Raw genomic sequence first — 56,092 nt, 5'->3', positions numbered from 1 at the left:
GTCGGGCAGGCGGATGACGAACTGCGCGTCGTGGTGCCGGCCGTGGTTGGTGTTGGTGGCGGAGGTGTCGGGGAAGTAGCCGTCGAGCTGGATGCCGGGCACGCCGCTCGGGACCGTGAGGTCCTTCGGGGTGAGGCCGGCCCAGTCGGCCGGGTCGGTGTGACCGGTTGCCACGGTGCCCGCTGTGGTCAGCTCCGCCAGGCAGCTCGCCCGCTGGTGGGCGGCGCCGGGCACGGTGAGGCGGGTCTGATGGGTGCAGTGCTGGTCCTGTGCGGGGTCCGGGGTGGTGGCCGACGCTGTCGGCGCGACGGACAGCGAGGTCAGGAACAGGGCGGCGGCGAGGGTGGCGCGCAGACGTGGTCGTGCGCTCGTGGTGCGGGGCGGGGCCATGGAGTACCTCCGTTTGCGGACAGGCGACGGGCGGAGGCTAGGCGTCCGGGGCGGGGGACGGGTATGGGAAGGGCCGCCATGAACCCGCCCCGCGGGGAGGTGTTCGCCGCCATACCGCAGCTGGGACCACCACGCGCTGGGGCACTTCCCGGGGCCGGTCGCTCCCCGCGTGGCTGCGTACGACCGCCATATGGAGGCCGCTCAGTGTGTGACCGAGAACCATGGTGAGAGGCGGTCCGCGGTTCCTAGGCTCAGCGCCGAATCGGTCGAGCAGCATCAAGGTCGAGCAGCATCACTGACGAAGAGAGGTCGCATGGGTCTGGACAAGACGGTCGCGGACGTCGCCCGAGCGGTGAGAGGCATCCCCGACGGGGCGTCACTCGCCGTCGGCGGATTCGGTCTCTGCGGCATACCGAGCGCGTTGATCGACGCGCTGCTGCGCGAGGGCGCTTCCGGTCTGCGGATCGTCTCCAACAACTGCGGTGTGGACGACTGGGGGCTCGGCCTGCTGCTGCGGGCGGGCCGGATCGCCCGGATGACCAGCTCGTACGTGGGAGAGAACAAGGAGTTCGCCCGGCAGTACCTCAGCGGGGAGCTGGAGGTGGAGCTGGTGCCCCAGGGCACCCTCGCCGAGCGGCTGCGCGCCGGGGGCGCGGGCATCCCCGCCTTCTACACACCGGCCGGCGCCGGGACGCAGATCACCGAGGGCGGGCTGCCCTGGCGCCACGGTCCGGACGGCGGCGTCGTCGTCGCCTCCCCGCCGAAGGAGAGCCGCGTCTTCGGCGGCACCGAGTACCTGCTCGAGCAGAGCATCACCACCGACTACGCACTGGTGCGAGCCACCCTCGGCGACCGCCACGGCAACCTGGTCTTCCACTCCTCCGCCCGCAACTTCAACCCGCTGGCCGCGATGGCCGGCAAGGTCACGATCGCCGAGGTCGAGCACCTGGTGGAACCCGGCGAGCTCGACCCGGACGAGATCCACCTGCCCGGCGTCTTCGTCCAGAGCGTGGTGCGCGTGCACCCCGACGACCCCGCAGCCCAGCGGCGCATCGAACGCCGCACCGTCCGTACCCAGCAGGAAGTCGGTGCCTGACATGGCGCTCACCCGTGAGCAGATGGCCTCCCGGGCCGCCCGGGAACTGATCGACGGCACGTACGTCAACCTCGGCATCGGCCTGCCCACCCTCATCCCCAACTACCTGCCGCCAGGGGTCGAAGTGGTCCTCCAGTCGGAGAACGGCATCCTCGGCGTCGGCCCCTACCCGACCGAGGACGAGCTCGACGGCGACCTGATCAACGCGGGCAAGGAGACGGTGACGACGCTGCCGGGCGCCTCGTTCTTCGACTCCGCGCTGTCCTTCGGCATGATCCGCGGCGGGCACATCGACGCCGCCGTCCTCGGCGCCATGCAGGTCTCCGCCACCGGCGACCTCGCCAACTGGATGATCCCGGGCAAGATGGTCAAGGGCATGGGCGGCGCCATGGACCTGGTGCACGGGGCCCGGCGGGTCATCGTCCTCATGGAGCACACGGCCAAGGACGGCAGCCCCAAGCTCGTGGCGGAGTGCACGCTGCCGCTCACCGGCCGCGGTGTGGTCCAGCGCGTCATCACCGACCTCGCCGTCCTCGACGTCACGCCCGACGGCTTCGAACTGGTGGAACTCGCGCCCGGCGTGACGTCCCACGACGTCGAGACGGCGACGGCCGCCAAGCTGATCGTGCCGACGCGGCTCATGGCACCGGCCGCCGCCTGAGCGCATCACCCCGGCCCGGCCCATCCCCCAGGAGGCGCCGGCATGGTCACCGCACGTCAATGATCCGCCGAGCGCCCACCCGAGCGGTTGATCCTGGTGCGTTCACGGCTCGGCGCTCCCCCGGCATGCCACCACTTGACGCCTGTACGCCCTGTCACATGCCGCGCCACCTGCCGACACACACTGCGATTGCTCACTTCTCGTGGTGAAGGGGGACCTCCGTACCATTCGCGCACGTCACGCACGTCAGCTGATTCCGCTCCTGCTCCTCTGCCTCGCCACCCTGGCAGCCACCGTGCCCCCGCCGTCCCGGGGGCCCGGCGGTGCGCAGTGCCGTGACACGACGCTGGTCGGGGTGGCGCATCAGGACGACGACCTGCTGTTCATCAATCCGGCGATCGCCGAGGATTTCGACCGGGGGAACTGCCTCCGCATCGTGTACGTGACCGCGGGCGACGCCCAGTTGGAATGGGCGGGAGGGTATGTGCTCCGCCGCGAAATGGGCGTACAGCAGGCGTACAGCGCTCTCGCCGGCCGGCCGATGAGCCCCAGGGCGCCCAGCCCCTGGGAGGTCTCACCCGTGCGGGCGGGCGGGCGGACCCTGCACAGCGTCCGCCTGGACAACGGACCGCTGCGGCCGGACATCCGGCTGGTCTTCCTGCGGCTGCCCGACGGCGGCTGGCGCGGAGAGGCGTCGCGGCGCCGGAGCCTGCTCGCGCTCTTCCGGGCGAGAATCGGCTCGCTCGGCGCGGTGGACGGGTCCGCCCGCTACACGGAACCGGCTCTGATCAGCACCTTGGCCGCCCTCATCGAGCGTTTCCGGCCCTGCGCCGTACGCACGCTGGACTTCGCCAACACCGCGCTGAAGTCGTCCGGCGAGGAGTGGGCCGACCACAGCGATCACGCGGTCACCGGCCGGTATCTCCGCCTGGCGACCCTGCGGGCGCGCCCGCAGGGGGAATCTCCTCGGCTGACGGGATACGAGGGGTACGGAAGCGCGCTGCGCCCGCCCAATCTCGGCGCCGTACAGACCGCCCGGAAGACCGCCGTTTTCGAGCACTACCACGTCCATGACGAGAGGCGGGTGCGCGACTGCCCCGGGCACTACTGCTCACCCACCAGAAAGGCGGTGGGGCGCTACGCGCGATGGCTCGAACGCCGTTACGCGCGCCGGGCACCCGATCCCCGGCCCGGCACCGTCGTCTCCTGGATCGGCTCCACGGCCGCCGACTTCACCGCGTCCGAGCTGTGTCTGACCGCGGACCGCGACGCCGTCCGCACCGCGCCCTGCACCGGCACGGTCCACCAGGTGTGGCGGCTCGCGGACGGAGACCTGCGGACCGGGGGCGGTCGTCTCTGTGCGCGTGTCCGGGGTGGGGCGGTCGTGCTCGCCCCCTGCGCGGGCGGGTCGGCGGCCCGGTGGGTGGTCACGCGGTGGGGGCAGTTGCGGGCGGGCGGGAGCTGTCTGACCCAGGACGATCTGCTGCGGCCGCGTCCCCGGCTGCGGCCGGCGGCCTGCACGGCGGCGGATCCGGGGCAGCGGTGGTTCGTCCACGGTTCTCGGTGAGGCCGGTGCAACCGAGCGGGCTCTGCGCCGCCGGAACTCGGAACCCGGCACCCCTTGCGTACCCTTGCCGCATGCGGATGCGTCCCACTCTGAGCTGGAGTCCTCCCGAGGATCTGCCGCCGGCCACCACCGATCTGGGGCCGGTCGCCGGTGCGCTGGAGGCCGGTGGCGTGCTGGTGCTCAGTGGGGCGGGGATCTCCACGGAGTCGGGGATTCCCGACTACCGGGGCGAGGGCGGCAGCCTGAGCAGGCACACTCCGATGACCTACCAGGAGTTCACGGCCGATGCCCGCGCCCGACGCCGGTACTGGGCGCGCAGTCACCTCGGCTGGCGGCTCTTCGGGCGCGCCCGGCCCAACGCGGGGCACCGGGCCGTCGCCGCGTTCGGGCGGCACGGCCTCCTGTCCGGTGTGATCACCCAGAACGTCGACGGGCTGCACCAGGGCGCCGGCAGCGAGGGCGTCGTGGAGCTCCACGGAAGCCTGGACCGCGTCGTCTGTCTCTCCTGCGGCGCCTTCAGTCCGCGGCGTGAGCTCGCCGTGCGGCTGGAGGAGGCCAATCCCGGGTTCGAGCCGGTGGCCGCCGGCCTCAATCCGGACGGTGACGCCGACCTCAGCGACGCACAGGTCGGGAACTTCCGCGTCGTACCGTGCGGAGTCTGCGGTGGCGTCCTCAAGCCGGACGTCGTGTTCTTCGGCGAGACGGTTCCGCCGGAGCGGGTCGAGCACTGCCGCGAGCTGGTGCGCGGTGCGACCTCGCTGCTGGTCCTCGGCTCCTCTCTGACGGTGATGTCGGGGCTCCGGTTCGTCCGTCAGGCGGCCCAGCTCGGCACGCCTGTACTCATCGTCAACCAGGACCCGACCCGTGGCGACCAGCACGCCGTCACCCGGGTCGCCCTGCCCCTCGGCGCGGCTCTCACCACCGTCGCCGACCGCCTGGGCGTCTCCGTCCCGGCCCGGTAACCGCGCGTCACGCCCGGGCGTACACTCGGCCGCATGGGTCACATGGGTTCCACGAGGTGCACGAGGGCACCTCGAACTCGCGAGCACGGCTAGCGACTCTCGCGCCGACTCGCTGCGGCCGTCACAGCCATCGCTGCCGCCGCAGCCGCCCCTACCGCCGCGCCCGGCTTTCTCCGGGCGGTCTCCCTCCCCGCTCCACGTCACCACCACAGCTTCCCGGCCCCCGCCGGCGCTGCAGCCTGGCCGCGACCGCACGACCGGGTCCGCGCCACTTCGAATGGATCATCGTGAAGCTGAACGAGTTGTTGGCCGGACACGACCATCATGTACTCCGGGGCGAGCCGGGCACCGTCGCGGTCACCGCCGGGGTGACCTTCGATGTCGACCGGGTCGGGCCCGGTGCCGTGTTCGTCGCCGTGCCCGGGCACCAGGAGGGCGGGCCGAGCGCTGTGGGCGCCGCGTTCGCCCGGGGAGCCGTGGCCGTCATCGTGCAAGGGATGGATCCGACGCTGTCGGTGGTGCCCCGGTCCGCGGTCGGGTGTGTCGTGCGGGTGGCGGACGCGCGGCGTGCGGCCGCGGTCGTCGCCTCGCGGTACTTCGGCGAACCGGGGCGGCAGATGGACGTGGTGGCGATCACCGGCACCAACGGCAAGACGTCCGTCTCGTACATGGTCGAGTCCGCCCTGCGGCTCTCCTCCGGGGCGAAGGTGGGGGTGATCGGGACGGCCGGCAGCCGGATGGGCGACGAGCGGATACCCATGCCGCGGTCCGTGCTCACCACCCCGGAATCGCCGGACCTGCAGTACCTGCTCGGCCACATGCGAGACCGGGCGACCAGCAGCGTGGTGCTGGAAGCCACCTCGATGGCGCTGCTGACGCACCGGGTGGACCGCACCTTCATCGATGTCGGCGTCTTCACCAACCTGACGCAGGATCACCTGGACGACCACGGCACGATGGACGACTACCGGGACGCCAAACTCCGGCTCTTCCAGGGCCTGTGCCGGCATGCGGTGGTCAACGCCGACGACCCCGTGGGCGCCGGGATCGGCGCGATGATGCCGGGTGCGGTGACCACGTACGCGCTCGACGGTCCTGCGGACTACCGGGCGACCGACCTGGTCGTGAGCGCGTCGGGCACACGGTTCACCCTGTGGCACGGAGGGCGTGCCCGTCCCGCGTCGATCCCCTTCCCCGGCCGGTACTCCGTGGCCAACGCCCTCGCGACGCTCGCCTCGTGCCATGTGCTCGGGCACGATCTGGACGCTCTCGTCGCCGCGCTGGCGCAACTGCCGCCCGTGCCCGGCAGGTTCGAACGCTTCGAGACGCCGGAGGGGACCTCGGTGATCGTGGACTACGCCCACTCCCCCGACTCCCTGGACAAGGTCCTGACCACCATCCGCGGTTACGCGCGCGGCCGCGTGATCACCGTCTTCGGCTGCGGCGGCGACCGGGACACGACGAAGCGTGCGGACATGGGGAGGATCGCCGGGGCCCACTCCGACCTCTGCGTCGTGACCTCCGACAATCCGCGCTACGAGGACCCCGAGGCGATCCTGGACCAGATCGTCCCCGCTCTCACGGCGACCGGGACCCCCTTCGAGCGGCTCGCCGACCGTCGCGAGGCCATCGCCTTCGCCCTGTCGTCGGCGGGTCCCCTGGACACGGTCCTCATCGCCGGCAAGGGAAGCGAACCGCATCAGACCGTCCGCGGGGAGCTGCTTCCGTTCAGCGACATGGCGACCGCGCGGGAACTCGCCGTCACGCCTCGCGCAGTGCCTTCGCGAGCGGCGAGTCGCCGCTGACCTCGACACGGCCGTCCCGGACGCCCTGTCCGAGGGTGAGTCCGCCGCGGGTCAGGGCCACGCACGCGGCGGCGTCCAGGGTGAGGGCGGCGTCGGCGCCGTCCGGTGCGGGGCCGTCGCCGTAGGTCGGTTCGTCGCGGGTCAGCCGGACGTGGAAGCAGCCCTCGGCGAGCCGCACCTCCACCATGCCCTCGGCGCCCGCGTCGGTGCCGACCGCCGCGAGGTGCTTCAGCAGCGGCAGGGCAAACCAGTGCGCGCGCACCGCGTCCGTGGGCCTGCGCTCCTCCAGGGCGGGGGCGCCCCACGCGGCGAGCGCCTCCAGGACCGGCAGCAACTCGCGCCCCCTGCCGGTCAGTTCGTAGACGTACGCCGCCGAGGGCGCGGGCAGCCTGCGGCGCGTCGCGAGGCCCCGCTGTTCCATGTCCTTCAGGCGCGAGGCCAGTACGTCCGTGCTGACGCCCGGCAGGTCGGCGTGGAGGTCGGTGTAGCGGCGGGGACCGACCAGCAGTTCCCTGACGATCAGCAGGGTCCAGCGGTCGCCCACGGCGTCCAGGGCCCGGGCTGCCGCGCAGTACTGGTCGTAGCTTCGGCGAGGTGGCATGCGACATAGTCTATGCAAGTTGTTGGACTTTCCAAGCGGGGGCTTGGTAAAACCAAGTAACACACGTCACGGGAGGCGCACCGCATGGAGTTCCGGCAGTCGAGCAAGCTCAGCGAGGTCTGTTACGAGATCCGGGGACCCGTCATCGAGCACGCCAACGCGCTGGAGGAGGCGGGCCACAGCGTGCTGCGCCTCAACACCGGCAACCCCGCGCTCTTCGGCTTCGAGGCGCCCGAGGAGATCGTCCAGGACATGATCCGGATGCTCCCCAAGGCGCATGGCTACACGGACTCGCGGGGCATCCTCTCCGCCCGGCGCGCGGTCGCCCAGCGCTATCAGGCGCTCGGCCTGGACGAGGTCTCCGTAGACGACGTTTTTCTCGGCAACGGCGTGTCCGAGCTGGTCACCATGGCCGTACAGGCCCTCCTCGAGGACGGCGACGAAGTCCTCATCCCGGCCCCGGACTTCCCCCTCTGGACCGCCGTGACGACCCTCTCCGGAGGCAAGGCCGTCCACTACGTGTGCGACGAGTCCGCCGACTGGTACCCCGATCTCGACGACATGGCCTCGAAGATCACGGACCGGACCAAGGCCGTCGTGATCATCAACCCCAACAACCCCACGGGCGCGGTCTATCCGAAGGAGATCCTGGAGGGCATCCTCGACCTGGCGCGCCGGCACGGCCTGATGGTCTTCGCCGACGAGATCTACGACCAGATCCTGTACGACGACGCGGTGCACCACAGCGTGGCGGCCCTCGCGCCCGACCTCGTGGTCCTCACCTTCTGCGGCCTCTCCAAGACGTACCGGGTGGCGGGCTTCCGCTCCGGCTGGCTGGTGGTCACGGGGCCGCAGCAGCACGCGAAGAACTACCTGGAGGGCCTGACGATGCTCGCCTCCATGCGGCTGTGTCCGAACGCCCCCGCCCAGTACGCCATCCAGGCCGCGCTCGGCGGCCGCCAGTCCATCCGCGAACTCACCGTGCCCGGCGGGCGGTTGCACGAGCAGCGCGACAAGGCGTGGGAGAAGCTGAACGAGATCCCGGGCGTCTCCTGCGTGAAGCCGAAGGGCGCCCTGTACGCGTTTCCGCGCCTGGACCCGAAGGTCCACCCGATCCACGACGACGAGAAGTTCGTCCTCGACCTCCTCCTCCAGGAAAAGATCCAGGTCGTCCAGGGCACAGGCTTCAACTGGCCCCGCCCCGACCACTTCCGCATCCTCACCCTCCCCTACGCTGACGACCTGGACGCAGCAATCAGCCGCATCGGCCGCTTCTTGAGCGGTTACCGCCAGTGACTCGCCCCGGGAGCCCCGTGTCGCCCTGCACCGCCTGCGGACAGCCCGTCCTCACGCAGTTCGCCTCGCCCGAGCTCGTCGCGCCCATCGTGTACGAGGACTTCGACCGCGCCGCCGACCCGGCCTGGCGCACCTCGGGCGCGGCGACCGTCGAGGACTACGCGCGCTGGTGCGGCCATCTGTGCGGCCTGACGTGCTTCCGCATGGCGCTCGGCGCCGCCGCCCCGCCCCTCTTCGCGCTGCGCGACGGCTCGCTGAAGTACGGCGCGTACACCGAGGTGGACGGGGTCATCAAGGGCATGGTCTACGCCCCGTTCGCCGACTACGCCCGCGAGGAGTTCGGCCTCGACGCCGAGGTCCACCGGCACCTCTCCGTCGAGGAGATCGGCGCGCTCCTCGACGACGGGCGGCAGGTCATCGCCTCCGTGCACTACGAGATCCGTCGTCCGCACCGCCCTTCCCCCGGCCGGGGTGGCCACCTCGTCCTGCTCACCCGGCGTACGGGCGACGGGCTGCTGCACTTCCACAATCCGTCGGGGATCGACGCGCGGACCCGTGCCGTCGACATGTCCGCCGACGAGTTCGAGCCGTTCTTCGCCGGGCGCGGGGTTTCGCTCCGCTGACAGACGGTCACCGCGGCTGCCAGGATGGCGGCATGATGCGTGGAGGCAGCGTCGCCGTCGTGGGCGGCAGCATCGGTGGGTGTGCCGCAGCGCTGGCCGCGCACCGCGGTGGTGCGGGCGAGATCACCGTGTACGAGCGGGCCGCCGGCGATTTGGCGGACCGCGGCGTGGGGCTCGCCGTGCACGACTCCCGTTATGCGGAGCTGGAGTCCGCGGGGTACCTGGACGCGCGCATGCCGTGGGTGCAGCTCGTGCGGCGGCGCTGGTACGTGCGGGACGACTCGGCCGCGTCCCCGCTGGGCCGCGAGATCGCCGTGATGCCGTTCCCCTTCCGGACGTACAACTGGGGTCCGCTCTGGCGGGAGTTGCGGGGGCGTATTCCCCCGAGCGTGGACTTTCGCCAGGGCGCAGCCGTGAGCGCGGTGCGTCCCGGTGACGGGGGCGTCGAGGTGGTCACCGACGCGGGCGGCACCGAACGGCACGACCTCGTCATCGGCGCCGACGGTTACCGCTCCGCAGTCCGCGCCGCCCGCTTCGGCGACGTACGTCCCGCGTATGCGGGGTATCTCGCCTGGCGCGGCGCCTTCCCCGAGGCGCGGCTGAGCGATCCGGAGCTGTGGGCCGACGACGACTGCGTGTACGCCGTCTTCCCCGGCGGCCACGTGATCATCTACCGCATTCCCGACAGCGCGGGCGGCCACCGCGTCAACTGGGTCCTGTACACCGCCCCGCCCGCGGGCCTCGACCTCGGGCTCGGCCTCGACCTGCGGCTCACCGGTCCCACGAGTCTGCCGCCCGGCGGCCTCACGGAGGCGCTCGCCGCCCACCTCGGACACGTGGCGGACGAGCTCCTGCCGCCCTACTGGGGCGCACTCCTGCGGGAGACGGCGCCCGACGAGCTCTTCCTCCAGCCCATGTACGACTTCACCGCGCCGCGCTGCACGGCGGACCGCGTGCTGCTGGTGGGCGACGCGGCGGCGGTGGCCAGGCCGCACACCGGCGCGGGCGCGGTCAAGGCGCTCCAGGATGCGACGGTCCTGGAGGCCGCCCTCACGTCGGCGGACACCTGGGCGGACGCCCTGGCCGCGTACGACGCCGACCGGACCGTCTCCGGCCGTTCGATGGTCGACCTCGGGCGGCGGCTCGGCGGGGCGCTCGTCCAGGCGACACCGGACTGGCGGGCCATGGACCAGGCCGCGATGGAGGTCTGGTGGAAGCAGGCGGACGGGACCGGGGCGTTCGGGGGCCGGGAGCTCAGGCGCCGCTGACCCACGGGAGGTCCCAGCCCGGTTCCGACCCAGTTCAGGCCCGGTTCAGGCGCCGTTTTGGGGATGCGCCACGAAGATCAATAGTATCCGGCGATGATCACAAGACAACGGCCGGCGGCCTGGGTCATCGCCCTGCTCGCCGCCCTGACCGCCGGACTCGTCACGGCAGGCCCCGCCGCCGCCGATGACGACGACGAACCGGCACAGCCCGCCCCCAAGGTCGAACTGGTCCTCGACGTCAGCGGCTCCATGCGGGCCCGCGACATCGACGGCAAGTCCCGGATGGCCGCCGCGAAGCAGGCCTTCAACGAGGTCCTGGACGCGACCCCGGACGAGGTCGCGCTCGGCATCCGCACCCTCGGCGCCAACTACCGCGGCGACGACCGCAAGACGGGCTGCAAGGACACCGAGCTGCTCTACCCCGTCGAGCAGCTCGACAAGGCGGGCCGCACCGACGCGAAGACCGCCGTGGCGACGCTCGCGCCGACCGGCTGGACCCCGATAGGCCCGACGCTGCTCAAGGCCGCCGACGACCTGACGAAGAACGACGACGCCGAGCGCAGCCGCCGCATCGTGCTCATCTCCGACGGCGAGGACACCTGCCAGCCGCTCGACCCGTGCGTGGTCGCCCGCGAGATCTCCGCCAAGGGCATCCACCTCACCATCGACACGCTCGGCCTGGTGCCGGACGCCAAGACCCGCGACCAGCTGAGCTGCATCGCGGAGGCCACCGGCGGGACGTACACGTCGATCCGGCACACCGACGAGCTCTCCGGCCGCGTCAAGCAGTTGGTGGACCGGGCGGCCGATCCGGTCGTCACGCCCGTGGCGGTGAAGGGTGCCGAGCAGTGCACCGAGGCGCCCGAGCTGAAGTCGGGCCTCTACACCGACCGTGAGAAGTTCGGCGAGCACCGCTGGTACCGCGTGGAGGTCCCGGCGGGCAAGGAACTGCGCGCCTCCGTGAGCGTGGCCGCCGACCGGGCCGTCAACAAGGACTACGGCGTGCTGCTGCGCGCGGAGACGCCGCGGGGCCGCGAGATCGTGCGGGGCCAGGAGTCCGGCGACGGGCGCACCGACGTCATCTCGACGGGCCTGCGCCACCCGAGGCCCGAGGCGGACGACGAGGACGACGAGGGCTCCGCGGAGACCGTCTGTCTGCGCGTCAGCAACTCGTTCTCCGCGCCCGCGTCCGTGAAGACGACCCCCGGGCTCCCCGTCGAGCTCGCCGTGGACCTGGTGGACTCCCCCGACGAGGCGTCGGACGTCGCCTCCTTCGGGCTCGGCCACGGCTGGTGGCTGCTCGGTGTGCTCGTCCTCGTCGGCTTCCTGGCCGGTCTGATCTGGGGCTGGCTCTCGCGCTGGCGCTTCGCGGTCTGGAGGACCAACTGATGCGTACGACACGTGCAGCCCAGCGCTTCGCCGCCGTGACCGGTGCCGCCCTGCTCGCCCTCGCCGGTGCCGCGGGCGTGGCCGTCGCGGACGACGAGAAGCCCGCCGAGGTGACGGAGGCGGGCACGTCCTTCCGTACCGCGACCGCGATCCGCCCCGACCAGCAGGCCACGGCGGAGGCATCCACGGGTGACTACCTGTACTGGGCGTTCCCCGTGGACACCGGGCAGCGCGCCACCGTGCACGCGACAGTGAAGCTCCCCGAGGCCGCGGCCCGGCACGCCGCGTCCACCTGGCAGGTCGACGTGTACGACGGGCTGCGGCGCCGCCAGGCCTGCCGGCTCGGCACGCCCACGAAGACGGCCGCCCAGGACGCCTCGTCCGTGTCGCTGTCCTGCACGCTGCGCACCGTCAGGTCCTGGTCGGAGGAGTGGGCGAACGACCCGCTGCCCGGCACCTACTACCTGCGGCTCACGGTCACCGACCTCAAGGCGGACGACCTGGGGCTGCCGGTGCGGGCCGAGGCGAAGGTCACCACGACCGACGCGGGCGGCGCGTACGCGGTGGACGGGGCGCTCGCGGAGCCGCTGGTCCCGGGCGCGGGTGCGGACGGCTCGGACGGCTCGGACGGGCGGCAGACCGCCGCCATGGAGCCGGAGGACGGCTGGTCGGGCGGCTGGTGGTCCTCCCGCTGGGTGTGGACGGCGACCGGCGGCGTCCTCGCGGCGCTGGCGGGCGTCGGCGGTTACGCGCTGACACGCGGCTCGGGACGGCCCGCCCGGGTGCCACAAGGCATGTAGGCGCCGCAGGGCACGTCGTGCCGCAGGGCATGCGGCCGCCGCAAGGCATGGCGTGCCGCAGGGCATGGCGGCCGCAAGGCAAGTAGCCGCCGCACGGCAAGGCGTGCCACAAGGCAAGCAGCCGCCGCACGGCAAGGCGTACCGCAGGACGCCGCAAGGCATGCAATGCCGCAAGGCATGCCCTGCGCCCCCGCTTGCCGGGGCCCGCCGGGCGGGGGGGCCGGGCGGCGTGGCAGGCTCGGTGGTGGCGGTGCCGGACGGCCCGCCACCACCGGGAGAACAGGAACGGCGCGACCATGGGTGATCTGCTCCTCGTCCGGCACGGCGAGACGGAGTGGTCCCTCTCGGGACAGCACACCAGCTGGACGGACATCCCCCTGACGGACAACGGCAGGGAGCAGGCCCGCTCGCTGGCCCCCCTCATCAGCAGCTTCCGGATCGGTGCGGCGTTCACCAGCCCGCGGCAGCGCTCGCGGGAGACGGCGGAGCTGGCCGGTTTCGGCTCCGCCCGGGTGGACCCGGACCTGAGCGAGTGGGAGTACGGCGCGTACGAAGGCGTCACGACCGTCGAGATCCACCGCACCCGGCCGGACTGGTACCTCTTCACGGACGGTGTCGCGCCCGGCCCGCCGGAGCATCCCGGCGAGAGCCCGGAGCAGGTGGGCGAGCGGGCCGACCGCATGCTGGCCAAGGTGGACGCGGCGCTCGCCGACAACGAAGGCAGCGTCGTCCTCTTCGCCCACAGCCACTTCCTGCGCGTCCTCGCGGCCCGCCGCCTGGGCCTGCCCGCGTCCGGCGGCTCGATGTTCCTGCTCGCCACCGGCACCGTGAGCCGGCTGAGCACGGAGCACCGGCGGCACGTGGTGGCGAGCTGGAACCTCCGCCCCCAGCTGCTGAAGTGACCTTTCCCGCCGCATGACCGCTCTGGCGTGATCCGCCGTCGCGGCATTCGACAGACGCGATGATGATCATCAAGACTGCGGTCATGCGATACGGCGTGAATCTCCTCAACTTCGGCTCCGGCACCACCCCCGACTCGCTCGTGCGGCAGGCGACCGACGCCCGTGAACTCGGCTTCGAGTTCGCGATGATCTCCGACCACATCGCGGTGACCCCCGATGTCCACGAGGTCTATCCGGCGCCGTTCTACGACCAGTTCGTGCTCGCCGCACATCTCGCGGGGCGTGTGCCGGGGCTGCGGCTCGGCACGACGATCACCGTGATCCCCTACCGGCACCCGCTCCAGACGGCGCGCCTCGCCGCGAACATCGACCGGCTGAACGCCGCCGGATTCATCCTCGGCGCCGGTGTCGGCTGGTCCGCCGCCGAGTACGAGACGCTCGGCGTGCCGTTCCGCGAGCGCGGCGCGATCACCGACGAGTACCTCACCGCGATCCGCGCCGCGTGGCGCGAGGACCCGACGTCCTTCCACGGCGAGTACGTGGCGTACGACGGTGTCCGCACCGCGCCCGCCCCCGCGACCAGCCCGTGCCTCCCCGTCTGGGTCGGTGGCAACTCCCCCGCGGCGCAGCGCCGCGCGGCCCGCCTGGGCGAGGGCTGGCATCCGTTCATGCCGACGCTGCCGCTGCTGGCCGAGGCGCTGCCCCGCATCGCCGCCGAGGCGGAGGCCGCGGGCCGTCCCGCGCCGGACCTGGTGCCGCGCCTGCAGATCCGGCTCGGACAGCGGCAGGACACTCCGGAGCGGCCGCTCGGGCACGGCAGCGCCGACCAGATCCGGGGCGACCTGGAGACGCTGGCGGAGCTGGGCGCGACGGACGTACTGCTGGACACGTATCCCGGGAGCCCGGCGGAGCGGGCGGACGCGGACGACGACCGCCGCGTCCTGGAACTCCTGATGTCGGTGGCTCCGAGCCCCTGATGTCGGTGGCGCGGGGCACCATCGGCACGTGATGTCAGTGGCACAGGGCACCATCGGTATCAGGTGACGGAACCGGCCGGGAAAGGGGTGCGTGGGGTGAAGCCTTTGACAGCCGCTCAGCGACGGATCGTCGAGGCGGCGGACCCGGAGACCGGGCGTCTCTCCGGCAGCGAGGCCCAGCTGACGGCCCTGGTGCGGGCCCGCCTCGCCTTCCGCCACCCCCGGCCGCCGCACGCGTGCTTCCTGACCCCGGCAGGTCATCGCGTACGGGAGGAGGGCACCCCGGACGCCGCCGCTCCGGAGCCGTCGTCGGCCCCCGAGGCCTCGGACGGGTTCGCCGCGCGCACCGGCGCGGAGACGGCACCGCATGCCGTGGAGGGCCCCGCCCGCGCGCGGGAGGTGCGCAGCGCCTGGGAGGGCCTGGTCGAGCTGCGCCGCATGACGAACACCGACGGGGCCAGGGACCGCCCCTGCGCGTGGGAGCGCACGCACCTCGTGCGGGCGGCGGCGCTGGCCCTGGAGGCGGCGGGCTGCCGCCCCGCGGCCCCCGGCCGCGAGGGTTACCGGGTCGAGGAGACACCGCAGCCCGAGGCCGTCGCCGTGCGGGAGCCGACGCCGGAGGGGCTGCGGGCGTGCGGGGCGGCCCTGGAGCGGGCGGGCTGGCAGGTCAGCGAGCACGCGGAGCCGCGCGCGGGTGACCGCTCCCGCTATGTCCTCGCCTCGCCCCGGAGAAAGTGAGGCACCGGCAGCCGGGCCGGAATTCCTTACAAGGCCGGTGAGTTGAGCGCATCGAGACCGAAGACCACCGAAGGGACCGTCGTGTCAGAGCCGTTTTCCGTGAGTGTCGGCGTCCGTGGGTACGAGACGGACACTCAGGGCCACCTCAACCAGGCCGTCTACCTGCAGTACGCCGAGCACGCCCGCTGGTCGCTGCTGCGCGAGGCCGGCATCGCGCAGACCGACCTCCTGGACAAGGGCGTGGGCCCGGTGGTCCTGGAGAGCACCGTCCGCTACCGGAGCGAGCTGCGCGCCGGGGACGAGACGACGGTGACCTGTACGTTCGTGTGGGGCGAGCGGAAGACCTTCGGCGTCGAGCAGACGATCACGAAGGCGGATGGCACGGTCGCCGCGACGGTCACCTCCGTCAGCGGGCTGCTCGACCTGAAGGAGCGGCGGCTGGTGGCGGATCCGCGTGAGTACTTCAGGGCGCTGGCGGACGATCCGGCGGCGCTCGGCCTCTGATCGCACGCGGCGGCCACGGCTGGGCCCTCACGACGCCTTTCACCGTGTGCATGACATCGTTACCCGACCGACCCACGACGTTCACACAGTCGTCCGCACATCCGTGCCACTCTCCCGATGGTTGATCGGTCAACTCGCGTAGACCGCGCGTTCCTTGGACGGACGTGGGGCGCGCGAGGCCTTCGGGAAAGGACACCCCCCACATGCCCGTCCCGCGTGTACACCGCTGGAAGCCCCTGGCGCTGACGGCCGCGGCGGTACTGGCCGGCATCACCATGCCGACCACGGCCACCGCCACGGCCAACCCCTCCCCCGCATCCGCCTCCGTCGGCGCGTACGACGACACGTACTACAAGGACGCGCTCGGCAAGACGGGCCCCGAGCTCAAGTCCGCGCTGCACACGATCGTCAGCGACCAGACGAAGCTCTCGTACGACAAGGTCTGGGACGCCCTCAAGACCACGGACCAGGACCCGGCGAACAGCTCGAACGTGATCCTGCTCTACACCGGCACCTCCCGGAGCAAGAGCAGCAGCGGCGGCGACCAGGGCGACTGGAACCGCGAGCACGTGTGGGCCAAGTCCCACGGCGACTTCGGCACGGCGACCGGCCCGGGGACCGACATCCACCACCTGCGTCCCGAGGACGTCACGGTCAACAGCATCCGTGGCAACAAGGACTTCGACAACGGCGGCGGCGCGGTGGCCGGAGCGCCCGGCAACCTCACCGACGGCGACTCCTTCGAGCCCCGCGACGCGGTCAAGGGCGATGTGGCCCGCATGATCCTCTACATGGCGGTCCGCTACGACGGCGAGAACGGCTTCCCCGACCTGGAGCCCAACGACCGGGTGGACAACGGCAGCGCGCCCGCCATCGGCCGCCTTTCGGTCCTCAAGCAGTGGAGCGCCGAGGACCCGCCGGACGCGTTCGAGAAGAACCGTAACCAGGTCATATTCGACAAGTTCCAGCACAACCGGAACCCGTTCATCGACCACCCGGAGTGGGTGGAAGAGGTCTGGTGACGCCGGAACGCTCAGTGGGCGGCGAGCGCGCCGAGCTCGGTGAGGTCGTCGGCGTCGAGCCGTAGCCCCGCCGCCGCCACGTTCTCCTCCAGGTGGGCCGGTGACGACGTCCCCGGGATCGCCAGCATCGTCGGGGAGACGGCGAGCAGCCACGCCAGGGTGACCTGGGCGGGGGTGGCCCCGTGCCGGTCCGCGACGCGCCGGAGTGCCGAGAGGTCGGGTGCTCCGGCGCCGCCGAACGGGAAGTAGGGGACGTACGCGATGTCCCGTGCCGTACACAGGTCCACCAGCTCGGCGTGCTCGCGCGTCAGCGGGCTGTACCTGTTCTGGACGGCGACGACGGGCGCGATCTCCTGGGCCTCGGTGAACTGTTCGGGGGTGGCGTTGCTGACGCCGAGGTGGCGGATGAGGCCTTCCTCGCGCAGGGCCGCCAGGGTGGCGAAGCGGTCCTCGCCGGGGCCGTCGGTCCGCAGGAAGCGGAGATAGACCAGGTCGAGGTGGTCCCGGCCCAGCTCACGGAGGTTGCGGTGCACGGCCGCGCGCAGCTCGGCCGGGTCGGCGGGGTTCATCCAGCTGCCGTCCGGGAAGCGGCCGGGCCCGACCTTGGTGGCGATGACCAGGTCGTCGGGGTAAGGGTGGAGGGCCTTGCGGATGAGGTCGTTGGCCGCGATGTCCTCGTAGAAGTAGAAGGCCGCCGTGTCGATGTGGTTCACGCCGAGCTCGACCGCGCGGCGCAGCACGGCGATGCTCCGGTCGGGGTCGTGCGGGGGGCCGTCCCACTGGGCGGCGGGCAGCCGCATCGCGCCGAAGCCCATGCGGTGGACCGGGAGTTCGCCGCCGATGAGGTACTGCCCGGCTGCGGCGGCAGGGGCTTCCGTGGAGTGGTCGGTCGTCGTCATGCGCCAGATCCTCTGCCGCCCGCCCGCAGTGCGCGAACGCGTGGCCACTTGCTGCCACCGTTGACCCCTTGCGGGCCGCGCTCCAGACTGTCGCCACGATGGCAAGCAGACCGACCACACAGAACACACCCAGCGCATCCCACACTGACCAGATCGTGTCCCTGCGGGGCGAGCGGGAGTTGGTGCGCCGGGCCGGGGAGCTGTTCACCGGGGCCCGCGAGGAGTTCCTGTGCGCGGCGGCGGACCTGGTGACCTTCTCGCCGGGGGTGAACGCCGCGTTCGCCGGGGGCAGGCGGCCGCCGCTCGTGCCGGGTGGCCTGACGATGCGGAAGCTGTACACGCCGCGCGCGCTCGCGGACGCCGCGTCGGAGGCGCGGCTCGTCCGGATCGCCGACTCCGGTGCGGAGGTGCGCATCTCGACGGCGCCGCTCGCCCATGAGGCGATCGTCATCGACCGGCGGGTGGCGATCCTCGCCGGGGCGCCGGTGCAGGGGGTGCGGACGTTCACGGTGATCCGTACGCCGGTCGCGGTCGAGGGGGTCAGGGCGCTGGTGTACGCGGCCTGGGAGACGGCCGCCGATCTGGACGAGTTCCGCCGGACGCGGCCTCCCGTGCTGGGTGAGGAGGCACGCCGCGTTCTGCGGGCGCTGGGTGCGGGGCACACCGATGAGGTGACGGCGCGCGAGCTGGGCATGTCGTTGCGTACGTACCGCAGGCGCGTGGCCGAGGTGATGGCGGCGCTCGGTGCGACGTCCCGTTTTCAAGCGGGTCTGCGGGCGCGGGAGTTGGATTGCGGCATTTGGGGCGGGGTGGGCGACCGGCCGTGCTCGGGGCGGTCTAGATTGTCGCTTGATCGTTGAACGCTTGATCGTCGGACCGTACGGTACGGCGACGGGTGAAGGTACGTTGACGTGGCCAGGAGGCTCCCGTGTCAGATCACGACCCCCAGCTCGGCTCAGCAGCCGACATACGCGCGCGCATCGACACCAGCACGCCGCATTCGGCGCGTTTCTGGAACTACTTCGTGGGTGGCAAGGACAACTACGAGAAGGACCGGGAGCTCGGGGACCACATCAAGGAGATCTTCCCTGGCCTGGTCGACGTGGCGCGCACGAGCCGCCTCTTCCTGGGCCGGGCGGTGCGCCATCTGGCCGCGGAGCGGGGCGTGCGGCAGTTCCTGGACATCGGTACGGGGCTGCCGACGGCGGACAACACGCACGAGGTCGCGCAGCGGGCCGCCCCCGACGCGCGCATCGTCTACGTCGACAACGACCCGCTGGTCCTCGCCCACGCGCGGGCGCTGCTGACCAGCACGCCCGAGGGCGAGACGGCGTACATCGACGCGAACCTGTACGAGCCTGAGGCGATCCTGGCGGAGGCCGCGAAGACCCTCGACCTGTCGCAGCCGGTCGCCCTGATAATCCTCAACACGCTGGGCCACGTCGCCGACTTCGCCCAGGCACGCGACCTGGTGTCCCGCCTCATGTCCGGCCTGCCGTCCGGCAGTTACCTGGTCATAAGCGACTCCACGGCCACGAGCGAGGGCATGATCGCGGCATCGAACGAGTACAACAAGAGCGGCGCGATCCCCTACTACGTACGCGACGTCGAGGAAATCGCCGGCTTCTTCACCGACCTCGACCTGCTGGACCCGGGAGTAGCCCAGGTCACACAGTGGCGCCCGGACACGGAGGACCCGACGGCGGTAGACGCATACGGAGCAGTGGCCCGCAAGCCGTAACGAAACCCCGGGCCGTTGCGCTCCCCCCTCCGACAGGGGCCGAGCGCGACGCCCCTGGCGTTACCGCCGCTACTCCGACAGCGCCAGCTCAAGAGCCACGGTGCCGAAATCCGCCCCGACGTATCCGAGTTCGGCCGGACTATTACCACCAGAGCCCCACACGTACACCGGTGCCTCACCGTCCGGGTCCACACGCCTCGTATCGAGGACGAAGTACCCGCCCATTCCGTCGGGGCGGAACGCCACCAGGTGCGCAGGCAGGCCTGCGGAGCCCCGGAGGTCCAGGGTCTCCGTCACAGCTCCCAGCAGCTGACCCTCACGGCGGACGATCCCGTAGAACTCGTCGCCGGCCATGTCGCAGTCTCCGAGCTCACGCAAGAAGAGCTTGTACGACTCGGGGAAGGCCACGCCCAGACGCCGTTCCGCCTCCGCGATGTCGACTTCCGAGCAGCCCCCGGCGAACACCGACTCCTCCGGATGGTCCCGCACAAGCCGCACGAACTGCTCCGCTTCCGCGATCCCCATCAAGAACTTCCCTCCCCGGACCAGCCGATGACCCATTGCCCCTCGCGGAAAAAGTCCTCCAGCGATGCGTGGTCCTCGACCCAATAGTCGCCGCAGCCGTGCACGAAGTCGAACTCAATCACCGGAGGTCGTGAAGACACTGGCGCCCCCTCAGGGTCCCGGGTCACACGGAGCCCTCCGTGTGCCGCAGCCAGCGTTCCAGGGCCTCCCGCGTCTCCTCCGGTGTCTCGGGTGAGACGGCCATGCGGGCGCCGAGCTCCCGCATCGACGGGAGGCGGTGTGGGTCCTTCAGGAGGACGCAGTCCGTCCACTCCTCTCCCTCCACCCCTCGCACGACCACGGTCCCGTCGAGGGAGAGCATCGCGAAGTCGATGTGGCCCGCCCCGCGCCCCGTCACCCGCGCCTCGGCGCCGGCGCCCGCGATGTCGGAGCGACCGGTCAGGGCCACCCGCGCCCACCTCAAGGGGCCAGAAGGCACCGCTTCCCTGTCGCCGACTGCGATCAGGAACTCTGGGGCGTCCATCGGGAAAAGCCCTTGGTCCGCACTGAGCAGGTACCACCCGTGGTCCACCTTTTCCGGTAGGTCGGGTTCGTCGGATGCCACGCTCACGGCCCATTCCTCGCCGCCGGTCTCCACGGAGTCCGCAAGGAATGCGAGGCACGGAGGCATCAGCGGGGCGGACACGTCCGCCAACCCCAGATAACGCAGACCAGCTTGGGCCAGCGAATCCGTCACGGGGCCGCAAAGCCCAGCGCGCAACCGTAGCTGAACTCCGCCTCCAAGAGGTCTGTGAAGATGCCTAGGGGGTCCTGCCAGCGGCCCGTTGCCCAGTCTGCGTTGATGTTTACCGCCAGCATGTGTGTGCCGTCGCGGGTGCCGTAGACGTAGGTCCAGGAGCCGAAGAGGGCGCCGCCCATGCCCCAGACCGCTGTGCCGGAGGGGAGGAGGAGGCGGGAGACGCCGCAGCCGTAGGTGGAGCGGGGTAACCAGTTTTGGGTCTGGGTCATGGTGAGGAGTTCGCGTTGTTGGTCCGGGCGGAGGAGTTGGCCGCCCAGTAGGGCCCCGAAGAAGCGGGTGAGGTCGCCCACCGTGGAGATCATGCCGCCCGCCGCCCAGTACGGGGTCGTGTCCAGTTCCGTGGCGTCGTGGACCGGGGCCTCCGGGTCGGGGGAGAAGAGTTTCGTGTAGTGGCGGGCGTGGGGGGTGGGGAGCGTCTGGTCGGACCCAAGTGGCAGGGATGTGGCCGTCAGGCGGAGTGGGCGTGCTATGCGGTCGGCTATCTCCGCGGTGAGCGTGCGGCCGGTCGCCCGCTCTACGATCATTCCGGCGAGGATGTAGTTGGTGTTGGAGTAGGACCAGCCTGTCCCCGCCGCCGGGAAGTCCGCCGGGTGTGACGTGGCGATCGCGACCAGCTCCGTCGGCGTGTAGCCCTCCTGGCTGCTCAGGGCCTGCTGGTCCTGCGTGTAGTTGAAGACTCCGCTGGTGTGGTCCAGGAGTTGGCGCACGGTGATCGTCGTGCCGTCGTGGCCGTTGCCCGTGACCACGCCCGGCAGCCAGTGGTCCACCGTGTCCGTCAGGGACAGGCGGCCCTCCGCCGCCAGTTGCAGGACCACCGTGGCGGTGAAGGTCTTCGTGATGCTGCCGATCCGGAACCGGTCCTCGGGCCCGCGCACCCGGCCCGTCCCCGTGTCGGCGACCCCCGCCGTGCCCGTCCAGTGGCCGCCACCGTCGCGCACCTGGGCGAGGATGCCCGGCACGCCCCCTTCCCGCACGGCTTCGTCGAGCACACACTGGGCGGCGCCGTGGTCCCGGCGCCGGTGCGTGACGCGCGCCGTTGGAGCGGCGTCTTTCATGTGTTGTTCCCTCCTGGTTCCCTCGGGTTACCCCTGGTATCTCTTTCGCGGTACCTGAAAGCTACGTTGCGCATATGCCCAAGTGAGCAGTTCAGGCAAGGGAACTCCCGGAAAAGCGCCGGTTTTTCGCGTCTTGTAGCGTCATCAGTGACAGCTAACGCAACGCACGCGCACGGGCGTGCACATCCGGTGGGGGCCACATGGGCGGCGGCAGACTGACCGCTGAGGAGCGGAAGGACATCGAGGCGGGGCTCACCGAGGGTTTGACGTACGCCGCGATCGCCCGGCTCCTCGGGCGGCCGACCTCGACCGTCAGCAGGGAGGTCGCCCGCAACAACGGGCCCGGCGGCTACCGCGCCGAGCACGCCGACCGCGCCGAGGCCTGGCGCCGCCGCAACCGCCCGCCCCGCCCCACGCCGCACCCCGGCGTCAATCCCCACCCCCACGCCGACACCGACGCCGAGGTCCAGGTCAGCGTCCCGGACGGCCTCGCGGCCGACGCCGTCCTCGCCTACATGGACAGGTTCGCCGCCATGCTGATCGGCACCGGACTCCCCCGCACCGCCGCCAAAGTGCTCGCCTGCCTGGTCACCACGCCCTCCGGCACCCAGACCGCCGCGGAGCTCGCGCAGCGCCTCGGGATCAGCCCGGCCTCCGTGTCCAAGGCCGTGGGCTACCTCGCCGGGCTCGACATCCTGACGCGCGAGCACGAGCACGCGCCCGGCCGGCGCCGCGAGCGGTACGTCATCGATGACGGCGTCTGGCTCCGTGCCTGGCTGACCAGCGCGGAGCAGAACGCGGTGTGGGCCGAGACCGCGCAGGAGGGCGCCGAGCTGTTCGGACCCGGGACCCCGACGGGCGCGCGGCTCGAAGCCATGCACAGGTTCTTCGCGCAGGCCCACCAGGACATGACCGGGCCGTCGGCCACCGCGTTCCTCGACGACGCGCTCACCGTGCTCGCCGCCCTGCTCCACGCGGCCCGGCCCCTCACCACCGACGAGCTCGCCGCCGCCCTCGGCTGGCCGCGGGAGCGTACGGCGACGGCCGTGCACGCCGTGGACAGCGCCGAGCAACAGCGGGGCACCTCATGCCCGTTGATACTCCGGCGCGCCCCCTCCGGCGCGTACCGGGTCGTGTCCCACCCGGACCGGCTCACCCCCGCCCAGCGCGCGGCACTGCGCCGGTAGCACGCCTCACCCGATCCCCCGCTCCTCGTCGTACGCCGCCCTCGACTCCGCGATCGTGACGCGGTGGCGTTCCGCCCAGCCGGTCAGCGACAGCAGCGTGTCGTGCAACTCGCGGGCCACCGGCGTGAGTTCGTACTCCACCTTCGGCGGGACCGTCGGATGCACCGTCCGCTTCAGCAGTCCGTCGCGCTCCAGATTGCGCAGGGTCAGCGTCAGCATGCGGCGGCTGATGCCCTCGATGACACGCTCCAGTTCGGTGAAGCGGATCGGGCCGCGCGCCGCCGCGATGATGATCGGGACGCTCCACTTGCCGACGACCCTGTCAATAACCTCGCGGACCGGGCACGCTTCCGCGTTCACCACCTGCGAGGTAACACCGGTGTTCCCCTGGGACATCAAAGTGCCTCCTTACTCCCCACCCTCGTGGCCGTCCACGATGAGCCCCGTTACAAGTCGTGCACCTTTGCAGCTCAGAGGCGCCCAGTACGGAGGTTGTCACCATGTCCCAAGCCGTGTCCGAGGTCAACGTCCCCGCATCGTCGGCGCCCCCGTCGGCGCCCCCGCCGGCGTCCCGGTGGGCGTCGCTCGCCGTCCTCTCCTCCGGGCTCCTGATGACCATCATCGACGGCAACATCGTGACCGTCGCGATGCCCGCCATCCAGAGCGACCTCGGCTTCTCCGCCGCCGGCCTCGCCTGGGTGGTCAACGCCTATCTCATCGCCTTCGGCGGGCTCCTGCTCCTCGTCGGGCGGCTCGGCGATCTCGTCGGGCGCAAGCGGATGTTCGTGTCCGGGCTCGCGCTCTTCACCGCCGCCTCGGTCCTGTGCGGCGTCGCCACCGACCAGGGCGTGCTGGTCGCGGCCCGCGCCCTCCAGGGCGTCGGCGGCGCGATGACCTCCGCCGTCGTCCTCGGCATGCTCGTCGCCCTCTTCCCCGAGCCGCGCGAACAGGCCAAGGCCATCGCGGTGTTCAGCGCGGTCGGCGCGGCGGGCGGGGCGCTCGGCACGTTCCTCGGCGGGGCCCTCACCGAGACCCTGAACTGGCACTGGATCTTCCTGATCAACCTGCCGGTCGGCGTCGCCGCCCTCGTCGCGGCGGTCCGCGTGCTCGCCCCGGACGAGAAGAGCGACCGCGGCACGGGGCTCGGCGGCGGCGCCGACTACCCCGGCGCCGCCCTCATCACCGGCGCCCTCATGCTCACCGTCTACACCATCGTCACCACCGCCGAGCACAGCACCGCCGCGACGCTCTCGCTCGCCGCAGGGTCCCTCCTCCTGTACGTCGTCTTCGCCGCCCGCCAGGCTCGCGCCGCACGCCCCCTGCTGCGCCTGGGCCTCTTCCGCTCGCGCCTTGTGACCGGCGCCAACGCCGTGCAGATGCTGATGATCGCCGGCATGTACGGCTTCCAGTACATCGGCGCCCTCTATCTCCAAAACGTCCTCGGCTACGGCGAGTTGCAGACCGGCGTCGCCTTCCTGCCCGCGCCCGTCGCCATCGGCGTCCTGATGCTCGGCCTCTCCGCGAAGGTCATCGGCCGCTTCGGCGCCCACCGCACGCTCCTCGCGGGCCTCGCCCTGATCACGGCGGGCCTCGCGCTCCTCGGCCGACTGCCCTCGGACGGTTCGTACGCCCTCGACGTGCTGCCCGGCATGCTGCTGCTCGGCGCCGGTTTCGCCGCCGCGCTGCCCGCGGTGACGGGCCTCGCGATGGGCGGCGTGGCCGAGGAGGATGCGGGCCTGGCCTCCGGGCTCTTCAACACCACGCAGGTGATGGGCGGTTCGCTCGGTCTCGCGGTCCTGACGACGCTGGCGGCCGGCCGCACCGAGTCCCTCACGGACGGCGGTACGTCCGCCCTCGCCGCCGCGGCCGACGGCTACCGGCTCGCCTTCTGGGTCGCCTCGGGCATCGCGGCGGCGGGCCTCGTCCTGGCCGCGGCCGTGCTGCGGCCCGCCCCCGGGAAGTCCGGCAGGGCCAGCTGAGCCCACACCGTCTTGCCGACCGCCCGGCCCGTCACACCCCACTCCGCGGCCAGCGCCGCCACGATCACGAGCCCCCGGCCCGACTCCTCGTCGCCCGCCGGGGGTTCCGTCGTCTCCGGCGGCACACGTTCGTCCCGCGTGTCGGACACCTCGATACGCAACGTGTCCGTGTGCAGCGTCAGGACCACCTCGAAGTCCCGGCCCTCCACGCGCCCGTGGGTCACGGCGTTCGCCGCGAGCTCGGCGACGATCGCCTCGGCGGCGTCCGAGAGTTCGGAGTCGTACGCGATGCCCCAGCCGTCCAGGTGGTACCTGGCCAGCCTCCTGGCCAGGCGGGCACCCCGGGGCGTGGCACTGAGACGCTGCACGAAGGTGTGGAGGACGGCCGTGACGGCGGTCTGGGTTCGGCTCGGCATACGCCCACGGTGGCCCCGCCGCGAGGCCCGTCACCAGCCACGAAACTCGTACGCTACGTAACTGTACGAGTACGAACAGTGGACAGTACGGGTAACCCACCGTGACCATGGGTGCGTTCAGCGGGGACCGGTAAACGAGCGTCAGGGGATGCCCGTGATGTCGTCAAGTACGCAGGGCAGTAACGAGCCCGAACCGACCGATGGGCTCAGGGCCTTCGGCGCGGTCCTGAAAAGCTTCCGAAAACGCGCCGGGTACACACAGGAGTCCCTGGCCCGGGAGATCGGCTACTCGGTCCACTTCCTGGCCTCCATCGAGCAGGGCAGACGCTTTCCGCCGGCCCGGTTCATCGACCAGTGCGAGGCCACGCTCGACGCGTTCGGCACACTGCGGCTGGCCGCGAATCAGCTGTCACGGCAGCGGGGGCTGGCGTCGTGGTTCCGGAAGTGGGCCCAGCTCGAACAGGAGGCGGTGGCCCTCTCGACGTACGAGTGCCGGTTGATCCCGGGCTTGCTGCAGACGGAGGCGTACGCGCGGACGCTGTTCCTCAACCAGTTGCCCCCGCAGGGCGACGAGGAGATCGAGGCCCTGATGACGGCGCGGGTCGAGCGCCAACTCCTCCTCACGGAGCGGCCGAACACCGCGTACAGCTTCATCCTTGAGGAACATCTGTTCCTGCGCGGCATGGGTGGGCATGACGTCACCATGGAACTCATCGACCACGTTCTCGGGCTCGCGGAGCGCCGGAACATCGAGCTTCAGATCATGCCGGTAGTGCGGGAGAGTCATGCGGGGATGGATGGCCCTCTTCAGCTCCTGGAAACGCCGGACAACAAATGGTTCGCCTACGCAGAGGGCCAGCGGAGCGGGCAGCTCATCTCCACTCCGAAAGAGATCAGCGTGCTCCAGATGCGGTATGCCAGGATGCGCGCACAGGCTCTCTCGTTCGAGGACTCGGTGAGCCTGCTGGAGCGGATGCGAGGAGCGTAATGAGCACCCCCGAACTGGCCTGGTTCAAGAGCAGCTACAGCGGCGGCTCAGGCGACGACTGCCTTGAAGCCGCACTCGCGTGGCGCAAGTCCAGCTACAGCAGTGGGGGCGACGGCGACTGCATAGAGTTCGCCCCCTGCCCCACCACCATCCACATCCGCGACTCCAAGCGCCCCGAGGGCCCGCGCCTCGCCCTGGAGCCCCGCGCCTGGGCGGAGTTCGTGTCGTACGCCGTCGCCGACACCCGCCCTGGGACTCGCCAGAATTTGGACTTTGGAGCCAAACTTTGATGATTCAGGCCATAAAAGACATTTGATCAGCCTTCAGCAAGCGCAGCGCGTCGTACTTCCCTAGGTTGGGAACTGTCAGGCGGAGTATCTCTCCGCCTGAACAATCGAAGGAAGTAACACCATGCGCACCATGCGCACGACCACTGCCAGGACATTCCTCATCGCCACGATCGCTGTGGCCGGTCTCGCCTTCACTCCCGCTCTCGCCTCCGCCCAGCCCGGTACGGGCAGCGCCCCTACGCAGAGCATGGCCGGGTCCCCCGGCAGCAACGGTGCGAACGGCATCGGGACCCTCGGCGGTATCGGTGGCCTCGGCGGCACCGGTGGCGCCGCGGGTGCCAACGGCAACGGCGGCAACGGAGGCGCGGGCGGCAACGCCACCGGCGTCGCGAGCGTCGGCGGACTCGGCGGCACGGGCGGAGCCGGCGGAGCCAACGGCAACGGCGGCAACGGCGGTTACGGCGGCGAGGCCAAGCTCGGCGGCACCGGCGGCCAGGGCGGCGTGGGCGGCGTCGGCGACGCCGGGGCCGGCATCAACGGCGGCAAGGGCGGCAACGGCGGGGCGGCCATCGTCTCGGGCGGCCACACGGGCGGCAAGGGTGGCGCCGGAGGCGCGGCCAGTCCGGTGTGTCCGGGCAAGCCCGGCGGCAACGGAACCGCTGCCACGACGACCGCGAACGGCACCACCGGCGCAACAGGTGCCGCAGGCAGGACCACTCTCCCCTGCTGACCACCTCCGGTGAGCGAAGCACCGCAGCAGGACCCACGAGCGCCCGGCCGGGAGACCCCGGCCGGGCGCTTTCCGTCGTCCGCGGGTCGCGCGGGACTCAGTCGTCCAGGCTGTCCATGACCTTGCCGAGGTCGACGAACTTGAAGTTCGTGGCGGGGCGGTCACCGTCGCCGGGGGCGTCGTGGCCGTCCTGGACGACCAGCAGGCCGTTCGGGTACTTGGGGCCGAGCGGCTCGTTCAGCGCGGCCGCGCCGTCGCACTCCTCGGAGCCGTCGAGCGTGCCGCCCGCGGGGGTGACCCGGAAACCGCCCTCGTACTCGTTGTTGTCGCTCAGCTCGCGGTCGTAGGCGGCGAACGTGTTGTCGCCCTGGCTGGAGGCGAGGAGGTAGCCGTCGCCGTCGGCCTCCTTGACGAGGGTGAGACCCTCGACGTCGGCCGAGATGCGCTTGCCGCCGTAGCCGGGGTCGGTGCCCGGCGTGCACTCCTCGGTCTCCTCGTCGTAGACGCCGGGGACGCCGTACTCGCGGACCTTGTCGACCAGCTTGGGCGTGCCGGTCAGGTCGGCGCGCAGCCGCCAGATGCCGACGTCCTCCTGGCCGGCGTACAGCGTGCCGTTGGCCGGGTCCACGACCATGCCTTCGACCTGCGGGAGCTCACCGGGCTCGCCGCACGGCGCCCACGAGGTGCCGTTCGGCAGCCGGAATGAGGACGGCAGGTCCAGCGTGCGGACCTTGCGGTACGAGACCTTGCCGCCCTGGGCGGGGGTGAGTTCGAGGAGGGCGACGCTGGTGCGCTCACGCCGGCTGACCAGGGCGTACGAGCGGCCGGTGGCCCTGTCCTGCCAGGTCGCGAGGCCATACGCGGTGCGCTGCTCGTTGATCTCGTCCTGGTCGGCGGAGAACACGGGCGGGGCGGCGGGGTCCGTGACGTCGGTGAGCGGGCCGCCGGGGCGGTCGCGGTCGATGCGGTAGAAGCGCAGCCGGTCGTGGCCGCGGTCGCTGGTGACGGCGAGGTCGGCGGGGCCCGCGGAGAGCTTCAGGCCGTGCACGAGGTCGACGTTGTTGAAGCGGCCGGGGGCGTCGTCGGGGCCCGCGGGCGGCGGGGCGGCGATCGACTGGAGGGGGCGCGCGTCGAGGTCGTAGGCGCGCAGCCCGCCCTCCTTGGCGGTGGCTATCACGAGGCTGCGTGCCGGGTTCGCGGCGTCGCGCCAGATCGCCGGGTCGTCGGCGTCGGCGTTGCCGCCCGCGTCGTCGTCGTGGAGGACGGGGGTCTCGGCGCGGGGCGTGACGGCGGGCAGCGGGTCGGCGGCGGTGGCGGTGGTCGCCGCCGTGGCCGCCGTGGCCGCCAGGACGGTGGCCAGGGCGAGAGCGACCGAACCGATCGTTCGGCGCGTTCGGCGGGTCGGACAGTGTCTGGTCACGCGATGTCTCCTCGTTCCGGGAACGGACGGATCTTGCGTGAGACTGGGGCCTCTCCGTGTCGCTCCGGCATACACCGCGCGTCCGGTAACACCCCGCCAGAATGTACACAGCGTGAACCGTGATGGGGACCCAGCATCTCTGGGTCCCCATCAAGTCAGGTGCGGCTCAGCCGCGTTGCGACTCCACGAGCTCCTGCGCCTCCTCGTCCGTCGACACCGACGGCGGCGAGCCCTCCAGCGGCCGGCGGGCCGTCTCCTTCATCGCGGCCACCGCGACGATGCCGACGAGTCCGGCGAGCATCGTGTAGAACGCGGGCATCAGGTCGTTGCCGGTGGCGCCGATCAGGGCCGCGACGACCAGCGGGGTCGTACCGCCGAAGAGCGAGACCGAGATGTTGAAGCCGATGGACAGCGAGCCGTAGCGGACGTCCGTCGGGAAGAGGGCCGGGAGCGACGACGACATGACGCCGAGGTAGCAGACCAGGGCGAGGCCGAGGATCAGCAGACCCGTGAAGACCGCCACCGTGCCGCCCTGCTGGATGAGCAGGAACGCGGGGAGGGCGAGGACGAAGAAGCCGACCGAGCCCGCCATCAGGACCGGCTTGCGGCCGATGCGGTCGGAGAGGCGGCCCACCGAGTTGATGAGGGCCATCAGGATCAGCATCACGACGACGATGGACATCAGGCCGCCGGTCTCACCGAAGCCGAGCTGCGTGAGGTAGGTCGGCATGTACGACAGCAGCATGTAGTCGGTGACGTTGAACGCCGCGACCAGCGCGATGCAGAGCAGCATCGCGCGCCACTGGCCGAAGAAGGACTCCCTGAAGGACTTCTTCTGGCGTTCCGCCGCGGGGCCGCCCTCCTCCATCTTCTGGAAGGCGGGCGACTCGTCGAGCTTCATCCGCAGGTAGAGGCCGATGAGGCCGAGCGGCGCCGCCACCATGAACGGGACGCGCCAGCCCCACGACTGCATGGCGTCGTCGCTGAGCAGCGCGGTCAGCGTGGTGACGAGGACCGCGGCGACCGTGTAGCCGACGAGGGTGCCGAACTCCAGGAAGGAGCCCCAGAATCCGCGGCGCTTGTCGGGCGCGTACTCGGCGATGAAGGTCGCCGCGCCCCCGTACTCGCCGCCCGTGGAGAATCCCTGCACCATGCGGCAGAGGACGAGGAGGACCGGCGCCCAGACGCCGATCGAGGCGTAGCTCGGGATCAGGCCGATCGCCAGCGTCGCCGTCGACATCATGATCATGGTGAGCGCGAGGATCTTCTTGCGGCCGACCCTGTCGCCGAGCGGGCCGAAGAACATGCCGCCGATGGGGCGCACCAGGAAGGCGGCGGCGAACGTCGCCAGGGAGGAGAGGGTCTGCGCGGTCTCGTTCCCGGAGGGGAAGAACTCCTTGCCGATGATGACGGCGAGGTAGGCGTAGACGCCGAAGTCGTACCACTCCATGGCGTTGCCCAGCGCGGTCGCCTTCACCGCGCGCTTGACCTGGGCCTCCTCGGTGACGGTGATGTCCGACCGGCGCAGGCGGGGGTGCTTGCGGCGGTGGATCGCCCGGAAGAGCGCGCGGTGCCGGGCCACCGCCTCGGGGGCGGGCGGTGCCGGTGTTTCGGGGGCTTCGGGCGCGCTCACGGGGTTGTCACTCTCTCTGTCGGCACTCTCGGCATGTGGATCGGTCGTCGATCAACATTGCCAAGCCGTGCGGGTGCGAGTGCCCGGCGATGGTCCTCGCGCCGGGGGTCCCAAGTCCCGCCGGGAAGGGACTTCGGTCCCGTTTGAGCGAGACGGACGCCGGACCCACGTCCTTCCGGGTGAGCCCGTGCGCTTCGAGCCGCCGGTCGACGAACGGGACCACGACGCCGGAGATCATGGCGGGGACCTTCGGGGACAGGGACATACGGCGGGGGCATTCAGGTGCCGCCGCTCCCGTTGAGCCGGGGGCCGCCGGGGAAAGAGACCCCTCGGCACCGCGCCCCAGCTGCCCGACCGCCCGACCGACCGACGGAGTCCGCATGCCGCTGCCCCTCCACCGCCGCACCTTCCTCGCCGGTCTCGCCGGCACGGCCGGTGTCGCCGCCGTCGCCTGTTCCGGCTCGCCCGCCGACGGCGCCACCAGCGACAAGGCGCCCGGCGCGCCCCGGACCGCCCCGCGCCGGACCGCCGCCGCCGAGGCCGCCCGGCGCCTGCTCCCCCGCCACGCGGACCAGCTCACCTTCAGGACCGTGCCGAGGGAGGCGGGCGCCGAGGACTCCTTCCAGGTGACCGGGCGACGCGGCCGTATCACCGTCACCGGGACCAGCCCCGCCACCCAACTCGCCGGGCTGCGCCATTACTTGAAGCACGTCACGCACGCCAACATCACCTGGGCGGGCAGCCGCACCGACCACCTGCCGAAGCAGCTCCCCGCACCCGCCGCGCCCCTCACGCGCACCGCCAACATCCCGCACCGCTTCGTCCTGAACGACACGAACGACGGCTACACGGGCGCGTACCACGACTGGGCCTACTGGGAGCGCGAGATCGACGTGCTCGCGCTGCACGGCTACAACGAAGTCCTCGTGTACGCGGGCGCGGACGCCGTCTACCACCGCGCCTTCCAGGAGTTCGGCTACTCGGACGTCGAGCTGCGCGCCTGGGTGCCCGCCCCCGCCCACCAGCCGTGGTGGCTCCTCCAGAACATGTCCTCGTTCCCGCACCCGGTCTCCCGGCAGCTGCTCGACGCCCGCGCCCGCCTCGGCCGCCGCATCTGCGACCGGCTCAGAGACCTGGGCATGACGCCCGTCCTGCCGGGCTACTTCGGGACCGTGCCGCCCCGCTTCGAGAAGAAGAACCCGGGCGCGCGAACAATCCCGCAGGGCGACTGGGTGGGCTTCGCGCGACCGGACTGGCTGGATCCGCGCACCGGCCACTTCGCGCGCGTCGCCGCCGCGTTCTACCGCGCGCAGGACGAGCTGTTCGGCCCGACCACGATGTACAAGATGGACCTGCTCCACGAGGGCGGAAAGCCCGGCGACGTACCCGTCGGCGAGGCCGCCAGGGGGGTCGAGAAGGCCCTGCGGACCGCCCACCCCGGCGCCACCTGGGTCATGCTCGGCTGGCAGCACAACCCGCCGAAGGCCATCACCGACGCCGTCGACAAACAGCGGATGCTCGTCGTCGACGGCCTCTCCGACCGCTTCCCGAACATCACCGACCGCGAGGCCGACTGGGGCTCCACGCCCTACACCTTCGGCTCCATCTGGAACTTCGGCGGCCACACGACGCTCGGCGCCAACACCCCCGACTGGGCCGAGCTGTACGAGAAGTGGCGCACCAGGGAGGGCAGCACCCTGCGCGGCATCTCCCTCATGCCGGAGGCCGCCGACAACAACCCCGCCGCATTCGAGCTCTTCTCCGAACTGGCCTGGCGCGAGGGCGATCTGGACCTGAAGGCGTGGTTCGCCGAGTGGTCCACCGTCCGGTACGGAGGCGCCGACCGGCACGCCGAAGCCGCCTGGGACGTGCTGCGCCGCACCGCCTACGGCACGACCCGCGCCGACCGGTGGGCCGAGGGCGCCGACGGCCTCTTCGGGGCGCGGCCCGACCTCGCGGCGAGGTCGGCGGCGGCCTGGTCGCCCAAGGCGATGCGCTACGCGCCGGAGAAGTTCGAGCCCGCCCTCGACGAACTCCTGCGGGTGCGGGCCGGGTTGCGGCGGTCCTCCGCGTACCGGTACGACCTCCTCGACGTCGCCCGGCAGGCCCTCTCCAACCGCAGCCGCGTGCTGCTGCCGCGCATCAAGAAGGCGTACGACGGCGGGGACACCGGCCTCTTCGACCGGCTGACCCGCGAGTGGCTCGGGCTCATGGACCTGCTCGACCGGCTGCTCGCCACCGACTCCCGGCATCTGCTGGGCCGTTGGGTCGCGGACGCCCGCGCGTGGGGCGCCGACACGGCGGAACGGGACCGGCTCGCGTACGACCAGCTGTCCCTGCTGACCGTGTGGGGCACCCGCTCGGGCGCCGACGCCGGGCTGCGCGACTACGCCAACCGCGAGTGGGCGGGGCTCGTCGGGGGGCTGTACCGGCTGCGGTGGGAACGGTACTTCACGGAGCTGCGCTCCGCGCTCTCCGAGAACCGGGTGCCCGAGAAGATCGACTGGTTCGCGGTGGAGGAGGCGTGGATTCGCGACCCCGGGCCGCTGCGGGTGCGCCCTACGGGGGACGTGTACGAGATCGCCACCCGGGTGCGGGGCCGGCTGGGGGCGCCCTAGGGGCCCCCGGGGGGCGGGGCTTGTGCGGTGGGCGGTACTGCGGGTGCCATGTGGCTGAGCGCGCAGTTCCCCGCGCCCCTAGGGAAGCCTGCGTCAGCGCCCCGTCAGGGGCGCGGGGAACTGCGCGACAAGCCACAGCGCGCCCGCAGCCTAAGACTCAAGCGCGGGGGCACTCCTTCCACGCCATGTGGTACACCGTGCTGATGTCACCGTCCGTGGAGTCCATCGTCATGAAGCTGGCCTTCGTGGGGTCGGACGTCCCCGCGTCCACGCGCAACTCCGTGTTGATGTTGAAGTTCCGCCGCTGACCGCACGGCGCCCAGACGAGCTGCGCCCAGTCCGTCGTATCCGTGGCCTGCCAGTTGTCGTGGTAGGCGCCCTTGAACTCATGGCTGATGGACGCCGTCTGGGGCGAGCCCTGGAAGTAGTACGAGGCCTTCTCCGTGCCCTTGGCGCCGGGCTGGAGGGAGGCATAGCCGCGATAGTCCGCGCTGGCGATCGCGTACGTGAAGCCCTGCGGGACGTGCACGACGAGGTTGAGCTGGCAGTTCTTGCGGAACGCGGTGGGGTCCGCGCCGCCGCCCACCCGGGCGAGATAGTCACTGTAGGTCACCGTGAAGGCCGTGTTGTCCTCGGAGACCGCGACGGCCGCGGTGCCGAGGGGGCAGCCCGAGCCGTTCACCGTGGCGACCTCGATCACGATCTTGTCGGGCGGCGGGTCCTGGATCGCGGTCGTGTCCTGCGCGGGGAGCGTCGAACCGAACAACGCCACGAGGGCGCCGCCCAGTAGCAGTGCACCGGCCATGATTCTCCGTTCCATTGCTGAGGAGGGGGGTTGGAGAAGCGCCTGGAGCGGATTGCGTGAGCGAGGGGAGCGTACGGACGGGAGGGTTCCGCGGACAGAGCGATGTCCGGCCATTCGACGGCCGTCCACTCCCCCGTGTTTGACGGGTATACGTCATGGTGAATCTCTGGTAGGAAACCTTCCTAACAGTACGCGGAACGAAGCAGTCCCCCGATCCGTACGGTGAACTCCCTTATCTGGAGGCCCTCATGGAGACCCCCCACATACGTCCCCTCACCTCCCGCCGCACGCTGCTCGCCTTCGCCGGCGCCGCGGCCGTGGCGGGCCCGCTCCTCGCCTCCCGGTCGGCGGGCGCGGCCCCGGGCTCGCTCCTGGTCGCGGCCGGCGGGCTCGACGACCCGGCGAAGAAGGAGATCGCGATGCAGATCGTCTGCAGCGCGGAGAACTCCTCACTGGAGTGGAAGAAGCAGTACCGCTACATCGAGGACATCGACGACGGCCGCGGCTACACCGCGGGCATCATCGGCTTCTGCTCCGGCACCGGGGACATGCTCGACCTGGTCGAGCTCTACACCCAGCGCAAGCCGGGCAACGTCCTCGCCAAGTACCTGCCCGCGCTGCGCAGGGTCGACGGCACCGACTCGCACGAGGGTCTCGACCCGAACTTCACCCGCGACTGGGAGCGGGCCGCCGACACGGACGCGGCCTTCCGCAAGGCGCAGGACGACGAGCGCGACCGCGTCTACTTCAACCCGTCGGTCAAGCAGGGCAAGGCGGACGGCGTCGGCGTCCTCGGCCAGTTCTGTTACTACGACGCGATCGTCATGCACGGTGACGGCAGCGACTCCACCAGCTTCCGCAACATCCGCAAGCGCGCGCTGCGTTCGGCCAAGCCGCCGGCCCAGGGCGGCGACGAGGTGACGTACCTGAACGCGTTCCTCGACGCGCGGGTATGGGCGATGAAGCAGGAGGAGGCCCACGAGGACACCAGCCGGGTCGACACCGCGCAGCGGGTCTTCCTGAAGAAGCGGAACCTCAACCTTGACCCGCCGCTGGACTGGAAGGTCTACGGGGACCCGTACCACATCGGCTGACCCGCACCACTTCAGCTGACCCGCACCACTTCAGCTGACCCGTGCCCTGAGCGGTGGCAGCCGGCCCTCCCCGGCTGCCACCTCCTCACGCGCACCTCTTGCCTCCACCAGGCCGACGTGGGTACGGTCCCGGCCAACTCCCCGTCTACGCGCGTCATCCTGCACCGAGGTGAAAGATCCCCATGTTCCTCCGTACGACCGTGTTCGCCACCGCGGCTGCCGCCGCGCTCACCGCACTCGCCCCCGCGGCCGCGACCCCGGTGCCCTCGGCGCCCGGCGGCTGGCAGCGAGCCGGTGACAGCATCACCTCGGGCATCAGCGGCCTCGCCCTCGGCGGCCGGGCGGACGGCGCGACGCACTCGCTCGTCGTCCGCGACAACAAGAAGCCCGGCCAGAACCGCGTCGCCGCCCTCACCTACCGCCCCGGCCGCTCCGCCGCCGTCAAGCCCCTCACCTGGAAGGGCACCGCCGAGCCCATAGACCTGGAGGCGATAGAGGCGGTACCCGGCACCTCCGACGAGTACGTGGCCCTCGCGAGCCGCGGCCTCGTCTACCACCTGAAGGTCACGGGAGGCGAAGCCGCGGTCCTGGACACCTCTCCCCTCCCCGCCATCGCCCACGGCGACGACTACGAGAGCTTCGCGCTGACCTCGCGGCACGGGAAGCTGGCGGCGGTCTGGGCCGACCGGGGCGCCGGCAAGGACCGGCCCGCGACGCTGCACGCGGCGCCCTTCTCCTTCAACACGTACGGCGAGGCCGACTTCGGCCCGGTCACCACCGCCCGCCTCCGCGCGCCCTACCCGACCGGGAACGTCCGCCACGCCTCGGACATCTCCGTGACCGCGGCGGGCCGCCTCCGGATCAGCTCGGCCTCCGACTCGGGCGACGACGGCCCCTTCGACTCGGCGGTCCTGGACGCGGGCTCCCTCACGGTGAGTCGGTCCGGCAAGGTACGCCTCACCGTCGCCAAGAACCCCGACGTACTGCGGAAGTTCAAGGGCCACAAGATCGAGGCGATCGAATGCGTGCCGGGTTCCCGGGACGCGGTGCTCGGCACGGACGACGAGAACGCGGGCGGGTACGTCAACTCCTCCGCTCTGTGCGGGAAGTAGCCGCGATCACCACCACCGCGAGCACGGCGGTGCAGCCGCCGAGGACCATCACCGCCGAGACGGACACCGCGTCCACGACCACTCCGCCCGCCAGTGCGCCCAGCGACATCGTCGCCTGGAACGAGGAGGTGAACAGGACGGACGCCGCCTCGGGCGCGTGCGGCGCGGCGTTCGCGAACCACGCCTGCGAGCAGACCGGCACCGCGCCGTAGGCGAGGCCCCAGACCAGCAGCAGGACGAGTGCGCCGGTCCCGCCCGCGCCCAGCGGGGCCAGCAGCAGCGTCGCGGTGGCGAGCAGTCCCGCCGCCACCGCGAAGGTGGGCCCGAGCCCGCGCCGCACCCACGCTCCCCCGAGGAAGTTGCCGACGACGCCCGCGGCACCGTACGCGAGCAGCAGCGCGCTGATGTGTCGCGGGCCCGCGTCCGTCACCTCCGTCAGGAACGGGGTGACGTACGTGTACGTGCCGAAGTGGGCCGTCACGATCAGGAAGGTCACGGCGGCACCGGCCCTGACCCGGGGCGCGCCGAGCAGGCCGCGCAGCACGGCCAGCCGGGTGACGTCCTGCGGTGGCAGCGGCGGCAGGGACACGAGCAGCGCGGCGAGGAGCGCCAGCGTCAGGACACCCATCGCGGCGAACGCCGCCCGCCATCCGAGGAGTTGGCCGAGCAGCGTCCCGGCGGGCACGCCGAGGACGGAGCCGAGAGGGACGGCGGAGAAGAGGACGGCGGTCGCACGGCCCTTCTGCGCCTCGGGCACCAGGCGGGCGGCCAGACCCGTTCCGATGGACCAGAACCCGCCGATGACGAGGCCGACGAGGGCGCGGGAGACCATCATCAGCCAGTACGCGGGGGCGCACGCGGCCAGGAAGTTCGCCAGGGCGAGCACCAGCATCAGCAGGCAGAGCATCCGGCGCCGGTCGACCCGCCGGGTGGTGACCGTCACGGCCGGGGCCGCGACGGCGGCGAGGAGCCCCGGCATCGTCATCGTCAGTCCGGCCGTGCCGTCCGAGGCGCCGAAGGTGTCACCGATGGGCCCGAGGAGGCCGATGGGCAGGATCTCGGTGGTGACGATGGCGAAGATCCCCAGGGCGAGGGAGACCACGCCGAGCCACCCCATGAGGGGCGAACGGGCGGGCGCGGGGGCGGCTGCGGGGAGCCGGGCCGATGGAGACGTCGATACGGGCATGGCACCGAGTCCACCAGCGGCACCCCGCCCGGGTCTGGCATGAATTCGACATCGACGTCATGCCGGGCGCTCGGTGGCAGACGGGAAGACCTCGTGGACCACGAAAAGTGCCCCCGGTCCTGCCCTCAGGTTCCTGGCCCCACGGGTTGTCGCCCGGCGATGCTTGGTGGCTCTGTGACCGAGGAGCCCCCCTTGCACGAACACGACCACGCCGGAAAGCACGACGCCGCGAAGGCGCGGACCGCGGCCCGCAGACCCGCTGCGGCCGCCGAAGACGCCCCGCTCCAGCGGCTGCTCGCCCTCCAGGGAAGGGCGGGCAACGCCGCTGTCGTACAGATGCTGCGAGGGGCCGGACAAGCCGCGGAACAGGAGCGGCACCAGCACGGCGCGGGATGCGGTCACCAGCAGGACGGGCAGCCCGTGGTGCAGCGCGCGGCCGACCAGGACGCCATGGACATCGACCGGCTGGACTTCTCGGACGCCGAGGAGCTGTCGGACGGGGGCGCCGACTCGGAGGCGGGCGAGTACGACTTCCCGTCGTTCATGGCGGAGCGGGACAAGTATCCGCGTGCCACCACGCCGACGCCCCAGCCCGCGGCGGGCTTCGGCGAGAGCACGTACGGCGTCGACCCCGGCAAGGTGAAGTCGATGCGGGAGGACAGGAAGCAGGGGCGGGCCGTGCCCCCGCTGCGCTACCGCAAGGACAACGAGCCCCTGTACCGGTGGGACGGCAGGACGCCCGACCAGATCCTCGGCAAGGGGTTCAAGCCCTGGAACGAGAAGCTGCCCGCCAGCCTCCGGCACTACCAGAAGCTGCTCCAGCGGACCGGTTTCGTCAGCGCCACCCGCTCCCCGGGCGGATACGTGCCGGACTGGGCACGGCAGCCCGACGGGAGCGGCTGGCGCTACGTCATCAACGCGCCCGGCGGCATCGACCTGGTGGACACGCTGGGGACCACGGCCTTCGCCCAGCAGCAGGAAGTCATCTTCTGGAAGGGCATCCAGGCCGGGTTCGTCGTCCGCGCGGAGCTGTGCGACAAGAACGGCAACGTCATCAAGGTCGTCACCGACGGTGGCGCCGCGCCGGACCCGAACGCGATGGACGTCGACAGCTGAGTCGACAGCTGAGAGTGCGTGACCGGAGGCTCAGTGGGCCACCGCCTGGCCCGGCACGCGCGACTGGGCGATCTCGCCGCCCGGCTCCATCGGCGCCGTCACGTCGTCCTCGTCGCGGCCCTTGCCGATGTGGTTGAAGACCAGGTTCAGGAGCACGGCCGCCACACAGCCCGTCGAGATGCCCGAGTCGAGGATGATCTTCGCGGTCTCCGGGAACGCGTGGTAGAACTCCGGCGCCGCGATCGGGATCAGGCCGACGGCCAGCGAGACCGCCACGATCAGGACGTTGTTGTCCTTCTCCAGGTTCGCCTTGACCAGCGTCTGGATGCCGCTCGCCGCGACCGAGCCGAAGAGGACGACGCCCGCGCCGCCGAGCACCGGGCGCGGCACGACCGCGATCAGCGAGGCGGCGATCGGGCAGAGCCCCATCAGGACCAGGAAGCCGCCGCCCGCGGCGACCACGAACCGGCTGCGGATCTTCGTCATCGCGACCAGGCCGATGTTCTGCGCGAAGGCGCTGCACATGAAGCCGTTGAAGAGCGGGCTGACCGCCGAGCCGAGACAGTCCGCGCGCAGCCCGGCCGCGATGGTCTTCTCGTCGGCGGGGCGGCCCACGATCTCACCGAGGGCGAGCATGTCGGCCGTCGACTCCGTCATGGAGACGACCATGACGACACAGAGCGAGACGATGGCGGCGGCCGCGAACTGCGGTGCGCCGAAGTGGAACGGCGTCGGGAAGCCCACGATGTCCGCGTCGCCGACCGGCCCGAAGTCCGTGACGCCGAACGGGATCGCGACGAGGGTGCCGATGACCAGACCGAGCAGGACCGCGATCTGCTTGACGAAGCCGGTGGTGAAGCGGCGAAGCAGCAGGACGATGACGAGCGTGATGCCGGCGAGGCCCAGGTTCTTCATCGAGCCGTAGTCGTCGGCGCCGGGGACGGGCCCCTGCGCCCAGCCGAAGGCGACCGGCATCAGCGAGATGCCGATGAGGGTGATGACCGTGCCGGTCACGACCGGCGGGAAGAAGCGGATCATCTTCGAGAAGAACGGCGCGGCGATGAAGCCGAGCACACCCGCGACGATCACCGCGCCGAAGATGATCGGCAGGGCGTCGTCCTTGTCCTTGGTCGAGTCGACGACCGCGAGCATGGGCGCGACACCGGCGAAGGTGACGCCGTTGACGAAGGGCAGCCGGGCGCCGATCTTCCAGACGCCGAGGGTCTGCAGGAAGGTCGCGAGGCCGGCGGTGAAGAGACAGGCGCCGGTGAGGAAGGTGAGTTCCTTGGCGGAGAGGCCGATGGCTGCGCCCACGATGAGCGGCGGGGCGACGACTCCCGCGTACATGGCCGCCACGTGCTGGAGGCCGGTCGTCGCCATCTTGAGGGCGGGGAGCTTCTCGTCGACGGGATGTATGGACCCCTCGTCGGTGTCGGGGTCCGGGGTGGTGCCTTGCTTGGTGAACCTGGGCTGAGTGGCCACTGTGGCTCCTCCGGTTGTTTTCCGGTCCCGGCTGACCGCCGGCACTTTTCGCTTCTGGGAGGTGGGGGGTGGTGCGTGGTGCAAGGACTTGCTCGGTATGCGGTTGTGGGTAATGCGCCCAGGTAGTACTGACCGCCCCGGGAACGCGAAGCTTTGGGCCACGTTCCGGGGCGGCACTTGAGCAGCCCGCTCGGCTGCTCAAGTCCGGTCAGGGGCCGTCCCCCCTGACCGGAGTTCTTGGGTTCAGCTCTCGGCGGCGATGCGCGCGAGACGCTGAGCCTCGTCCCGCGTGGAGCGGGCGATGGCGTCCTCGTCGGCGTGGAGCAGACGGCCGTTCTCGACGACCGGCTTGCCGTTGACGAGGGAGAGGGTGACCGGGGCGGCCGCGCCGAAGACGATGGCGGTCACCGGGTCGGCGATCGACGCGTGCCCGATGCCGTCGATCTTCCAGAGCACCAGGTCGGCGAGCTTGCCGGCCTCCAGGGAGCCGATCTGCGTGGCGCGGCCGAGGACCTGCGCGCCGCCGTAGGTGCCGAGACGCAGCGCCTGACGGGCGTTCAGGGCGGCCTCGCGGTGGGCGCCGAGGCGGTTGATGAGGAGGGCGTTGCGCAGCTCGGTGTGGAGCTCGCCGGACTCGTTGGACGCGGTGCCGTCGACGCCGATGCCGACGGGGACGCCCGCCTTGAGCATGTCGGGGACGCGGGCGATGCCGGCGGCGAGGCGGGCGTTGGAGGAGGGGCAGTGGGCGACGCCGGTGCCGGTGCGGGCGAACGCGGCGATGTCGGAGTCGTTCATGTGGACGCAGTGCGCCATCCACACGTCGTCACCGAGCCAGCCGGTCGACTCGAAGTAGTCGGTCGGGCCCATACCGAAGAGCTCGTGGCAGAACTTCTCCTCCTCGACCGTCTCGCTGCCGTGCGTGTGCAGCCGTACGCCGAGGCCGCGCGCCAACTCGGCGCCCTGCTTCATGAGTTCGGTCGACACGGAGAACGGCGAGCAGGGCGCGACGGCGACCTGCGTCATCGCGTCGAAGGAGGCGTCGTGGTGCTTCCTCACGGTCTCCTCTGTGGCGGCGAGCGCGCCCTCCAGGGTCTCGACGGCGAAGTCCGGCGGCAGGCCGCCGTCCTTCTCGCTGCGGTCCATGGAGCCGCGGGCCAGGGTGAAGCGGACGCCCATCTCGGAGGCGGCGCGGATGATCGACCCGGAGATGTCGCCGGAGCCCTTGGGGAAGACGTAGTGGTGGTCCATGGCGGTGGTGACGCCGCCGCGGGCCATCATGCCGAGGGAACCCTGCGCGGCCGCGTACGTCATCTGCTCGTCGATGCGGGCCCACGTCGGGTAGAGCGCGACCAGCCAGTTGAACAGGTTGTGGTCGGTGGCGAGGCCCCTGGTGATCCACTGGTAGAAGTGGTGGTGGGTGTTGATCAGGCCGGGGGTGACGAGGTGGCCGGTGGCGTCGACGCGGCGTACGACGTTCTCCAGGCCTTCCGGGGCCTTGCCCGCGCCGATGGACTCGATCCTGTTCCCCGCGACGACGATGTACCCCGAGGCGTACTCGGTGTCCTGGGCGTCGACCGTCGCGATCGCGGCGTTCTCGATGACAATGCGGTCTGCCGAAGAAGCTGCCATGGTGCTTCCTTCAATTCGTGAGTGGCGATTGGGCACGGCATGACCCTAGGAAGATTTGAGTGCCGCGGCCGCGCTCTGCGCGCCGCCACGGGTGCCGAGATGATGGAAGAACAGGTTGAGCGTGACCGCGACGAGCGCGCCGGCGCTGATGCCGGAGCCGAGCACGGTCTGGGCCCACGCGGGGAAGTCCGCGTAGAAGGTGGGCGCGGCGAGCGGGATGATGCCCGCTCCGAGCGCGACGGCCACCAGGATGATGTTGGAGCTGTCGTCCAGGCCGGCTTCGGAGAGCGTACGGATGCCGCTGACCGCGATGGAGCCGAAGAGGACGATGCCCGCGCCGCCGAGGACCGGCATGGGGACCACGTTGACGACCGCGCCGAGCACGGGGAAGGCGCCGAGCACGATGAGTGTGGCGCCCGCGACGGCGACGACGTAGCGGCTGCGGACGCGGGTCAGGGAGACCACGCCGACGTTCTGCGCGAAGGCTGAGGTCGGGAAGCCGCCGAAGACGGGGCCGACCAGGGTGGCGATGCCGTCGGTGCGCAGGCCGCGGGTGATGGTCCTCCCGTCGGTCTTGCGCTCGCAGATCTCACCGAGGGCGAGCATCCCGGCGGCGGACTCGGTCATCAGGACCAGCATCACGATGCAGAGCGAGAGGATCGCGGCGGGCTGGAAGATCGGGGCGCCTGCGGCGAACGGCGTGGGCAGCGCGGCCAGCGGGGCGGTCTGCACCGAGGTGAAGTCGGCGAGTCCGAACGGGATCGCGGCGAGCGTGCCGATGAACATGCCTGCCAGCAGGGCGACTTGCTTGAGGAAGCCGCGGCCGAAGCGCTGGAACATCAGGATGACGACGAGCGTGAAGGCGGCGAGCGCCAGGTACTTCATGTCGCCGAACGTCGGGTCGGTGTCGTCGCCGCCCTGCGCCCACTTCACGGGCACGGGCATCAGCGTGACGCCGATGAGGGTGATGACGACGCCGGTGACCAGCGGCGGGAAGAAGCGGAGCAGCCGGCCAAAGAAGGGTCCGACGGCGAGGCAGAAGACGCCCGCGACCATCACCGCGCCGTAGATCGCGGGGAGTTGGTCGCCCTTGGCGTTGGTCTCGGCGATGGCGAGGATGGGTGCGATGCCCGCCGAGGAGGCGGCGTTGACGAACGGCAGGCGGTTGCCCACGAAGCCCTTGACGCCGAGGGTCTGCAGGATGGTGGCGAGACCGGCGATGAGCAGTCCGGCGGCGATCAGCCGGGTCTGGGCGACGGTGTCCAGGCCGCAGGCCTGGCCGATGATGAGCGGAGGGGTGACCACACCCGCGTACATGGCGGCGATGTGCTGGAGCGCGGCGGGGACGAGCCGCGAGGGGTGGAGCTTCTCATCCACCGGGTGACAGTCGGGAGTTGACTCACCGACGGCTTTCTCCGATGGGGTGGAACATGGGCCTTCGGCTGCTGCCGGCCCCTTTGCAGGCTGTGCCATTGCGGATGTTCCCTCCGGTGTGGCGCGCCCCCGCCCACTGCGGAGGGGCGGGGGCGCGCATCCCGCGTCAGAGGTTGGTCATGTCGACCGGGATCTTCGGCTCGACGCCGTCCCGCAGAATCGTGGCCTCGATCAGGCCGTAGGGGCGGTCGGCGGCGTAGTAGACGGCTCCGTCCTTGGCTTCGTTGTCGAGGCCGAAGGGCGAGAGGTCCTGACGGAAGTGGTGCTTGTTGGGCGCGGAGAAGCGGATCTCGTCGATCTCGCTGCGGTTGTTGATGACCCGCGAACCCATCTGGTACAGCGTCTGCTGGAGGGAGAGCGAGTAGGTCTCCACGAAGGCGTGCAGGATGTGCTTCTTCGCCTGCTCGTACGACCGCTCCCAGCTCGGCATGCGCTGCTCGTCGCTGGTCCAGTTGTGCCGCCACCAGGTGGACAGGGAGGTGGCGAGGATGCGGTCGTAGTCCTCCTGGAGGGTCGTGTACTTGTCCTTGATGTAGCCCCAGAACTCGGAGTTCGTGGAGTTCATCACGGTCAGGTCCTTCAGACCCGAGAGGATCTCGAACTTCTCGCCGTCGTAAGTGATCTGGGCGAGCCGCGTCTCCTGGCCCTTGCGGACGAAGGAGTGCTTGACCTCGTCGGCGCCGATGAACTTGGCGTTGCTGTCGGAGCCGCCGATGCGCTCCCAGGAGTACTCCTCGATGCGGATCCGCGCGCGGTGGATCGAGGGCTGGCTGTCCACGAAGTGCCGGGCGAGGTGGATGCCGTACTGCTCGGCGGACTCGATGCCGTACTCCCTGGCGAACGCGAAGCAGGTGTTCTTCGTCGTGTCCGTCGGCAGGCAGTTGGCGTTCGAACCGTTGTAGTGGACGTCGTCCAGGTCGCCGGAGAGGGCGACGGAGACGTTCAGGTCCTTGATGTGATGGGTGTCGCCGTCCCGCGTGATCTTTACGACCCGGTTCTCAGCCTTGCCGTACTGGTTCTGTCCCAGAATGGTGGGCATGTCTGCTAGCTCCCTCGGTAAACGGAGTAGCCGAACGGGTTGAGCAGCAGCGGTACGTGGTAGTGCTCGCCCGGCACGACGGCGAACGTGATCGCCACCTCCGGGAAGAACACGCCGCTCGCACCGCTGTCCCGATTCGCGGGGGCGTCCTGCTGCGCCTCGGCTTGCTGGTTGTTCTTGCTCAGGAAGTACGCCTCGGTCTCGAAGTCGAGACGTACGTGCGAGGTCCCCTCCGGCAGAGCCGGCAGGTCCTTGCAGCGCCCGTCCGCGTCGGTCGCGCTGCCGCCGAGCGCCTGCCACGCCGCGTCCGTGCCACTGCGGGCGGACAGGGAGATGGCGACGCCCTCGGCGGGGCGTCCGACGCTGGTGTCCAGGATGTGGGTGGACACCGATGCCGTCGTTTCCGTGCTCATGCGGTCTCTTCCTCCAGGAGGCGGGTCAGGCGGATGCGGTTGATCTTGCCCAGTTCGGTGCGGACGATCTCCCGCTCCTGTTCGGGCGAGTTGCCGATCCGTTCCTTGACGGCGTCCCGCATCTGCTCACCGGTGCGTCCGGTGGCGCAGATCAGGAAGACGTGACCGAACTTCTCCTGGTAGGCCAGGTTCAGTTCGAGCATTTCGGTCTTGAGTTCCTCGGAGGCGCCTGCCATGCCCCGCTGCTCGCGGGACGAGGTCGGGTCCCCGGGCTTCGGGCGCCCGATCGGCGGGTGCCCCGCCATCGCCTCGGCCAGGTCGTCCGCGGTGAGCTCGGCCATGGCGGCGTCGCTGGCGGCGAAGAGGTCGTCGGCGGTGGCGTAGGGGCGCTGGGAGAGCAGCTTGCTTCCCCAGGCCGAAGAGGCGCAGGCCTCGTGGAGCGCGGCGGTGGCCGCGGCCTCCTCCAAGGCGTTGAACCGGGTGAGACCCGGTGTCGTACTCGAAGTCACGGGAGCCTCCGTGGCCTTGTGCTGGACGGGCTGCGGAACAGCTAAGACCTTGAACAACGCAGCGTCAACACTTTGTTGAAATAACTTGAACAAAGAAGCCGCCACCCGACAGAACGGGTGACGGCTCGACTGCGCAGCGTGAAGGGAAGCCCCTGATCAATCCCCCTTCGCGGCGTTCTCCCGGTTCAGGTAGTTGTAGACGGTGAAGCGGCTGACGCCCAGCGCACCGGCCACCGTCTCGACGCCGTGCCGGACGGAGAAGGCCCCGCGCGCCTCCAGTATCCGCACGACCTCCTGCTTCGCCTTGCGGTCGAGCTCGGCGAGGGGCCTGCCCTGCTTGCGCTCAAGGGCGAGCAGGATGTGGTCCAGGGAGTCGGCGAGCTGGGGCAGCCGCACGGCCACCACGTCCGCGCCCTCCCAGGCGAGGACCACGTCGTCGACGCCCGCCTGGTCGGGCGGCACCATCTCGCCGCCCATGGCGTCCACCAGCGGTTTCACCGCGGTGACGAAGGGGTCGTCCCCGATACCGGTCACTTATCCGCCTCCCCCGGGTCCGCCGGCGCGCCCGGCTCGCCGATCACGTTGACCTGGAGCGACACCCGGGTGGCGCCGGCCCCCAGGGACCGGCGCAGCATCGCGTCGACCGCGGTCAGCACCGCGTCGACATCGCCCTCGGCCGTATTGCCGAACGGACCTACGTCCACGGCGTCCAGCGGGGCCCCCTGAATGACCTCGCGGGCCACCAGCGCATGCGCCGGGGCCTCGTCGAGGTCGAAGGGTTCGGTCGTGAACTCCACTCTCAATCGCACGCCCCACAACCTAACGCCGCTCTTCGATTTTTCGGCAGCCCCCTCTTGACAGCTTCCGCAGATCGGAGGCAGTCTTCCATCAAGCAGAAATGAACTTCCGCAATACGGAAGGAGCGCGGAAGCCCCATGGGATACTCCGACCAGCGCTTCAATGTGAACCTGTCGATCCTCTTCACCGAGCTCCCGCTCCTGGAGCGCCCCGCGGCCGCCGCGAAGGCCGGCTTCAGCGCGGTCGAGCTGTGGTGGCCCTGGGTCGACGCCCCCACCCCCGAGCAGTCCGAGCTCGACGCCCTCAAGAAGGCGATCGAGGACGCGGGCGTCCAGCTGGTGGGTCTGAACTTCTACGCCGGGCAGCTGCCGGGCCCCGACCGGGGCGCCCTGTCGGTCCCCGGCGAGGAGAGCGAGAAATTCCGCGCGAACCTCTCGGTCGCGGCGGACTTCGCACAGTCGCTCGGCTGCAAGGCGCTGAACGCGCTGTACGGCAACCGCGTCGAGGGCGTGGACCCGGCGGTCCAGGACGAACTCGCCCTGGAGAACCTGGTGCTCGCCGCCCGCGAGGCCGACCGCGTCGGCGCGATCCTGCTGATCGAGGCGCTGAACAAGCCGGAGTCGCCGCTCTGCCCGATCGTGAGCGCGCCCAAGGCGATCGAGATCGTCGACAAGGTGAACGCGGCCACGGGCCTCGGCAACGCGAAGTTCCTCATGGACCTGTACCACCTGTCCATGAACGGCGAGGACCTGCCGTCGGTCATCGAGCGGTACGCCGCGAAGACCGGCCACGTGCAGATCGCGGACAACCCGGGCCGCGGCGCCCCCGGGACCGGCTCGCTCCCCCTGGAGGGTCTCCTCGACCAGCTCCGGAAGGCGGGTTACGAGGGATGGGTCGGCCTGGAGTACAAGCCGGGCGACGCCCCGAGCGCCGAGGCGTTCGGCTGGCTGCCGACAGCCTGAACCTCCTACCCGTACACCGCAGCTAGAGCAGCTAGAAAGGCACCCTCATGAGCAACCTTCCCAAGATCGCATGGATCGGCCTCGGCATCATGGGCTCCCCCATGTCCGAGAACCTGATCAAGGCGGGTTACTCCGTCACGGGCTACACCCTGGAGCAGGACAAGCTGGACCGCCTGGCCGCGGCCGGCGGCACCGCCGCGAAGTCCATCGCCGAGGCCGTCAGGGACGCCGACGTCATCGTGACGATGGTGCCCGCGTCGCCGCAGGTCGAGGCCATCGCGTACGGCCCGGACGGCATCCTGGAGAACGCGAAGTCGGGCGCGCTGATCGTCGACATGTCGTCGATCACCCCGCAGACCTCCGTGGACCTCGCCAAGGCCGCCAAGGAGAAGGGCCTGCGCGCCCTGGACGCCCCGGTGTCCGGCGGCGAGGCCGGCGCCATCGAGGCCGTGCTCTCCATCATGGTCGGCGGCGAGCAGGCCGACTTCGACGAGGCCAAGCCGCTCCTCGAAGCCCTCGGCAAGACCATCGTGCTGTGCGGTCCGCACGGCTCGGGCCAGACCGTGAAGGCCGCCAACCAGCTCATCGTCGCCGTCAACATCCAGGCGTGCGCCGAGGCCGTGGTCTTCCTGGAGAAGTCCGGCGTGGACCTCAAGGCCGCGCTCGACGTCCTCAACGGCGGCCTCGCCGGCTCCACCGTGCTGACCCGCAAGAAGGACAACTTCCTGAACCGGGACTTCAAGCCCGGCTTCCGGATCGACCTGCACCACAAGGACATGGGCATCGTCACCGACGCCGCCCGCAACGTCGGTGCCGCCCTGCCGGTCGGCGCGGTCGTCGCCCAGCTGGTCGCCTCGCTGCGCGCCCAGGGCGACGGCGGCCTCGACCACTCCGCCCTGCTGCGCTCCGTCGAGCGCCTCTCGGGCGCCGAGCTCTAGCCCTTCCCGAGCTCCCTCGAACTTCCGGGCCGCGGTGGCGCTGACACCTGTCCTGTCGCGCCCAGGCGCCGCCGCGGCCCGGAACCCCATCATCAACTTCAACAAACTGTTGACGTAGCAGTTCAGGGGTCCTTACGCTCCGAACACCTCAGCAGTCACAGCACGGAAGGTCACGATGTCGAAGCGCGTGCTTACGACCGAGTCCGGCGCCCCCGTCGCCGACAACCAGAACTCCGCCACCGCCGGCGTCGGTGGCCCGATCCTCCTGCAGGACCAGCACCTGCTGGAGAAGCTCGCCCGCTTCAACCGTGAGCGCATCCCGGAGCGTGTGGTGCACGCCCGCGGCTCCGGCGCGTACGGCTACTTCGAGGTGACCGACGACGTCACCGGCTTCACCCACGCCGACTTCCTGAGCGAGATCGGTAAGCGCACCGAGGTCTTCCTGCGCTTCTCGACCGTGGCCGACAACCTCGGTGGCGCGGACGCGGTCCGTGACCCCCGTGGCTTCGCGCTGAAGTTCTACACCGAAGAGGGCAACTACGACCTCGTAGGCAACAACACGCCTGTCTTCTTCATCAAGGACCCCATCAAGTTCCCCGACTTCATCCACTCCCAGAAGCGCGACCCCTTCACGGGCAAGCAGGAGCCGGACAACGTCTGGGACTTCTGGGCGCACGCCCCCGAGGCCACGCACCAGATCACCTGGCTGATGGGCGACCGCGGCATCCCCGCCTCGTACCGCCACATGAACGGCTACGGCTCGCACACCTACCAGTGGACGAACGCCAAGGGCGAGGCCTTCTTCGTCAAGTACCACTTCAAGACGAACCAGGGCATCCGCTGCCTCTCCTCGGAGCAGGGCGCCGAGATCGCGGGCAAGGACGCGAACTCGCACCAGACCGACCTGCTCCAGGCCATCGAGCGGGGCGTGAACCCGTCCTGGACGCTGCACGTGCAGATCATGCCCGCGTCCGAGGCGGCGGACTACCGCTTCAACCCGTTCGACCTCACCAAGGTGTGGCCGCACAAGGACTACCCGCTGCAGCGCGTGGGCCGCCTGGTCCTCGACCGCAACCCGGACAACGTCTTCGCCGAGGTCGAGCAGGCCGCGTTCTCCCCGAACAACTTCGTTCCGGGCATCGGCCCCTCCCCCGACAAGATGCTCCAGGGCCGCCTCTTCGCGTACGCGGACGCGCACCGCTACCGCCTCGGCGTCAACCACACCCAGCTCGCGGTGAACGCCCCCAAGGCGGCCAAGGCCGACAACTACGGCCGCGACGGCCTGATGGCGTCCAACGCGTACGGCCGCGACCGCAAGAACTACGAGCCCAACTCGTACGACGGCCCGGTCGAGACCGGCCAGCCGCTGTCGGCGCCGCTCGCGATCGCCGGCTACACCGGCACGCACGCCGCCCCGACCCACACCAAGGACGACGACTTCTTCCAGGCCGGTGAGCTCTACCGCCTGATGTCCGAGGACGAGAAGTCCCGTCTGGTGGCGAACATCGCCGGCGGCCTCTCGCAGGTCTCCCGCGACGACGTCATCGAGAAGAACCTCGCCCACTTCCACGCCGCCGACGCCGACTACGGCAAGCGCGTCGAGGAGGCCGTCCGCGCCCTGCGCGAGGACTGAGCGAGCGGTAACTCCCAGGCTGCGCCGGTGGGTTGACGGGAGGTCGACCCGCCGGCGCTGAGCCCGCGCCGACGTCACGGACCCGGATGAGGGGTGGTACGTGACGCGGCCGGGCAGGCACGGTCCGCGGCGGCTCTGTGAGCCAGTGCGGTGGTCAAGGTCCGGCGGATTCCCTCTCGACCTGAGGGAGGGGAACCCACGGTCCATCACAACCGCCGCGGTCCCGTCCGACCCCTTCGGGGGCCACGAACTCCGTCCGGCAGCGCGTATGCATGTTCCGCCAGTCGCGCGCCGTCGGACGGGCACAACGCAGGAGATCCCACGGCCGGAGCGCCGGGTACGGACGGTCCCGTACCCGGCGCTTCTCCGTGTCACCGGCCTTCCCTGTCACCGGACTTCCGTGTCACCTGGCCTCCGTGTCACCGGACCTTCTCGCCCGCCTCCAGGGTCGCGATCATCCGCTCCAGGCGGGCCGCCCGGGTGGCGGGCTTCTTCGCCGTCATCAGGCGGTGCAGGACCGTGTACCGGTCGGACCTGCCGAGCGCATCGAAGGTCCGCCGCGCCGCCGGGCTCGCCGCCAGGGCGGCGCTCAGGTCGTCCGGCACGGTGGCGGTGCGCTGCGACGCGTACGCCGCCTCCCAGCGGCCGTCCGCCTGGGCCGCGGCGACCTCGGCGAGGCCCGGCGCGCGCATCCGGCCCTCGGCGGTGAGCTCCGCGACGCGGTCGATGTTCACCTGCGACCACAGGCTCCGTGGGCGGCGGGGCGTGATCTTCTGGAGATAGTGGACGTCGTCGTACGCCTTGCGGTGGCCGGTGATCCAACCGTGGCAGAGCGCGGCGTCGTTGACCTCCGCGGCCGTCACGGAGGCCACCCCCGTCCCCTTCTTGGCGAGCTTCACCCAGACCCCCGGCGAGTCGCCGTGATGCCGCTCCAGCCAGGCCGCCAACTGCGGTTCGTCGACACAGAACATGACCTTCAGGCCATCCGGTGAGTCCATCCGGCCACGCTACGGCACGGTCCGCGCACGCCGAAGGGGCGGTCCACCCCCCTCGGATGGACCGCCCCTGTCGGGTGGCGTCAGACCTTCAGCGGCCGGATCGCCGTGGGCGCGTGGCCCGGCTCCGTCGCGATCTCCTCGAACTCCTTGACCGCGCTGATGTCGGCGGTGGGGCTCATCGAGATGTTCGTGATGCGCTCCAGGATCGCCTCGACGACGACCGGCACCCGGTGCTCCGCCGCGAGCTTCTTGGCCTGCTCGAAGGCGGGCAGGAGCTCGTCGGGCTCGGTGACGCGGATCGCCTTGCAGCCGAGGCCCTCGGCGACCTTGACGTGGTCGACGCCGTAGACACCGAGTTCCGGGGAGTTCTGGTTCTCAAACTCCAGATTGACCTGGAAGTTGATGTCCAGGCCGATCTGCGCCTGGCGGATCAGGCCGAGGTAGGCGTTGTTGACCAGGACGTGGACGTACGGGATGCGGTGCTGCGCGCCGACCGCCAGCTCCTCGATCATGAACTGGAAGTCGTAGTCCCCGGAGAGGGCGACGACCGGGGTCTCCGGGTCGGCCTTGGCGGCGCCGAGCGCGGCCGGGATGGTCCAGCCGAGCGGGCCGGCCTGGCCGCAGTTGATCCAGTGCCGCGGCTTGTAGACGTGCAGCATCTGCGCGCCCGCGATCTGGGAGAGGCCGATGGTGGTGACGTAACGCGTCTCGGGCCCGAAGGCCTTGTTCATCTCCTCGTAGACCCGCTGCGGCTTCATCGGCACGTTGTCGAAGTGCGTGCGGCGCTGCAGCGTCTCCTTGCGCTTGAGGTGGGAGGCGACCCACTCCGAGCGGTCGGGCAGCTCGCCGGCGGCCTTGAGCTCCTTCGCGACCTCGACGAAGAGCTCCAGGGCGACCTTGGCGTCCGACGCGATGCCGTAGTCGGGCGCGAAGATCTTGCCGATCTGGGTCGGCTCGATGTCGACGTGCACGAACTTGCGGCCCTGGGTGTAGACGTCCAGCTTGTAACCGGTGTGGCGGTTGGCCCAGCGGTTGCCGATGCCGAGGACGAAGTCCGACTCCAGGAACGTCGCGTTTCCGTAGCGGTGGCCGGTCTGCTGGCCGACCATGCCGGCGTTCAGGTCGTGGTCGTCCGGGATGGTGCCCCAGCCCATCAGGGTCGGCACGACGGGCGTGTTGGTGAGCTCGGCGAACTCGACGAGCAGGTCGCTCGCGTCGGCGTTGATGATGCCGCCGCCCGCGACGATCAGCGGGCGCTCGGACTCGACCAGGAAGCGGATCGCCTTCTCGATCTGGGCGCGGGTCGCGGCGGGCTTGTAGACCGGCAGCGGCTCGTACGTCTCCGGGTCGAACTCGATCTCGGTCTGCTGGACGTCGATGGGCAGGTCGATGAGGACCGGGCCCGGGCGGCCCGAGCGCATCAGGTGGAAGGCCTGCTGGAAGACGCCGGGGACCTGCGCGGCCTCCAGGACCGTGACGGCCATCTTGGTGACCGGCTTGGCGATCATGGCGATGTCGACGGCCTGGAAGTCCTCCTTGTGCAGGAGGTGCGTCGGGGCCTGGCCGGTGATGCAGAGGATCGGGATGGAGTCGCCGATGGCGGAGTACAGGCCGGTGATCATGTCGGTGCCCGCCGGACCCGACGTACCGATGCAGACGCCGATGTTGCCCGGGTTGGACCGGGTGTAGCCCTCGGCCATGTGCGAGGCGCCCTCGACGTGGCGGGCGAGGGTGTGGTCGATGCCACCGCCCTCCTTGAGCGCCTTGTAGAAGGGGTTGATCGCGGCGCCCGGCACACCGAACGCGTTGACGACGCCTTCGCGCTTGAGGATCTCAACTGCCGCGCGGGCAGCGGTCATACGAGCCATGGGGTTCTCCTGCTTCGACAGCTTCGACAGCTCTTCGGCTGCCGGATACGGCTGGCGGATCCGGCTCCCGTCGCGCCCCGCGGTGAGCTTCTGTTTCCGCATTGTGGAAAGTTAGTTCTGCTATATGGAAGCAATGTAAGCGGGTGGGCCGGAGACCGTCAAGAGACATCCGCGGACCGTCTCCTCAACTGGCGGTCGCCGGGCATTCCTTGGGTGGAGGATGGGGAGGGAGGGCAGGGCGTGGGCGGCAGGCGGCGGGCGGTGGTGACGATGACGGACGGTGATGTGCCGGTACGGTGCCCGGACTGCCGGCGCGAGCATCGGTACGCTCCCCCGGCCTATCCCTGCGCGTGCGGCGCCCCGGTGGTCCCGCCGCTGGCACCCGGCGCGGCGGCCTCCCGCGTGACCGACCGGGCCTGGGCGGACGAGTGGGTCACGGTGCGGTGCGGGTCCTGCGGGGAGCGGAGCCAGTGGCCCCAGCCGGAGCTGGGCTGCGCCTGTGGGGCGGTGCTGCGGGTTCCGGTGGTGGGCGGGGCGGGGGAGGGTGCGGGTGCGGGCGCGGCAGAGGGGACAGGAGCAGGAGAGGGGGCGGGGGCGGGGGTGCGTGGTGGCCCGCGGGGTCGGCCCGCCTTTCGGCCGGTGACCATCCGGGACGCGCGTGACATCGTGACCGTGGTCGCCCTGTATCTGCGGTGGCTCGGCTATCCGGACACGCGGAGCGCCGCGCGGCGCCCGCCCTCCGGGGCCCGGATCTCCGCGCGCGGCATGCTGGCTCAGGTCGAGCCCGCGCCGCGGCCCGTCACCCTGCGGGACATCGAGTGTCTGTGGCTGACCGCCATGACCGAGGCCGGTGCCACCCCCGTCGCCTGCGCCTTCTTCTCCCTCTGCGGATACACGGTCGGCGCCGGGGCCGGCGCGGACACCCTCGGCGTACCGCTGTTCACCATGGATCTCACCGGCACGCCGCAGCCGGTCAACAGCGCGGCGGACGAGCTAGTCGCTAAGGGGGCGTGACGGCGCCCGGGCCCGCGCCCCCACGGTCCGCCCCGCGCAGGTGGACCAGGTGGCGGGCGAGCGCCAGGGCCGCGAGCAGCGCCACGAGCCCGCACACGCCCGACCAGCCGAAGGTGCCGAAGGCGTGCACCGAGAGCCAGGAGCCAACACTGCCTCCCAGGTAGGCGCACGTCATGTACGCCGTGTTGAGCCGGGCGCGCGCCTCGTCGCTGAGCCCGAAGATCCGCACCTGGTTGGCGACCGTGCCCGACTGCATCGCCACGTCGAGCAGCAGCGACCCCACCGCGAGGGCCGCGAGTCCCGGCACCCCGCCGAGACCGCCGGCGAAGAGGACGGCGGACGCGGCGAGGACGGCGACGATGCAGACGAGGTTGACCGCGTCGGAGCCCTGGCGGTCCACCTGCCGGCCCGCCACCGGCGTACAGATCATGGTCGCGGCGTTGACCAGGGCGAGCACGCCGACCGCCGACGCACCGAGCCCGTACTCGGGACCGGTGAGCAGCAGCGCGACGCCGGTCCACAGGGCGGAGAACCCGCCGAAGATCATCGCCTGGTAGAAGCCGGAGCGCCGCAGGTCGGGCTCGGTGCGCAGCAGCCGGAGCGTTTCGAGGAGCAGCGCGGGGTAGCGCTGCCGGGACGGCGCGGTCGACCTCGGCAGCGCGCGGGCCAGCACGCACGCGATGAGCAGCGCGACGGCGGACGTCATCAGATAGGGGGCGCGCCACCCCAGCCACTCCCCCACCGTGCCGCCGAAGACGCGCGACAGCAGCATGCCGCCGATCGACCCGCTCAGGAGCGTGCCCGCGACCGCGCCGCGGCGCTCCGCGGGGACCAGGCCGGCCGCCGTCGGCGCGATGACCTGGGCCACGACGGTGGTGACGCCCACGAGGACGCTCGCGCCGACCAGCGGCGAGATACCCGGCGCGGCGCCCGCGCCGAGCAGGCCGAGTCCGGTGAGCGCGAGGAGCGTGACGATGAGGGTCCGGTACGGGACGCGGTCGCCGAGAGGTACGAGGAGGAAGATGCCGCCGGCGTAACCGAACTGGGTGGCCGTGACGACGAGCGCCGCCGTGTCGGCCGACACGTGCAGTCCGTCGGCGACCAACGGGCTGACGGCCTGCGGGAAGTAGACGTTTCCGACGGCGACGCCGCAGGTGACGGCGAGCAGCAGGACCATGCCGCGGCTCAGGCCGGGCGGACCCGGCGTACCGGCCGATCCGGCGACGACCGCTCCGGGGGCGCCTCCGGAGACTTCGCCGGAGACCTCGGCGGAGGCCTTTCCGGCGCCACCGGCCTCCCCGCCCCCGGCTCTCTCGGGGCCACCGGCCTTGGACAGGCGCACGCTCACCTCACGCGATCGGCAGACGGGCTGACCTGGAGCACAAGTACCCGGATCGGCACACGGACCGGCCTACGATCGCCGGTCCGCCCCCACCCGCACAAGGGATTTTGGCCGGGGCATACTCGCCGCATGCGCATCCGCCCCGTCACCGCCACCGAACTGCCCGCGCTCCAGGACATCGAGCGCGCCGCGGGCGAGCCGTTCCGTGCGCTCGGCATGGCCGCGATCGCGGACGACGAGCCGCCCGCCGCCGAGGAGCTGGACCGGTTCCGCCGGGCCGGCCACGCCTGGGCCGCCGTCGACGAGGGCGACGCCCCGGTCGCGTACCTGATCGCCGAGCCCCTCCCCGACGCCGAAGCGCTCCACATCGAGCAGGTCTCCGTGCACCCGCGCGCGGCCCGCCGCGGCGTCGGCCGAGCCCTCATCGACCACGCGGCGGAGCGGGCGCGCGCGGAGAGGGCGAGGGCGCTGACCCTGACCACGTTCGCCGACGTCCCGTGGAACGCCCCGTACTACGCCCGCATCGGCTTCCGCCCGCTCGCGGAGAGCGACCTCACTCCGGCGCTGCGGAAGATCCGCGCGCACGAGGCGGAGCTCGGCCTAGACCGGTGGCCCCGCCTCTGCATGTCCCGCGACCTCTACGCGACCCGGGACGACCTCGCTCCCCGCCTCACTCCTCGCCCGGCTCCCCGCCCCGCTCCCCGAACCGCTCCCTGAGCTCGATCTTGCGTACCTTTCCGGAGACCGTCATCGGGAAGGAGTCCAGGACGCGCAGGGCCGCCGGGATCTTGTAGTGGGCCAACTGCCCGCGACAGTAGGACTGGAGCTCCTCCAGCGTCAGTACGTCGGCGGGGTCCCGCAGGATCACGCAGGCCAGCGGCACCTCCCCGTACCGCTCGTCCGGTACGCCCACCACCTGCACGTCGGCGACCTTCGGGTGGCGGTACAGGAACTCCTCGATCTCCCGGGGGTAGATGTTCTCGCCGCCCCTGATGATCATGTCCTTGATGCGGCCGACGATCTGGACGTAGCCGTCCTCGCGCATCACCGCGAGGTCACCGGTGTGCATCCAGCGCCCGGCGTCGATGACCTCGGAGGTCCGCTCGGGCTCGTTCCAGTAGCCGAGCATCACGCTGTAGCCGCGGGTGCGGAGCTCACCGGAGGTGCCGCGCGGCACGGTCACGCCGGTCGCCGGGTCGACGACCTTCACCTCGACGTGCGGCAGGACCCGGCCGACCGTGCCGGTGCGCCGCTCCAGGTCGTCGTCGCGGCGCGTCTGCGTGGAGACGGGCGACGTCTCGGTCATGCCGTAGCAGATGGAGACCTCCGCCATGTGCATCTCGGCGACGACCCGCTTCATCACCTCGACCGGGCAGGGCGAGCCCGCCATGATGCCGGTGCGCAGCGAACTCAGGTCGTACGTCGCGAAGTCGGCGAGGTTCAGCTCCGCGATGAACATCGTCGGCACCCCGTACAGGGAGGTGCAGCGCTCGCGCTCGACGGCGTGCAGGGTGGCGGCGGGGTCGAAGGACGGTGCGGGGATGACGATGCACGCGCCGTGCGAGGTGGCGCCGAGGTTGCCCATCACCATGCCGAAGCAGTGGTAGAAGGGGACGGGGAGGCAGACCCGGTCCTGTTCGGTGTAGCCGACCGTGCGGCCCACCCAGTAGCCGTTGTTGAGGATGTTGTGGTGGGAGAGCGTGGCCCCCTTGGGGAAGCCGGTGGTGCCCGAGGTGTACTGGATGTTCACCGGGTCGTCGCAGCTCAACTCGGCTTCACGGGCGGCCAGTTCCGCGTCCGTGACCGATGCGCCGGCCGCGAGCAGCGCGTCCCAGGAGC

General features: G+C 71.1%; 55 protein-coding genes (2 of these 55 cut by a window edge). 31 read left to right on the top strand and 24 right to left on the bottom strand.

Translation table 11 applies throughout. From position 1 onward, the window contains the following. On the bottom strand, positions 1–390 hold the 5' end (the start) of the coding sequence (locus ACZ56E_RS16780) for a 3-hydroxybutyrate oligomer hydrolase family protein (RefSeq protein WP_471214757.1). It extends 1,044 nt beyond the left edge of the window; only the first 390 of its 1,434 coding nucleotides appear in the window; the start codon lies at positions 388–390; its stop codon lies off the left edge, out of view. Between the two features lie 313 nt (positions 391–703). Between ACZ56E_RS16780 and ACZ56E_RS16775 the strand changes: the two genes are divergently transcribed. The 5 genes from ACZ56E_RS16775 (at position 704) to ACZ56E_RS16755 (ending at position 6,481) form a co-directional block, all read left to right on the top strand. Next, on the top strand, positions 704–1,486 hold the full coding sequence (locus tag ACZ56E_RS16775) for a CoA transferase subunit A (protein WP_471214755.1): 783 nt from the start codon (positions 704–706) through the stop codon (positions 1,484–1,486). Position 1,487: 1 nt separating this feature from the next. Further along, positions 1,488–2,147 (top strand): CoA transferase subunit B, encoded by a 660-nt coding sequence (locus ACZ56E_RS16770; RefSeq protein WP_471214754.1) that lies wholly within the window; start codon positions 1,488–1,490, stop codon positions 2,145–2,147. 355 nt (positions 2,148–2,502) lie between these two features. Next, complete coding sequence (locus ACZ56E_RS16765; protein ID WP_471214752.1) at positions 2,503–3,714, top strand: ricin-type beta-trefoil lectin domain protein; 1,212 nt, start codon at positions 2,503–2,505, stop codon at positions 3,712–3,714. A 71-nt stretch (positions 3,715–3,785) separates the two neighbouring features. After that, on the top strand, positions 3,786–4,676 hold the full coding sequence (locus tag ACZ56E_RS16760; protein ID WP_471214750.1) for an NAD-dependent protein deacetylase: 891 nt from the start codon (positions 3,786–3,788) through the stop codon (positions 4,674–4,676). A 287-nt stretch (positions 4,677–4,963) separates the two neighbouring features. Continuing rightward, on the top strand, positions 4,964–6,481 hold the full coding sequence (locus tag ACZ56E_RS16755; protein ID WP_471214748.1) for a UDP-N-acetylmuramoyl-L-alanyl-D-glutamate--2,6-diaminopimelate ligase: 1,518 nt from the start codon (positions 4,964–4,966) through the stop codon (positions 6,479–6,481). Here the strand turns inward: ACZ56E_RS16755 and ACZ56E_RS16750 are convergent. Continuing rightward, positions 6,438–7,082 carry a winged helix-turn-helix transcriptional regulator gene (locus ACZ56E_RS16750; protein WP_471214747.1) on the bottom strand — a complete coding sequence of 215 codons (645 nt, stop codon included), beginning with the start codon at positions 7,080–7,082 and terminating at the stop codon, positions 6,438–6,440. The two genes, ACZ56E_RS16755 and ACZ56E_RS16750, sit on opposite strands and share 44 nt — an antisense overlap. 84 nt (positions 7,083–7,166) lie before the next feature. On the opposite strand from ACZ56E_RS16750, the gene ACZ56E_RS16745 reads away from it, so the two are divergent. From ACZ56E_RS16745 to ACZ56E_RS16700, 10 genes are all read left to right on the top strand, one after another. Beyond that, a complete protein-coding gene (locus ACZ56E_RS16745; protein ID WP_362989124.1) occupies positions 7,167–8,378 on the top strand; it encodes a pyridoxal phosphate-dependent aminotransferase in 1,212 nt (403 codons plus the stop codon). A 17-nt stretch (positions 8,379–8,395) separates the two neighbouring features. Then, entirely contained in the window at positions 8,396–9,001 is a 606-nt protein-coding gene (locus ACZ56E_RS16740; RefSeq protein ID WP_471214745.1) for a peptidase, read from the top strand. 35 nt (positions 9,002–9,036) lie between these two features. Further along, on the top strand, positions 9,037–10,269 hold the full coding sequence (locus ACZ56E_RS16735; protein ID WP_471214846.1) for an FAD binding domain-containing protein: 1,233 nt from the start codon (positions 9,037–9,039) through the stop codon (positions 10,267–10,269). Positions 10,270–10,362: 93 nt separating this feature from the next. Then, the gene (locus ACZ56E_RS16730) at positions 10,363–11,658 is read left to right on the top strand and encodes a VWA domain-containing protein (protein WP_471214743.1); all 1,296 of its coding nucleotides are present in this window, start codon (positions 10,363–10,365) and stop codon (positions 11,656–11,658) included. Further along, positions 11,658–12,458 carry a hypothetical protein gene (locus ACZ56E_RS16725; RefSeq protein ID WP_471214741.1) on the top strand — a complete coding sequence of 267 codons (801 nt, stop codon included), beginning with the start codon at positions 11,658–11,660 and terminating at the stop codon, positions 12,456–12,458. The genes ACZ56E_RS16730 and ACZ56E_RS16725 overlap by 1 nt, the downstream gene beginning before the upstream one ends. 296 nt (positions 12,459–12,754) lie before the next feature. Continuing rightward, positions 12,755–13,360, top strand: a complete 606-nt coding sequence (locus ACZ56E_RS16720) for a histidine phosphatase family protein (RefSeq protein ID WP_468602091.1) — start codon at positions 12,755–12,757, stop codon at positions 13,358–13,360. An 83-nt stretch (positions 13,361–13,443) separates the two neighbouring features. Beyond that, positions 13,444–14,337 carry a TIGR03619 family F420-dependent LLM class oxidoreductase gene (locus ACZ56E_RS16715; protein WP_468602092.1) on the top strand — a complete coding sequence of 298 codons (894 nt, stop codon included), beginning with the start codon at positions 13,444–13,446 and terminating at the stop codon, positions 14,335–14,337. Between the two features lie 96 nt (positions 14,338–14,433). Continuing rightward, positions 14,434–15,075: a hypothetical protein gene (locus ACZ56E_RS16710; RefSeq protein ID WP_471214739.1), complete on the top strand. Its 642-nt coding sequence runs from the start codon at positions 14,434–14,436 to the stop codon at positions 15,073–15,075. A gap of 81 nt (positions 15,076–15,156) precedes the next feature. Then, on the top strand, positions 15,157–15,579 hold the full coding sequence (locus ACZ56E_RS16705; RefSeq protein WP_468602096.1) for an acyl-CoA thioesterase: 423 nt from the start codon (positions 15,157–15,159) through the stop codon (positions 15,577–15,579). A 203-nt stretch (positions 15,580–15,782) separates the two neighbouring features. Continuing rightward, positions 15,783–16,601, top strand: a complete 819-nt coding sequence (locus tag ACZ56E_RS16700; protein WP_471214736.1) for an endonuclease I family protein — start codon at positions 15,783–15,785, stop codon at positions 16,599–16,601. An 11-nt stretch (positions 16,602–16,612) separates the two neighbouring features. Here ACZ56E_RS16700 and ACZ56E_RS16695 read toward each other — a convergent pair whose 3' ends face one another. After that, entirely contained in the window at positions 16,613–17,500 is an 888-nt protein-coding gene (locus ACZ56E_RS16695) for an aldo/keto reductase (protein WP_471214735.1), read from the bottom strand. Between the two features lie 98 nt (positions 17,501–17,598). Between ACZ56E_RS16695 and ACZ56E_RS16690 the strand changes: the two genes are divergently transcribed. Together ACZ56E_RS16690 and ACZ56E_RS16685 are read left to right on the top strand one after the other, a co-directional pair. Beyond that, positions 17,599–18,360 carry a DNA-binding response regulator gene (locus ACZ56E_RS16690; protein ID WP_471214733.1) on the top strand — a complete coding sequence of 254 codons (762 nt, stop codon included), beginning with the start codon at positions 17,599–17,601 and terminating at the stop codon, positions 18,358–18,360. 68 nt (positions 18,361–18,428) lie between these two features. Continuing rightward, positions 18,429–19,241 (top strand): SAM-dependent methyltransferase, encoded by an 813-nt coding sequence (locus ACZ56E_RS16685; RefSeq protein WP_471214732.1) that lies wholly within the window; start codon positions 18,429–18,431, stop codon positions 19,239–19,241. 69 nt (positions 19,242–19,310) lie between these two features. On the opposite strand, the gene ACZ56E_RS16680 is transcribed toward ACZ56E_RS16685, so the two are convergent. From ACZ56E_RS16680 to ACZ56E_RS16670, 3 genes are all read right to left on the bottom strand, one after another. Continuing rightward, on the bottom strand, positions 19,311–19,766 hold the full coding sequence (locus ACZ56E_RS16680) for an SMI1/KNR4 family protein (protein ID WP_471148059.1): 456 nt from the start codon (positions 19,764–19,766) through the stop codon (positions 19,311–19,313). Positions 19,767–19,929: 163 nt separating this feature from the next. Further along, positions 19,930–20,214 carry a hypothetical protein gene (locus tag ACZ56E_RS16675; protein ID WP_471214730.1) on the bottom strand — a complete coding sequence of 95 codons (285 nt, stop codon included), beginning with the start codon at positions 20,212–20,214 and terminating at the stop codon, positions 19,930–19,932. 284 nt (positions 20,215–20,498) lie between these two features. Continuing rightward, positions 20,499–21,620 carry a serine hydrolase domain-containing protein gene (locus tag ACZ56E_RS16670; RefSeq protein ID WP_471214729.1) on the bottom strand — a complete coding sequence of 374 codons (1,122 nt, stop codon included), beginning with the start codon at positions 21,618–21,620 and terminating at the stop codon, positions 20,499–20,501. Between the two features lie 200 nt (positions 21,621–21,820). Between ACZ56E_RS16670 and ACZ56E_RS16665 the strand changes: the two genes are divergently transcribed. Further along, positions 21,821–22,807 carry a GbsR/MarR family transcriptional regulator gene (locus ACZ56E_RS16665; RefSeq protein WP_471214727.1) on the top strand — a complete coding sequence of 329 codons (987 nt, stop codon included), beginning with the start codon at positions 21,821–21,823 and terminating at the stop codon, positions 22,805–22,807. A 6-nt stretch (positions 22,808–22,813) separates the two neighbouring features. On the opposite strand, the gene ACZ56E_RS16660 is transcribed toward ACZ56E_RS16665, so the two are convergent. Then, positions 22,814–23,203, bottom strand: a complete 390-nt coding sequence (locus ACZ56E_RS16660; protein ID WP_471214725.1) for a winged helix-turn-helix transcriptional regulator — start codon at positions 23,201–23,203, stop codon at positions 22,814–22,816. A gap of 215 nt (positions 23,204–23,418) precedes the next feature. On the opposite strand from ACZ56E_RS16660, the gene ACZ56E_RS16655 reads away from it, so the two are divergent. Then, positions 23,419–24,786 carry an MFS transporter gene (locus tag ACZ56E_RS16655; protein WP_471214845.1) on the top strand — a complete coding sequence of 456 codons (1,368 nt, stop codon included), beginning with the start codon at positions 23,419–23,421 and terminating at the stop codon, positions 24,784–24,786. On the opposite strand, the gene ACZ56E_RS16650 is transcribed toward ACZ56E_RS16655, so the two are convergent. Beyond that, a complete protein-coding gene (locus ACZ56E_RS16650) occupies positions 24,681–25,202 on the bottom strand; it encodes an ATP-binding protein (protein WP_471214723.1) in 522 nt (173 codons plus the stop codon). The genes ACZ56E_RS16655 and ACZ56E_RS16650 overlap by 106 nt on opposite strands. Positions 25,203–25,350: 148 nt before the next feature. Here ACZ56E_RS16650 and ACZ56E_RS16645 point away from each other — a divergent pair, with 148 nt between their 5' ends. The 3 genes from ACZ56E_RS16645 (at position 25,351) to ACZ56E_RS16635 (ending at position 27,210) form a co-directional block, all read left to right on the top strand. Next, positions 25,351–26,190: a helix-turn-helix domain-containing protein gene (locus ACZ56E_RS16645; RefSeq protein ID WP_471214720.1), complete on the top strand. Its 840-nt coding sequence runs from the start codon at positions 25,351–25,353 to the stop codon at positions 26,188–26,190. After that, on the top strand, positions 26,190–26,480 hold the full coding sequence (locus ACZ56E_RS16640; protein WP_471214717.1) for a DUF397 domain-containing protein: 291 nt from the start codon (positions 26,190–26,192) through the stop codon (positions 26,478–26,480). Before ACZ56E_RS16645 ends, ACZ56E_RS16640 begins: the two co-directional genes overlap by 1 nt. Positions 26,481–26,610: 130 nt before the next feature. Continuing rightward, positions 26,611–27,210 carry a hypothetical protein gene (locus ACZ56E_RS16635; RefSeq protein ID WP_471214715.1) on the top strand — a complete coding sequence of 200 codons (600 nt, stop codon included), beginning with the start codon at positions 26,611–26,613 and terminating at the stop codon, positions 27,208–27,210. A gap of 97 nt (positions 27,211–27,307) precedes the next feature. Here ACZ56E_RS16635 and ACZ56E_RS16630 read toward each other — a convergent pair whose 3' ends face one another. Then, positions 27,308–28,570 carry a phytase gene (locus ACZ56E_RS16630; protein ID WP_471214843.1) on the bottom strand — a complete coding sequence of 421 codons (1,263 nt, stop codon included), beginning with the start codon at positions 28,568–28,570 and terminating at the stop codon, positions 27,308–27,310. A 226-nt stretch (positions 28,571–28,796) separates the two neighbouring features. Beyond that, positions 28,797–30,263, bottom strand: coding sequence for a glycine betaine/L-proline transporter ProP (proP, locus tag ACZ56E_RS16625; RefSeq protein WP_471214713.1), 1,467 nt, complete (start codon positions 30,261–30,263; stop codon positions 28,797–28,799). Between the two features lie 386 nt (positions 30,264–30,649). On the opposite strand from proP, the gene ACZ56E_RS16620 reads away from it, so the two are divergent. Further along, complete coding sequence (locus ACZ56E_RS16620; RefSeq protein ID WP_471214842.1) at positions 30,650–32,881, top strand: alpha-N-acetylglucosaminidase; 2,232 nt, start codon at positions 30,650–30,652, stop codon at positions 32,879–32,881. A gap of 157 nt (positions 32,882–33,038) precedes the next feature. Here ACZ56E_RS16620 and ACZ56E_RS16615 read toward each other — a convergent pair whose 3' ends face one another. Continuing rightward, positions 33,039–33,686, bottom strand: coding sequence for a DUF4360 domain-containing protein (locus ACZ56E_RS16615; protein WP_471214711.1), 648 nt, complete (start codon positions 33,684–33,686; stop codon positions 33,039–33,041). 248 nt (positions 33,687–33,934) lie between these two features. Here ACZ56E_RS16615 and ACZ56E_RS16610 point away from each other — a divergent pair, with 248 nt between their 5' ends. Continuing rightward, complete coding sequence (locus ACZ56E_RS16610; protein ID WP_471214710.1) at positions 33,935–34,780, top strand: chitosanase; 846 nt, start codon at positions 33,935–33,937, stop codon at positions 34,778–34,780. A 182-nt stretch (positions 34,781–34,962) separates the two neighbouring features. Next, a complete protein-coding gene (locus ACZ56E_RS16605; protein WP_471214708.1) occupies positions 34,963–35,892 on the top strand; it encodes a hypothetical protein in 930 nt (309 codons plus the stop codon). On the opposite strand, the gene ACZ56E_RS16600 is transcribed toward ACZ56E_RS16605, so the two are convergent. Further along, positions 35,864–37,078 carry an MFS transporter gene (locus ACZ56E_RS16600; protein WP_471214707.1) on the bottom strand — a complete coding sequence of 405 codons (1,215 nt, stop codon included), beginning with the start codon at positions 37,076–37,078 and terminating at the stop codon, positions 35,864–35,866. The genes ACZ56E_RS16605 and ACZ56E_RS16600 overlap by 29 nt on opposite strands. Positions 37,079–37,270: 192 nt before the next feature. Between ACZ56E_RS16600 and ACZ56E_RS16595 the strand changes: the two genes are divergently transcribed. After that, the gene (locus ACZ56E_RS16595; RefSeq protein WP_471214705.1) at positions 37,271–38,194 is read left to right on the top strand and encodes a scabin-related ADP-ribosyltransferase; all 924 of its coding nucleotides are present in this window, start codon (positions 37,271–37,273) and stop codon (positions 38,192–38,194) included. A 30-nt stretch (positions 38,195–38,224) separates the two neighbouring features. Here ACZ56E_RS16595 and ACZ56E_RS16590 read toward each other — a convergent pair whose 3' ends face one another. From ACZ56E_RS16590 to ACZ56E_RS16555, 8 genes are all read right to left on the bottom strand, one after another. Then, positions 38,225–39,574, bottom strand: a complete 1,350-nt coding sequence (locus ACZ56E_RS16590) for a nucleobase:cation symporter-2 family protein (protein WP_468602998.1) — start codon at positions 39,572–39,574, stop codon at positions 38,225–38,227. A 345-nt stretch (positions 39,575–39,919) separates the two neighbouring features. After that, entirely contained in the window at positions 39,920–41,305 is a 1,386-nt protein-coding gene (locus ACZ56E_RS16585; protein ID WP_471214703.1) for an 8-oxoguanine deaminase, read from the bottom strand. A 45-nt stretch (positions 41,306–41,350) separates the two neighbouring features. Beyond that, a complete protein-coding gene (locus tag ACZ56E_RS16580; RefSeq protein WP_471214702.1) occupies positions 41,351–42,778 on the bottom strand; it encodes a nucleobase:cation symporter-2 family protein in 1,428 nt (475 codons plus the stop codon). A gap of 67 nt (positions 42,779–42,845) precedes the next feature. Beyond that, the gene (gene pucL, locus ACZ56E_RS16575; RefSeq protein WP_471214701.1) at positions 42,846–43,778 is read right to left on the bottom strand and encodes a factor-independent urate hydroxylase; all 933 of its coding nucleotides are present in this window, start codon (positions 43,776–43,778) and stop codon (positions 42,846–42,848) included. 5 nt (positions 43,779–43,783) lie between these two features. After that, positions 43,784–44,191: a hydroxyisourate hydrolase gene (gene uraH, locus ACZ56E_RS16570; RefSeq protein ID WP_468602143.1), complete on the bottom strand. Its 408-nt coding sequence runs from the start codon at positions 44,189–44,191 to the stop codon at positions 43,784–43,786. Further along, positions 44,188–44,700, bottom strand: a complete 513-nt coding sequence (gene uraD, locus ACZ56E_RS16565) for a 2-oxo-4-hydroxy-4-carboxy-5-ureidoimidazoline decarboxylase (protein WP_471214700.1) — start codon at positions 44,698–44,700, stop codon at positions 44,188–44,190. Before uraD ends, uraH begins: the two co-directional genes overlap by 4 nt. A gap of 156 nt (positions 44,701–44,856) precedes the next feature. After that, entirely contained in the window at positions 44,857–45,234 is a 378-nt protein-coding gene (locus ACZ56E_RS16560; protein ID WP_468602147.1) for a helix-turn-helix domain-containing protein, read from the bottom strand. Further along, on the bottom strand, positions 45,231–45,509 hold the full coding sequence (locus ACZ56E_RS16555) for a YkoF family thiamine-binding protein (RefSeq protein WP_362989050.1): 279 nt from the start codon (positions 45,507–45,509) through the stop codon (positions 45,231–45,233). Before ACZ56E_RS16555 ends, ACZ56E_RS16560 begins: the two co-directional genes overlap by 4 nt. Positions 45,510–45,635: 126 nt before the next feature. Between ACZ56E_RS16555 and ACZ56E_RS16550 the strand changes: the two genes are divergently transcribed. The 3 genes from ACZ56E_RS16550 (at position 45,636) to ACZ56E_RS16540 (ending at position 49,031) form a co-directional block, all read left to right on the top strand. Then, on the top strand, positions 45,636–46,460 hold the full coding sequence (locus tag ACZ56E_RS16550) for a TIM barrel protein (protein WP_471214698.1): 825 nt from the start codon (positions 45,636–45,638) through the stop codon (positions 46,458–46,460). 47 nt (positions 46,461–46,507) lie between these two features. Beyond that, positions 46,508–47,398 (top strand): 2-hydroxy-3-oxopropionate reductase, encoded by an 891-nt coding sequence (locus ACZ56E_RS16545; protein ID WP_471214697.1) that lies wholly within the window; start codon positions 46,508–46,510, stop codon positions 47,396–47,398. Between the two features lie 175 nt (positions 47,399–47,573). Beyond that, positions 47,574–49,031 (top strand): catalase, encoded by a 1,458-nt coding sequence (locus ACZ56E_RS16540; protein ID WP_471214695.1) that lies wholly within the window; start codon positions 47,574–47,576, stop codon positions 49,029–49,031. Between the two features lie 419 nt (positions 49,032–49,450). Here ACZ56E_RS16540 and ACZ56E_RS16535 read toward each other — a convergent pair whose 3' ends face one another. After that, entirely contained in the window at positions 49,451–50,029 is a 579-nt protein-coding gene (locus ACZ56E_RS16535; RefSeq protein WP_468602155.1) for a YdeI/OmpD-associated family protein, read from the bottom strand. Between the two features lie 80 nt (positions 50,030–50,109). Continuing rightward, positions 50,110–51,897, bottom strand: a complete 1,788-nt coding sequence (gene gcl / locus ACZ56E_RS16530) for a glyoxylate carboligase (protein ID WP_471214840.1) — start codon at positions 51,895–51,897, stop codon at positions 50,110–50,112. Between the two features lie 639 nt (positions 51,898–52,536). On the opposite strand from gcl, the gene ACZ56E_RS16525 reads away from it, so the two are divergent. Then, positions 52,537–52,911, top strand: a complete 375-nt coding sequence (locus ACZ56E_RS16525; protein ID WP_471214693.1) for a hypothetical protein — start codon at positions 52,537–52,539, stop codon at positions 52,909–52,911. On the opposite strand, the gene ACZ56E_RS16520 is transcribed toward ACZ56E_RS16525, so the two are convergent. Beyond that, the gene (locus ACZ56E_RS16520; protein ID WP_471214838.1) at positions 52,898–54,088 is read right to left on the bottom strand and encodes an MFS transporter; all 1,191 of its coding nucleotides are present in this window, start codon (positions 54,086–54,088) and stop codon (positions 52,898–52,900) included. The two genes, ACZ56E_RS16525 and ACZ56E_RS16520, sit on opposite strands and share 14 nt — an antisense overlap. A gap of 294 nt (positions 54,089–54,382) precedes the next feature. Between ACZ56E_RS16520 and ACZ56E_RS16515 the strand changes: the two genes are divergently transcribed. Beyond that, positions 54,383–54,970 (top strand): GNAT family N-acetyltransferase, encoded by a 588-nt coding sequence (locus ACZ56E_RS16515; RefSeq protein ID WP_471214692.1) that lies wholly within the window; start codon positions 54,383–54,385, stop codon positions 54,968–54,970. On the opposite strand, the gene ACZ56E_RS16510 is transcribed toward ACZ56E_RS16515, so the two are convergent. Then, positions 54,924–56,092, bottom strand: the 3' portion of a protein-coding gene (locus tag ACZ56E_RS16510) for an AMP-binding protein (protein ID WP_471214690.1). 463 nt of this gene lie beyond the right edge of the window; the window shows 1,169 of its 1,632 coding nt (coding positions 464–1,632); its start codon lies off the right edge, out of view; its stop codon occupies positions 54,924–54,926. The genes ACZ56E_RS16515 and ACZ56E_RS16510 overlap by 47 nt on opposite strands.

It is taken from the genome of Streptomyces sp. NPDC039480 (assembly GCF_055597165.1).
This window is presented reverse-complemented; position numbering and strand designations above follow the sequence as displayed.

Coding starts and splice junctions, on each gene's coding strand:
- ACZ56E_RS16775 (WP_471214755.1), top strand. CDS start 704: ATGGGTCTGGACAAGACGGTCGCGGACGTCGCCCGAGCGGTGAGAGGC.
- ACZ56E_RS16770 (WP_471214754.1), top strand. CDS start 1,488: ATGGCGCTCACCCGTGAGCAGATGGCCTCCCGGGCCGCCCGGGAACTG.
- ACZ56E_RS16760 (WP_471214750.1), top strand. CDS start 3,786: ATGCGGATGCGTCCCACTCTGAGCTGGAGTCCTCCCGAGGATCTGCCG.
- ACZ56E_RS16750 (WP_471214747.1), bottom strand. CDS start 7,082: ATGCCACCTCGCCGAAGCTACGACCAGTACTGCGCGGCAGCCCGGGCC.
- ACZ56E_RS16745 (WP_362989124.1), top strand. CDS start 7,167: ATGGAGTTCCGGCAGTCGAGCAAGCTCAGCGAGGTCTGTTACGAGATC.
- ACZ56E_RS16735 (WP_471214846.1), top strand. CDS start 9,037: ATGCGTGGAGGCAGCGTCGCCGTCGTGGGCGGCAGCATCGGTGGGTGT.
- ACZ56E_RS16730 (WP_471214743.1), top strand. CDS start 10,363: ATGATCACAAGACAACGGCCGGCGGCCTGGGTCATCGCCCTGCTCGCC.
- ACZ56E_RS16725 (WP_471214741.1), top strand. CDS start 11,658: ATGCGTACGACACGTGCAGCCCAGCGCTTCGCCGCCGTGACCGGTGCC.
- ACZ56E_RS16720 (WP_468602091.1), top strand. CDS start 12,755: ATGGGTGATCTGCTCCTCGTCCGGCACGGCGAGACGGAGTGGTCCCTC.
- ACZ56E_RS16715 (WP_468602092.1), top strand. CDS start 13,444: ATGCGATACGGCGTGAATCTCCTCAACTTCGGCTCCGGCACCACCCCC.
- ACZ56E_RS16700 (WP_471214736.1), top strand. CDS start 15,783: ATGCCCGTCCCGCGTGTACACCGCTGGAAGCCCCTGGCGCTGACGGCC.
- ACZ56E_RS16695 (WP_471214735.1), bottom strand. CDS start 17,500: ATGACGACGACCGACCACTCCACGGAAGCCCCTGCCGCCGCAGCCGGG.
- ACZ56E_RS16690 (WP_471214733.1), top strand. CDS start 17,599: ATGGCAAGCAGACCGACCACACAGAACACACCCAGCGCATCCCACACT.
- ACZ56E_RS16680 (WP_471148059.1), bottom strand. CDS start 19,766: ATGGGGATCGCGGAAGCGGAGCAGTTCGTGCGGCTTGTGCGGGACCAT.
- ACZ56E_RS16670 (WP_471214729.1), bottom strand. CDS start 21,620: ATGAAAGACGCCGCTCCAACGGCGCGCGTCACGCACCGGCGCCGGGAC.
- ACZ56E_RS16665 (WP_471214727.1), top strand. CDS start 21,821: ATGGGCGGCGGCAGACTGACCGCTGAGGAGCGGAAGGACATCGAGGCG.
- ACZ56E_RS16660 (WP_471214725.1), bottom strand. CDS start 23,203: ATGTCCCAGGGGAACACCGGTGTTACCTCGCAGGTGGTGAACGCGGAA.
- ACZ56E_RS16655 (WP_471214845.1), top strand. CDS start 23,419: ATGACCATCATCGACGGCAACATCGTGACCGTCGCGATGCCCGCCATC.
- ACZ56E_RS16650 (WP_471214723.1), bottom strand. CDS start 25,202: ATGCCGAGCCGAACCCAGACCGCCGTCACGGCCGTCCTCCACACCTTC.
- ACZ56E_RS16645 (WP_471214720.1), top strand. CDS start 25,351: ATGCCCGTGATGTCGTCAAGTACGCAGGGCAGTAACGAGCCCGAACCG.
- ACZ56E_RS16640 (WP_471214717.1), top strand. CDS start 26,190: ATGAGCACCCCCGAACTGGCCTGGTTCAAGAGCAGCTACAGCGGCGGC.
- ACZ56E_RS16635 (WP_471214715.1), top strand. CDS start 26,611: ATGCGCACGACCACTGCCAGGACATTCCTCATCGCCACGATCGCTGTG.
- ACZ56E_RS16615 (WP_471214711.1), bottom strand. CDS start 33,686: ATGGCCGGTGCACTGCTACTGGGCGGCGCCCTCGTGGCGTTGTTCGGT.
- ACZ56E_RS16610 (WP_471214710.1), top strand. CDS start 33,935: ATGGAGACCCCCCACATACGTCCCCTCACCTCCCGCCGCACGCTGCTC.
- ACZ56E_RS16605 (WP_471214708.1), top strand. CDS start 34,963: ATGTTCCTCCGTACGACCGTGTTCGCCACCGCGGCTGCCGCCGCGCTC.
- ACZ56E_RS16600 (WP_471214707.1), bottom strand. CDS start 37,078: ATGCCCGTATCGACGTCTCCATCGGCCCGGCTCCCCGCAGCCGCCCCC.
- ACZ56E_RS16590 (WP_468602998.1), bottom strand. CDS start 39,574: ATGGCGACGACCGGCCTCCAGCACGTGGCGGCCATGTACGCGGGAGTC.
- ACZ56E_RS16585 (WP_471214703.1), bottom strand. CDS start 41,305: ATGGCAGCTTCTTCGGCAGACCGCATTGTCATCGAGAACGCCGCGATC.
- ACZ56E_RS16580 (WP_471214702.1), bottom strand. CDS start 42,778: ATGGCACAGCCTGCAAAGGGGCCGGCAGCAGCCGAAGGCCCATGTTCC.
- pucL (WP_471214701.1), bottom strand. CDS start 43,778: ATGCCCACCATTCTGGGACAGAACCAGTACGGCAAGGCTGAGAACCGG.
- uraH (WP_468602143.1), bottom strand. CDS start 44,191: ATGAGCACGGAAACGACGGCATCGGTGTCCACCCACATCCTGGACACC.
- ACZ56E_RS16550 (WP_471214698.1), top strand. CDS start 45,636: ATGGGATACTCCGACCAGCGCTTCAATGTGAACCTGTCGATCCTCTTC.
- ACZ56E_RS16545 (WP_471214697.1), top strand. CDS start 46,508: ATGAGCAACCTTCCCAAGATCGCATGGATCGGCCTCGGCATCATGGGC.
- ACZ56E_RS16540 (WP_471214695.1), top strand. CDS start 47,574: ATGTCGAAGCGCGTGCTTACGACCGAGTCCGGCGCCCCCGTCGCCGAC.
- ACZ56E_RS16535 (WP_468602155.1), bottom strand. CDS start 50,029: ATGGACTCACCGGATGGCCTGAAGGTCATGTTCTGTGTCGACGAACCG.
- gcl (WP_471214840.1), bottom strand. CDS start 51,897: ATGGCTCGTATGACCGCTGCCCGCGCGGCAGTTGAGATCCTCAAGCGC.
- ACZ56E_RS16520 (WP_471214838.1), bottom strand. CDS start 54,088: ATGGTCCTGCTGCTCGCCGTCACCTGCGGCGTCGCCGTCGGAAACGTC.
- ACZ56E_RS16515 (WP_471214692.1), top strand. CDS start 54,383: ATGCGCATCCGCCCCGTCACCGCCACCGAACTGCCCGCGCTCCAGGAC.